34 protein-coding genes and 5 pseudogenes (1 of these 39 running past the window's edge) are annotated in these 57,671 nt (G+C 65.9%); 36 read left to right on the forward strand and 3 right to left on the reverse strand.

What is annotated here, in order from left to right:
* On the reverse strand, nt 1-2,386 hold a 2,386-nt coding region (locus H5T65_02090), incomplete at its 3' end, for a DUF559 domain-containing protein (protein MBC7258019.1).
* Nucleotides 2,387-3,026: 640 nt separating this feature from the next.
* Here H5T65_02090 and yqeC point away from each other — a divergent pair.
* Nucleotides 3,027-5,264 carry a putative selenium-dependent hydroxylase accessory protein YqeC gene (yqeC, locus tag H5T65_02095; GenBank protein ID MBC7258020.1) on the forward strand — a complete coding sequence of 746 codons (2,238 nt, stop codon included), beginning with the start codon at nt 3,027-3,029 and terminating at the stop codon, nt 5,262-5,264.
* Between the two features lie 518 nt (nt 5,265-5,782).
* Nucleotides 5,783-6,661 (forward strand): endonuclease/exonuclease/phosphatase family protein, encoded by an 879-nt coding sequence (locus H5T65_02100; GenBank protein ID MBC7258021.1) that lies wholly within the window; start codon nt 5,783-5,785, stop codon nt 6,659-6,661.
* Between the two features lie 6 nt (nt 6,662-6,667).
* On the opposite strand, the gene H5T65_02105 is transcribed toward H5T65_02100, so the two are convergent.
* A complete protein-coding gene (locus tag H5T65_02105; protein MBC7258022.1) occupies nt 6,668-7,582 on the reverse strand; it encodes an EamA family transporter in 915 nt (304 codons plus the stop codon).
* Nucleotides 7,583-7,928: 346 nt separating this feature from the next.
* Here H5T65_02105 and H5T65_02110 point away from each other — a divergent pair, with 346 nt between their 5' ends.
* The 5 genes from H5T65_02110 (at nt 7,929) to H5T65_02130 (ending at nt 12,697) form a co-directional block, all read left to right on the forward strand.
* On the forward strand, nt 7,929-8,741 hold the full coding sequence (locus tag H5T65_02110) for a carbon-nitrogen hydrolase family protein (GenBank protein ID MBC7258023.1): 813 nt from the start codon (nt 7,929-7,931) through the stop codon (nt 8,739-8,741).
* A 1-nt stretch (nt 8,742) separates the two neighbouring features.
* On the forward strand, nt 8,743-9,792 hold the full coding sequence (ltaE, locus tag H5T65_02115) for a low-specificity L-threonine aldolase (protein ID MBC7258024.1): 1,050 nt from the start codon (nt 8,743-8,745) through the stop codon (nt 9,790-9,792).
* Nucleotides 9,793-10,069: 277 nt separating this feature from the next.
* Entirely contained in the window at nt 10,070-10,774 is a 705-nt protein-coding gene (locus H5T65_02120; protein MBC7258025.1) for a zinc metallopeptidase, read from the forward strand.
* A gap of 9 nt (nt 10,775-10,783) precedes the next feature.
* The gene (rlmN, locus tag H5T65_02125; GenBank protein ID MBC7258026.1) at nt 10,784-11,827 is read left to right on the forward strand and encodes a 23S rRNA (adenine(2503)-C(2))-methyltransferase RlmN; all 1,044 of its coding nucleotides are present in this window, start codon (nt 10,784-10,786) and stop codon (nt 11,825-11,827) included.
* A gap of 201 nt (nt 11,828-12,028) precedes the next feature.
* The gene (locus tag H5T65_02130; protein MBC7258027.1) at nt 12,029-12,697 is read left to right on the forward strand and encodes a ribulose-phosphate 3-epimerase; all 669 of its coding nucleotides are present in this window, start codon (nt 12,029-12,031) and stop codon (nt 12,695-12,697) included.
* 54 nt (nt 12,698-12,751) lie between these two features.
* On the opposite strand, the gene H5T65_02135 is transcribed toward H5T65_02130, so the two are convergent.
* Nucleotides 12,752-12,931 carry a 50S ribosomal protein L28 gene (locus H5T65_02135; GenBank protein ID MBC7258028.1) on the reverse strand — a complete coding sequence of 60 codons (180 nt, stop codon included), beginning with the start codon at nt 12,929-12,931 and terminating at the stop codon, nt 12,752-12,754.
* A 152-nt stretch (nt 12,932-13,083) separates the two neighbouring features.
* Between H5T65_02135 and H5T65_02140 the strand changes: the two genes are divergently transcribed.
* From H5T65_02140 to H5T65_02280, 29 genes and pseudogenes are all read left to right on the forward strand, one after another.
* Nucleotides 13,084-13,440 (forward strand): Asp23/Gls24 family envelope stress response protein, encoded by a 357-nt coding sequence (locus H5T65_02140; protein ID MBC7258029.1) that lies wholly within the window; start codon nt 13,084-13,086, stop codon nt 13,438-13,440.
* 101 nt (nt 13,441-13,541) lie between these two features.
* Entirely contained in the window at nt 13,542-15,146 is a 1,605-nt protein-coding gene (locus H5T65_02145) for a DAK2 domain-containing protein (protein MBC7258030.1), read from the forward strand.
* Between the two features lie 45 nt (nt 15,147-15,191).
* Nucleotides 15,192-16,034, forward strand: a complete 843-nt coding sequence (locus tag H5T65_02150) for a DegV family protein (protein ID MBC7258031.1) — start codon at nt 15,192-15,194, stop codon at nt 16,032-16,034.
* Nucleotides 16,035-16,054: 20 nt separating this feature from the next.
* The gene (locus H5T65_02155) at nt 16,055-16,888 is read left to right on the forward strand and encodes a DegV family protein (GenBank protein MBC7258032.1); all 834 of its coding nucleotides are present in this window, start codon (nt 16,055-16,057) and stop codon (nt 16,886-16,888) included.
* 44 nt (nt 16,889-16,932) lie between these two features.
* A complete protein-coding gene (gene recG, locus H5T65_02160; GenBank protein MBC7258033.1) occupies nt 16,933-19,356 on the forward strand; it encodes an ATP-dependent DNA helicase RecG in 2,424 nt (807 codons plus the stop codon).
* A 22-nt stretch (nt 19,357-19,378) separates the two neighbouring features.
* The gene (gene coaD, locus H5T65_02165; protein MBC7258034.1) at nt 19,379-19,906 is read left to right on the forward strand and encodes a pantetheine-phosphate adenylyltransferase; all 528 of its coding nucleotides are present in this window, start codon (nt 19,379-19,381) and stop codon (nt 19,904-19,906) included.
* A 51-nt stretch (nt 19,907-19,957) separates the two neighbouring features.
* The gene (locus tag H5T65_02170) at nt 19,958-20,452 is read left to right on the forward strand and encodes an ATPase (GenBank protein ID MBC7258035.1); all 495 of its coding nucleotides are present in this window, start codon (nt 19,958-19,960) and stop codon (nt 20,450-20,452) included.
* 520 nt (nt 20,453-20,972) lie between these two features.
* Nucleotides 20,973-21,764, forward strand: coding sequence for a DeoR/GlpR transcriptional regulator (locus H5T65_02175; GenBank protein MBC7258036.1), 792 nt, complete (start codon nt 20,973-20,975; stop codon nt 21,762-21,764).
* A 19-nt stretch (nt 21,765-21,783) separates the two neighbouring features.
* Nucleotides 21,784-23,190 (forward strand): RNA polymerase factor sigma-54, encoded by a 1,407-nt coding sequence (rpoN, locus tag H5T65_02180; protein MBC7258037.1) that lies wholly within the window; start codon nt 21,784-21,786, stop codon nt 23,188-23,190.
* A 25-nt stretch (nt 23,191-23,215) separates the two neighbouring features.
* Complete coding sequence (locus H5T65_02185) at nt 23,216-26,161, forward strand: PAS domain S-box protein (GenBank protein MBC7258038.1); 2,946 nt, start codon at nt 23,216-23,218, stop codon at nt 26,159-26,161.
* Between the two features lie 21 nt (nt 26,162-26,182).
* Complete coding sequence (locus tag H5T65_02190; GenBank protein MBC7258039.1) at nt 26,183-27,574, forward strand: sigma-54-dependent Fis family transcriptional regulator; 1,392 nt, start codon at nt 26,183-26,185, stop codon at nt 27,572-27,574.
* Nucleotides 27,575-27,798: 224 nt separating this feature from the next.
* On the forward strand, nt 27,799-28,110 hold the full coding sequence (locus H5T65_02195) for a hypothetical protein (GenBank protein ID MBC7258040.1): 312 nt from the start codon (nt 27,799-27,801) through the stop codon (nt 28,108-28,110).
* A 10-nt stretch (nt 28,111-28,120) separates the two neighbouring features.
* The gene (locus tag H5T65_02200) at nt 28,121-34,750 is read left to right on the forward strand and encodes a tetratricopeptide repeat protein (GenBank protein MBC7258041.1); all 6,630 of its coding nucleotides are present in this window, start codon (nt 28,121-28,123) and stop codon (nt 34,748-34,750) included.
* 70 nt (nt 34,751-34,820) lie between these two features.
* Complete coding sequence (locus H5T65_02205; protein ID MBC7258042.1) at nt 34,821-37,331, forward strand: tetratricopeptide repeat protein; 2,511 nt, start codon at nt 34,821-34,823, stop codon at nt 37,329-37,331.
* 12 nt (nt 37,332-37,343) lie between these two features.
* A complete protein-coding gene (locus H5T65_02210; protein MBC7258043.1) occupies nt 37,344-38,729 on the forward strand; it encodes a hypothetical protein in 1,386 nt (461 codons plus the stop codon).
* Nucleotides 38,730-38,732: 3 nt separating this feature from the next.
* The gene (locus tag H5T65_02215; protein MBC7258044.1) at nt 38,733-41,255 is read left to right on the forward strand and encodes an N-acetylmuramoyl-L-alanine amidase; all 2,523 of its coding nucleotides are present in this window, start codon (nt 38,733-38,735) and stop codon (nt 41,253-41,255) included.
* 5 nt (nt 41,256-41,260) lie between these two features.
* Nucleotides 41,261-42,490: a cell division protein FtsZ gene (gene ftsZ / locus H5T65_02220; GenBank protein ID MBC7258045.1), complete on the forward strand. Its 1,230-nt coding sequence runs from the start codon at nt 41,261-41,263 to the stop codon at nt 42,488-42,490.
* Between the two features lie 29 nt (nt 42,491-42,519).
* A complete protein-coding gene (locus H5T65_02225) occupies nt 42,520-44,043 on the forward strand; it encodes a LysM peptidoglycan-binding domain-containing protein (GenBank protein ID MBC7258046.1) in 1,524 nt (507 codons plus the stop codon).
* Nucleotides 44,044-44,206: 163 nt separating this feature from the next.
* Nucleotides 44,207-45,772 carry a SpoIID/LytB domain-containing protein gene (locus H5T65_02230; protein MBC7258047.1) on the forward strand — a complete coding sequence of 522 codons (1,566 nt, stop codon included), beginning with the start codon at nt 44,207-44,209 and terminating at the stop codon, nt 45,770-45,772.
* 4 nt (nt 45,773-45,776) lie between these two features.
* The gene (locus H5T65_02235) at nt 45,777-46,196 is read left to right on the forward strand and encodes a hypothetical protein (protein ID MBC7258048.1); all 420 of its coding nucleotides are present in this window, start codon (nt 45,777-45,779) and stop codon (nt 46,194-46,196) included.
* Nucleotides 46,197-46,279: 83 nt separating this feature from the next.
* Nucleotides 46,280-47,062 carry a LysM peptidoglycan-binding domain-containing protein gene (locus H5T65_02240; GenBank protein ID MBC7258049.1) on the forward strand — a complete coding sequence of 261 codons (783 nt, stop codon included), beginning with the start codon at nt 46,280-46,282 and terminating at the stop codon, nt 47,060-47,062.
* Nucleotides 47,063-47,272: 210 nt separating this feature from the next.
* The gene (locus H5T65_02245; protein MBC7258050.1) at nt 47,273-48,733 is read left to right on the forward strand and encodes a phosphoglucomutase/phosphomannomutase family protein; all 1,461 of its coding nucleotides are present in this window, start codon (nt 47,273-47,275) and stop codon (nt 48,731-48,733) included.
* A gap of 967 nt (nt 48,734-49,700) precedes the next feature.
* Nucleotides 49,701-49,928: pseudogene (locus tag H5T65_02250) on the forward strand (hypothetical protein).
* 105 nt (nt 49,929-50,033) lie between these two features.
* Nucleotides 50,034-50,342, forward strand: a pseudogene (locus H5T65_02255) (hypothetical protein).
* A 57-nt stretch (nt 50,343-50,399) separates the two neighbouring features.
* Nucleotides 50,400-50,708: pseudogene (locus tag H5T65_02260) on the forward strand (hypothetical protein).
* A gap of 45 nt (nt 50,709-50,753) precedes the next feature.
* Nucleotides 50,754-50,987, forward strand: a pseudogene (locus tag H5T65_02265) (hypothetical protein).
* Between the two features lie 1,662 nt (nt 50,988-52,649).
* Nucleotides 52,650-52,749: pseudogene (locus H5T65_02270) on the forward strand (laminin G).
* 11 nt (nt 52,750-52,760) lie between these two features.
* Entirely contained in the window at nt 52,761-54,872 is a 2,112-nt protein-coding gene (locus H5T65_02275) for a DNRLRE domain-containing protein (protein ID MBC7258051.1), read from the forward strand.
* A gap of 61 nt (nt 54,873-54,933) precedes the next feature.
* Nucleotides 54,934-57,671: the 5' portion of a DNRLRE domain-containing protein gene (locus tag H5T65_02280; protein MBC7258052.1), read on the forward strand. Its footprint extends 1,615 nt past the window's final position; 2,738 of the gene's 4,353 nt are visible here — the first part of the coding sequence; its start codon is at nt 54,934-54,936; its stop codon lies beyond the right edge, outside the window.

Consider the following 57,671-nt stretch of genomic DNA (forward strand, 5'->3'; position numbering starts at 1 on the left):
GCCCCGAATTCGGGGCGGGGGAGGGTGATGCGGCAGGCCGTGGATTGTCCCCCATTCCTGTCTGTGCAGGGAGCTCATTCCCCTTCCCCGCTCGCGGGGTAGGGGTCAGGGGATGGGGTTCCAACCCCGCGAGCGGGGAAGGAACCGGGGGAAGGGTTCTAATCGCACTGTGAATCTCCCCTATGACTCGTTCAAGGTCGTTCAGTACCTGCTCGTTCGTGAAACGCAGGACGCGGTAGCCCAGGCTTTCCAGCACAGCCTGCCGCGCAGCGTCGTGTTCCTCTTGCGTCTCGTGAATTGCGCCATCCACCTCCACGACCAGGCGTGGCTCGCGGGCGTAGAAGTCCACGATGAAGCGGTCAATGCAGTGCTGGCGGCGGAATTTGACGCCCAGTTGCCCCTCGCGCAGGCGCTGCCAGAGGGCTTCTTCGGCAGGTGTAGGGTTCTTGCGCATCTCTTGCGCCTGGGGGCCGAGGTGCTCATACAGGTTCGCAGGCGTTTGCCAGCGGTATTCGTGAGCCAGCCCGTGAGATTGCTCGCCATACTTGACGAACAACGCAATCGCCACGCCCTGGCGGATGTCAAAGACGTTTTCGTCCGGGCCGCCGTCGGGGGCGGTCTCCCGCTTCAGGCTGTTGCCGTGCAGGTCCAGGATGTAAATCTCGTCAAAGGTCTTGAGCAGGCTCTGGCGCATGCCGCGAAAGGTGGGGTTATCCAGGTAGCCATGGTTGGTGATCATGGCGACGATGCCGCGCCCGGCCCGGTGAATCTTCCACTGGGCGAAGCGCAGGAACTTGACGTAGTCATCCTGCAGCCATTTAGGGTTTTTCTCGCCGAGCGGCCGGCCGTCCACGGTGTAGTAACTCTGCGCGCCGTCCAGGTCGGTTTTGAGCAGTTCCTCTGTCCAGCGGTTCTGGTTGGCCGAGATGCCGGAATAGGGCGGGTTGCCCAGGATGACCAGAATTGGCTCGTCCTTCTTGACCTGGGCGGCGTGATGGCTCTCTTCGGAGAGCGAAGCCAGGCCGGGGATGGTGATTTGCTGGAGATCTTCCATCTCCAGGGTGTTGGTCAGGTAGAACTGGAAACGCTCGCCGTTCTGCAACGGGACGCCCAGCGCCTCCAGCAGGAAGCCGATTTTCATGTGGCCGATGGCGTACGGGGCCATGAGCAACTCAAAGGCGTAGAAGTGGGGCAGGATGTGCCCGCGCAAGAAGTTCTCTTTGGCTCCTTCGCCGTATTTGCGGGTGAACTCCCCAAAAGCGAGGTGGATGGCCTCGGCGGGGAAGGTCAGGGTGCCCGCGGCGGGGTCCAGCAGGGTTACCTTGGAATCGGCCAGGCCATCGGCGAGGCCGAAGCGCGTCTTGAGCAGGTTATGCACGGCGCGGACGATGTAACGGACGACCGGCTGGGGGGTGTAGTAAACGCCGCGCCGCTCACGGGTTTCGGGGTCGTATTCGGCCAGGAAGGTCTCGTAGAAGTGCAGGATGGGGTCGTCGCCCTTGCCCTGCTGGTAGTATTGGGTCAGGATGGCTTGCACATCGGCGGCGTGCAGCACGGCGGCAATCTCGTCCACGATGACTTCCATCTGGGGCGAGGGCTTGCCCAGCGAGATGAACTGGAAGACGTCGCGCAGGATGCCGATGGTGGAGGGGATGAGGGCGTAGGCCATCTGACGGTTGAACGGCCCCTGCGTGCGGGTGCGGGCGGCGAACAGGCCGTAGGTGATGGTCTGGGCGTAGAGGTCGGCGAACTGCTCCTCGGTCAGGCCGGCGATGAGGTACTTCTGGAAAGCCTCGTAGAAGCCGTAGAGGCCCTTTTGCTTCTGGGCCAGTTCGGGGCGGATGACCTCGTCGCGGAGGAAGCGGGTGCGCCGCGCCAGTTCCACCGAGAGGGCTTCGGGCGTCAACGTGGGCGGCAGGGCGAAAGAAAAGAAGGTCTGGAACAGGTGCGTCAGGGCCTCCACCTGTTCTGCAGGCGGGCGAGCCTTGAGCGTCTGGGCGATGAACGGGCGGGCGAGCAAAGCGCGCTCCAACAGCACGCCCTGTCGGTACAGGCGGAATTCGTAGAAATCGGTCAGGATGACGTTGGGGAAGGTTTGCCGGTAGCGCTGGAGTTGCTCCGAGGTCTCAACGATGTCCAGTTTGGCCCCGGGCGCTTTGGCTTCAATGTAGCCGATGACCTGGTGCGCGCCGTCCCAGACGCGGAAATCGGGGTTGCCGGCCTCGGTGGGCTTGGGGAGGACCGTAACCTGGACGGCGCGGTGCAGGGTTTGGGCAAGGTCTTCCAGCAGCGACTTGAGCGCGGGATAGTAACTCTCCTCGCGGGCGTCGCCGCGCTGGGTGAGAGTCGCGATGGATTGCAGGTAGGATTGCAGACGTTTGTTCACGGTTCGCGATGCCTCCTGCGGCTCGTGGTACGGCCCGGCGGCGCGGCGGTGGCCGGCCGGGTGCCGCGGTCGCCGGCCGCATTATACCACATCGTGGGGATTCCCACCAGCGGTAGCGCGATCCCACGGAGCTGGTTGTAACCGCGACTGCACGCGAATGTAGCGAGCGTAGGGACAGGTTTCCATACTGCCCTGTAACCGCGAATAACACGAATGTACGCGAAGGGCATTATGCCCAACGCTGAAGCATCGGGCTGAAGGGGCAAAGCCCTGCGGGCTGCCCCAGCCCTGAAGGGGCTTGGTTCGTTCAGCGCGGGGGTTCACCCCCGCGCGCTGGCTGACCTCACCCCCTCATTCCCCCTCTCCCGGCAGGAGAGGGGGACGCCGAAGGCCGGGGGTGAGGTGCGGTGTCCCCCACCCTGGCCCGCCCCGCGCCGCGGGAGAAGCCCACGATGACGGCCGTGCGCCGTCCCCTCGCGGAACAAACCTGCGCGTTCTTCCCCCATTTGCAGGCGAGAAGCACAGCACGCCCAGGCGCGCGGCGGCCCGCCCTTCTTGGTGTCTTCGCCACTTTGTGGTAAATTGCAACTATCTCTGCGCTCGCCGCGTCTCTGCGGCGGGCCACTGGGAGACACACGACTTGACATTCGCAGATGCCATTGGACTGCAACGCGGCGACGTGCTGGCGCTGGTGGGAGCCGGCGGCAAGACTACCCTCACGGCCCTGCTGGGCGTGGAGTTGCTGGCCCGAGGCGAACCCGTCGCCTGCTGCGCCACGACCATGACCCTGCTGCCCGCGCCCGGCGCCCGCGTGCGCGTGATGTTCACAAACCGCGAGGACGCCGCGGCAGCCATCCGCGACGCGCTGGAATCCGGCCAACTCCCCTGGGTCGCGGGCGAACCTTCGTCCCAACGCGACCCCGCATGCCACGCCCGCGACGGCATGGTTCAGCCCATCGCGCTGACCGACGCCAAGGTCGCCGGCGCCGCCCCCGCGGACATAGACCGCATCCATGCGGCGCTGCCCGACGTAACGCTCATCGTGGAGGCCGACGGCGCGCGCCATCGCTGGCTCAAGGCGCCCGCGGACTATGAGCCGCAACTGCCCGCGTCCACCGCGATTCTGTCGTCGGTCGCGCACCTGGGCATCCTCGGCAAGCCCCTGACCGAGGAATTCGTCCACCGTCCGGAGCGCGTGGCGCGTATCCTGGACGCGCCGATGGGCACAATCCTCACGCCGCAGATGGTGGCAGCGATTCTGACGCACCCAGAAGGCGGACTGAAGGGCTGGCAGCCCGGAATGCGCGCCGTTCCGATCCTCACCCTGCCCGACGCCGATTTCCCGACGCCAGACGATCTCGTGCAGGCGCTGCTGGAAAACAGCCGGGTTTCCCATGTCGTCCTCGCATGGCTGGGCGAAACACCGTGGGTGCAGGCAATCCACCGCCCCACCCCGCAGGACAGTAGAAGGCCGGTTGTCGGCGTCCTCCTTGCCGCTGGCGGCTCCAGCCGCCTGGGTAAGCCCAAGCAACTCCTCCCCTTCGGCGGCACGACGCTGGTGGAGCACGCGCTGGACATCCTGCTCCGCTCGCCCGTGGACGAGGTCGTCGTGGTGCTGGGCGCGCACGCCGAGGAGATCGCGCCACGGTTGCAGAAGCCGCGCGTGCGCGTGGTGCTCAACCCGCGCTGGGAGCAGGGGCAGAGCACTTCGCTCCACGCCGCGCTGGACGCCCTGCCGCCCGACTGCGCCGCCATGGTCTTCGTGCCGTGCGACATGCCCTGGATCTCGCCCGAACTCATCGCGGAGATCATCGCGACGTGGGAGCGGACGGGCAAGCCGCTTGTGGCCACGCTCGGCGGAGAGGTGCGCGGCATTCCGGCGCTCATCGCGCGCGAGATCTTCCCCGAACTGAAGACCATTCCGGGCGACCAGGGGTGCCGCGTCCTGATTCGGGGAGATTCCGCCCGCGTGGCGCACGTTCAAGCCGACCCGCGCCTGCTGGCCGACATTGACACGCCCGAGCAGTATCAAGCGGCGCTGGAAGAATACCATCGCAGACGACAAGGAGAGCAAATGCAACACCTGAAGTCCATCCGCAACCTCATCGTGGACATGGACGGCGTGCTGTACCGCGGCGACGCGCCGATTCCGGGCATCGTGCCATTTTTCCGATTCCTGCGCGAGAACCGCATCCGCTTTCTCCTCGCCACCAACAACTCCACGCTGACCCCGCAGGAGTACTCGGAGAAAATGGCGCGCATGGGCGTGGACATCCCGCCCGAATCCATTCTGACGTCGGGGCTGGCCGCCGCGGACTATCTCGCGGCCCGCTACCCCAAGGGGACGCGCGTCCACGTGATCGGCGAGGCCGGCCTGCGCCAGGCGCTGGCGTCCGTGGGGTTCGTGCTGGCCGACGAGGATGTGGCGGCCGTGGTGGTCGGCATGGATCGCCAGGTAACCTTTGAGAAACTTGCGCGGGCCACGCTTCTCATTCGGGCAGGTGCGCTGTTCGTCGGCACAAATCCCGACAAGACGTTGCCCGTGCCCGAGGGCGAAATCCCCGGAAACGGCGCTCTGCTGGCCCTGCTGGAGGCCGCAAGCGGTGTGCAGCCCCTCGTCATCGGCAAGCCCGAAAAGCACCTGTACGAAATCGCCATGCGGCGGCTCGGCGCTCCGAAGGAGACAACGGCCGCCCTGGGAGATAGGCTGGAGACGGACATCCTGGGCGCCGAACGCGCCGGGCTGTTCTCCATCATGGTACTATCGGGCGTATCCACCCGCGAGCAGGCCCTGACCTCGCCGCATCCGCCCAACCTGATCTTCCAGGATGTCGGCGAACTGACGGAAGCGTGGCGCGTGTTGCTGGACGGGGCATAGGGGGCAGCAACGCGGCATCGCCGCCACAGGGGCGCGCAAGCCCCGCATCACCGCCGCCCGCCCGCGCCAGCGCGAAAGGCGCGTGCGCGTGTGCCCGCGCGGGGCTAAACCCCCGCGCTGACGGAACAAAGCCCCTTCGGGGCTGGGCCAGCGCGCGTCGGGCAGACTGTCCCCTCTCCCGCCGGGAGAGGGCTAGGGTGAGGGCCGTTCGGATCGCGAAGAACACGAAACGACGCCTCAGCAGCGGGCGGCGCGGCGCTCCAGCGGCAGGCGTAACACCCTTCGCATAGATTCGTGTTATTCGTGGATAGGCAAGGCAGGTATGGAAACCTGCCCTACGTTCGCTCGGTTCGTGGCACAATGCCCAAACACGTAGGGCGGCTTTCCATAGCCGCCGAAAAGGCTAAGCAATCTCGCGTTCCCTATTGGCGTAGATTCGTGTTATTCGTGGATGACCCCAGTTACATGTAGAAAGCGCGGTCTTGCCGTAGGCCGCCCAGCCCACGCGGAGGAAAAACATGCATCGGCGAGGCACGGCCTGGCACAGGTGGGCGCTGCTCGCGATCGCCGTCGCAGCAGCGGGCGCAACGTTCCTGCTCAACGTCAGTCGGCCCGGGCCGCTGGCCCGTGTCGGCGAAGGTGAGTCCGCCCCCATGCCCGCCACCCTCACCGTCGCCACCCTCAACCTGTGGCACGACTACCCGCGCTACTCCCGACAGGCCGAACGCCTCCAGGCGGCGACCCTGGCGCTGCGCGACCTGTCGCCCCATGTGGTGTGCCTGCAAGAAGCCTCGCGCACGCCTGTCGTGGCCCACGCAGCCCGCCAATTGGCCAATGGCCTTGGCATCTCCGGCGTGTACGCCCGCGCCAACGGCAACCGCGCGCTCATCCGTTTTGAGGAGGGCGAGGCCATCCTGGTGCGCGGCGCGCTGGCCAACGCCGCGTGGCGCGAACTGTCGCCCACCGCCGGCTTCTTTGAGCATCGGCTGGCCGTCTGGGGCACGGTGGACACCGAAGCGGGACCGGTTGTCGTCTTCAGCACGCATATCACCAACAAGCGAGGCGCGGTCAACGTCGCGCAAATCCGCGCACTCGTGGACATCGTGGAGCGCGAACGGCGAGGACTGCCTGCGGTCGTGGCGGGCGACTTCAACGCCGACGAGCCCGCGCCCCAGATACAGGCGCTGCCCGCCCCCTGGCGCGACGCCTTCCGCGCGGCCCGGCCTGACGCGCTGGGGGTCACCAGCATAGATTCAAACCGGCGGATTGACTACATCTTCTTGGTGGATGGCGATGGCGTGCGCTGGCACGTTCTGGACGCCGACACCTTCGGCGGCGAGGACATCTCGGACCACCGAGGCGTGTGGGCGCGGGCCACTCTCGTGCCGAATCGGTAAGTGGCGCTACACCGCCTCGGGCGGCGCGGGCCGGGCGTTGCGCCGCCACTGCGCCAGTGCCACGCCCACGATCGCCACGCCCATACCCACGTACTGCACCGCCTGCAGGCGCTCGCCCAGCGTCAGCAGCGCGATCAGCGCCGTGGCGAACGGCGATAGGTTCAGCAGCAGATTCATCTCCAGCGCCGTCAGCGTCTGAAGCGCGTGATTGTACAACAGATAGGCCGCCGCCGTGTTGACCAGCGCCAGCCAGAGGACAATCCAGACCCCAGGGGCGGCCATTCGCGGCGCGCCTTCCACGGCCAGCGCCAACGGCAACAGCGCGATGCCACCGAACCCCAGCGGGAAAGCCGTGAGCGCCAACGTGCCCGCGGTTCCGTCGCGCGCCACCTCTCGGCCCAGAATCCCGAACACGGCGAACGCCGCCAGGCCCAGCCCCGTAACCGCCAACCCCAGCGGCTCGCCCGCCCGCAGTCCGGGCGCGAAGAACACCCCGCACCCCGCCAGGCACACGGCCAGCCCGATCACCTGCACGCGGGTCGGGTACTCCCGAAGCCACAGGATGCCGAACCCCAGCACCAGCAGCGGCACCAGGCTCATCAAGAACGAACTCGTGGTAGAAGGCAGGTACTGCAACCCCCAGAAGAGGCATCCGTTTCCGACGGTATAGGCGCACAGGCCGATGAGCGCCAGCCGCACCCACACGCCGCGCGAACGCGGGCGCGTGTTGCGGCGCAGCGCGAACGGGAGTAGAATCACAAACGCGGCCGTGTACCGGAGGCCCGCCAGCGTCAGCGGCCCGGCGTAGCGAAGCCCCGCCTTCACAAGCACGAACGACGAGCCCCAAACCACCACCACGACCAGCGCCTCGGCCAGGGCAGTGGGGAGAGGCGGCCCAACGCGCGATCGGGACGGAATCATGGGCATACTCTCCATGCAGAGTGCTGCCATTATTGCGCGCCGCGGGCCGAGTGTCAAGATTCGGCGCTCCATGGCCCCGTTCGCGGGGAGAGGGTTGGGGTGAGGGGTCTCACCCTCGCCCCGCCTCGCGGGCAGAGAACCCGTAGGGCGGCTTTCCATAGCCGCCTTGCGGCCCCCTCGCCCCGCCTCGCGGGCAGAGCACTGGGGTGAGGGGTCTCACCCTCGCCCCGCCTCGCGGGGAGAGGGTTGGGGTGAGGGGTTTATCTCCCACTGCCAAAGGATTGTTGACAGCCCCGCCTGCAAGGAGTATAATCGCAATAGAACATGTTTTCTACGGAGGGCAACCATGAGCGAGATCACCGTCGCCTGCGTCCAGATGTCGCCCCGACTGGGCGAGGTTGGCGAGAACCTGGTTCGGATGACCGAATTCATTGAGAAGATTCGCGGCGAGCACGACGTGGATCTCATCGTATTCCCGGAACTGTGCACCACGGGCTACGAATGCGGCGTCCGATTCACCGAACTGGCCGAGCGCATCCCCGGCCCCACCACCAACCTCATGAGCCAGCGCGCCTCCGAGTTTGAGGTGCATCTCGCCTTCGGCATGGTGGTCAAAGAGAAGGTGGAAAGCATCATCTACAACGCGGCCATCCTCATCGGGCCCGACGGCGAGATCCTGGGCGACTACCGCGCCCTGCACCCGAAGGGCGAGGAGCGGCTGGCCTTCCGCCCTGGCTATCGCCTTCCCGTCTTTGACACGGGCATCGGGCGCATCGGCCTCATGCTGGGCTGGGACCTGGCGTTTCCCGAGGTGGCGCGGTCGCTGGCGCTGGACGGTGCAGAACTTCTCCTCGCGCTGGCCAACTGGGAGAAGCCCAACCAGGAGGAGTGGAAGGCGTATGCCCTGGCGCGGGCGATGGAAAACGCATCGTTCCTGGCAGCGGCCAACCGCATCGGCGAAGAGTACACCTACGCCTTCTTCGGCGAGAGCGTCATCCTCGGCCCCCGCGGGCAAGTGCTCGCCATCATGGACGAGGAAACCGAGGGATACTGCGTCGCCCGCATCAACCTGGACGACGTGCGGCGCACCCGCGAGGAATTGCAAATCATGCAATGCCGCCAACCCCAGGCCTACCGCAGCATCGTGAGGAGGTACTGATATGCAGCGCATCATTGACCTTCGTAGCGACACCGTAACCCACCCCACCCCCGCCATGCGCGAGGCCATGTACCGCGCCGAGGTGGGCGACGACGTCATGGGCGAGGACCCCACCGTCAACCGCCTCCAGGAGATGGCCGCCGAACGCATGGGCAAGGAGGCGGCCCTGTTCGTCGCCAGCGGCACCATGGGCAACCTCATCTGCATCCTGGCCCAGTGCGGCCGCGGCGACGAAGTGATCATGGGCGACAAGGCCCACACGTTCCTCTTTGAGGCGGGTGGCCCGTCGGTGCTCGGTGGAGTGCACGTGCGCACCGTGCGGAATGGCGACGACGGCACGGTGGACCCCGCCGAGGTGGAAGCCGCCGTGCGCGCCGACAACGTGCACTTTCCGCGCAGCCGCCTAGTCGTGCTTGAAAACACGCACAACCGATGCGGGGGAGCGGTGCTCACTCGCGCGCAGATGGACCCCATCGTCGCGGTTGCGCGCAAGCACAACCTCAACGCGCACCTGGACGGCGCTCGCATCTTCAACGCCGCCGTGGCCCTGGGCGTGGACGCCCGCACCCTCGCCGAACCCTTTGACACGGTCAGTTTCTGCCTGTCCAAGGGGCTATCCGCGCCGGTCGGGTCGCTGGTCTGCGGTACCCGCGAGTTTGTACGCGAAGCCACGCGCCTGCGCAAGGTGCTTGGCGGCGGGATGCGCCAGGCGGGCATCATCGCCGCGGCGGGCATCGTGGCGCTGGAGCAGATGGTGGACCGCCTCGCCGACGACCACGCCAACGCGAGGCGGTTGGCCGAGGGCCTCGCCGAGATGGGCGTCTTTGACATCCGCCCGGACCGCGTCCAGAGCAACATCCTCATCTTTGGCCTGGCCACCCGGCGGTTCACGCCGCAGCAACTGGTGGCCCGATGCGCGCAGGACGGCCTGAAATTCCAGGCCATTGAGGGCGGCCAGTTCCGCATGGTTACGCACTACGGGATAGAGCGCGAGGACATAGACCGGGCCTTGCGCATCCTCACAGACGCCATACGCGACCTGAATCGCTAGCACGGCCTTGTCCCCACGGGCCTTAAAGACCCCCGGGGGCTGTGTGCATTCGCGTGGATTCGCGCGATTCGCGGTTGCAACTGGAGCGCCAACAAGAGACGGGGGATGTCGCTCTACGGCGATAGTTTGCACGTCCGCGCATTTGCGCTATACTTTTACCAAGTACAGGATTGGCCCATAGCGCCGGGGCGTCTTGCGGGACTCGGCGGCAGGACTTTCCGCCGGCGTTCCTGCGTTTCACCGGCATAGACTGTGTTCCTGTGGAGGTAGGCACAAGATGTTCTTTCCAGGTCTCTACTTTGACCCGATGTACCTGATATTCGCGCTGCCCGCGCTGCTGCTGGGCCTATACGCCCAGATGAAGATACGCACGTCCTACTCCAAGTACCTGCGCGTGGCGAACAGCCGCGGGATCACCGGCCTCAATGCCGCCCGCTACCTGCTGGACAACGCGGGCCTGTACGATGTGGAGATTGAGGGCACGCCGGGCGAACTCTCGGACCACTACGACCCATCCAGCCGGAAACTGCGCCTATCGCGCGGCGTCGCCAACTCCGCCTCGGTGGCTGCCCTCGGCATCGTCGCCCACGAGGTCGGCCACGCGGTCCAGCACGCTGAGGGCTACGGCCCGTTGCGCCTGCGCTCGGCTATCGTGCCTGTCGTGAGCATCGGGACGTGGCTGGGCCCCATCCTGTTCATCATCGGCTTCCTCCTGCAGGCCTACGACCTGGCGGTGCTCGGCGTCATCGCCTTCGCGGGCGCGGCGGTATTCTCGCTCGTTACGCTCCCGGTGGAACTCAACGCCAGTTCGCGCGCCATGCAGATGCTCACCCAGACGGGGCTGGTAACCCGCCAAGAGTACAACGGCGCCAAGTCGGTGCTGTCGGCCGCCGCGCTGACCTACGTGGCCGCCGCCGCGCAGAGCATCTCTACCCTGCTGTACTACGTCTTCCTCCTCGGCGGGCTTCGTAGAAGCGACTGATTCAGAGACGTGGACCTGATTCTTGACCTGTCGCTTCCCGAACTAGAGGCCCGCCTGGAGGAGTGGCAACAGCCCGCGTACCGCGCCCGGCAGGTTTGGGAGTGGATCTACAGGCAAGGCGCAACCCAGTTCGCCCAGATGACCAACCTGCCGGTCGCCCTCCGCCAGCGCCTGGAATCCCACTTCACCCTCACGCCGTTTGAGCCGGTCGCCGAGCACCTCTCGTCAGACGGCCAGACGCGCAAACTGGCCCTCCGCCTCCGAGATGGCGAAATCATTGAGGCCGTGTGGATGCGCTACGAAAACCGCGAGAGCGTGTGCGTCTCCACCCAGGCCGGGTGCGCCATGGGCTGCGCGTTCTGCGCCACGGGCCAGGGCGGGCTTCGCCGCAACCTCTCCGCGGGCGAAATCGTGGGCCAGGTGCTGGCTTTTGCGCGCCTTCTCGCCCCCCAGTCCGCGCGCGTTACCAACGTCGTCTTCATGGGCATGGGCGAGCCGTTCGCCAACTACGACGCCGTCTGGAAGGCTGCCTCCACCCTCATGCACCCGGCCGGCCTGGGCCTGGGCGCGCGGCACATTGTCATCTCCACTGTCGGGCTGATCCCCGGCATCCGCCGGTTCGCCCAGGAGCGGTCCCAGGTGCGGCTGGCAGTCTCGCTCCACGCGCCCGACGACGCCCTGAGAGACCGCCTGGTGCCCATCAACCGAGCCTATCCCATCGGCCCGCTCATGGAGGCTGTTCGCAATTATGTCAACCTAACCGGCCGCCGCGTTACGTTTGAATACGCCCTCATCGCCGGCGTCAACGACCAGCCCGAACAGGCCCAGGCCCTTGCCGCGCTCCTTCGCGGCCTGCCGGCGCACGTGAACCTAATCCCGTTGAACCCCGTACCCGACTCCCCCTGGCGACCAAGCCCCCGCGCCAGGGTTCGGCAATTCCAGGCCACGCTCGCCGAGCGCGGCGTGGCATGCACGGTGCGCCTGGGACGCGGCGCCGACATTCAGGCGGCATGCGGCCAGTTGCGGGCGCGCACGCTGCAGACACCCTCGTAGCCCCGAAGGCTTCGCACCCACCGCAGGGTTCGGCACGTGCATCTGGCGCGCTACACACGCCCGCGCAGCCCCGAAGGGGCTTTGTTCCTTCAGCCCGACGCTTGAGCGTCGGATGGGGCCTCGCCCAGGGGCCGCCCCTGTAAACGTGTGTGGCGAGGGCGAATTCTTGCGTTTTCGCCCAAGAAAGGGTAAGATAACATTATGATCCGAATCTCCGCATCTATCCTATCGGCCGACTTTGCGCGGCTCGGCGAGCAGATCGCAGAAGCGGAACGGGGCGGCGCCGACTATATCCACGTGGACGTGATGGACGGCCTGTTTGTGCCGAACATCACGGCGGGGCCTGTGCTGGTGAGCGCGGCGCGCCGTAGCACTTCCCTGCCGCTGGACGTGCACCTGATGATAGAAAAGCCCGAGCGATACGTGGAGGCGTTCCGAGAGGCTGGGGCCGACATCCTGACCGTGCATTACGAGGCGTGCCCCCACCTGCACCGGACGGTGCAGCGCATTCGCGAACTGGGCGCGGCGCCCGGCGTCTCGCTCAACCCGTCCACGCCCCTGTCGGCGCTGGAGGAGATTCTGGACTACGTGGACTTGGTGCTCATCATGACGGTCAATCCCGGCTTCGGCGGGCAGAAGTACATTGAGAGCATGACGGCGAAGATCGCGCGCCTTCGCCGCTGGCTGGACGAGCGCGAGCACCGGCCTGTCCTGGAAGTGGATGGCGGGCTGAACCCACACACCGCGCCCAAGGCGGCCAGGGCTGGCGCGGACATCATCGTCGCCGGCGCGGCCATATTCGCCGCCGATGTGCCAGTTAGCGAGGCCATTCGCCGCATTCGCGAAGCGATTGCCCTAAAACAGGGTTAGAGGAATAGAAAAGGCCAGCCGACGGCTGGCCTGGCGTGGAGCCGACAGGCGGATTTAGGCTTTCTGAAGCGTCTTCAGGCACCGAGAGCAGATGCGAACCCGTCTCTTGCGGCCATCCACAACGATGGTGGCCATCTGCACGTTCACATCAAAACGGCGGTTGGTGCGCCGATTGGAATGGCTCACATTGTGCCCGAACTGCGGCCCGCGCATGCAGATTTCACACTTTGCCATGGAACGCAACCCCTTTCAGAATGCGAGATCAAGGATAAGTACCGCGCAAATTGCGCACCAAAATATAATACCATAAACCGACAATCTTGGCAAAAACCGCGCCCGCATTTTACAGCCGACCCAATGCACAGGGCGCGGGGGAGAATGACCACATGACAGAACAAACCAGACTGGGCAGAATTGAAGTGTCGCCGGCGGCCATCGCCAGCATCGCCAGCCACGCCGTGCTCAAGTCCTACGGCGTCGTCGGCATGGCCTCGGCCAACGTGCGAGACGGCATCGTGGAGGTGCTGACGGGCGACCGCAGCCGGCGCGGCGTCCAGGTTCGGCTGGAGGGCAACGAAATTCACATTGACCTGTACGTGGTCATTGAGTACGGGACGCGAATCTCCGTTGTCGCCCACAACATCATGAGCGCCGTGAAGTTCAGCGTGGAGAAAGCCCTCGGCGTGCCGGTCAAGGAAGTCAACGTCCACGTACAAGGATTGCGCGTCAGCAGCGCCGATTGACGCGCCGCTCGCGCCACTACCCTGCACGGAAAGAGAGGAACCGCATCTTGGCGTCAGAAGCCGCAAAGAGACCCAATCCATCTTACAGACGCAGAGAAGCCGTGCGCATCGGCGACGGGGAATGCCTGTTCAAAGCGCTGCGCGTGAGCGCCGCATGGTTTGAACAACACGTCCAGGCGGTGAATGCCCTGAACGTCTTCCCGGTGCCCGATGGCGACACGGGCACGAACATGATGCTGACCTTGCAGTCGGCCATCAAAGAAGTAGGAGACAATCCCAGCGACTCGGCCAGCGAAGTCATCCAGAAAGTCGCCCATGGCGCGCTCATGGGCGCGCGCGGCAACTCGGGCGTCATCCTGTCCCAGTTGCTTCGGGGCATGGCGCGCTACCTGCACAAGAAGGACTCGTTCACGGCAGGCGACCTGGCGGCCGCCATGCGCGAGGGTGCCGTTACCGCCTACAAAGGCGTGCTCAAGCCGGTGGAGGGCACCATTCTCACCGTCGCGCGCGAAGTGGCCGATGCCTGCGCCCGCACCGTTGAGGATACCGACGACATCGTGGCGCTCCTGGAAACCGCCGTGGAAGAGGCCCGACACTCCGTCAGCCGCACCCCCTCGCTCCTGGCTGTGCTCAAGGAGGCGGGTGTCGTGGACGCCGGCGGGCAGGGACTTGCCATCATCCTGGAAGGCGTACTCCGATTTGCGCGAGGTGAATCCGTGGAAATGCTGCCCACTTCCGTAACCCATGCCGAACTCAGCGTGCCGCGCGCCGAGGCCGAATACGGCTACGACACCCAATTCATCATCCACGGCCAGAACCTGGACGTGGAGGCCGTGCGCCAGAAAATCTCCGAGATGGGCGACTCGGTCATGGTCGTCGGCGACAGCACCACCATCAAAGTCCACGTCCACACCCCCACGCCCGGCACGCCCATCAACTACGGCGCCAGCCTGGGCTCCATTAGCCATGTGATCGTGGAAGACATGCAGCAGCAGTATCAGGAATTCGTCCAGGCCCAGACCAAACCGCCGGTCTCGGCGGAGGAGATTTGCAACATCGCGACCGTGGCAGTAGCGCCTGGAGCGGGCCTGCGCCGCGTGTTTGAAAGCCTGGGGGCCAGCGCCGTCGTTTCCGGCGGCCAGACCATGAACCCCAGCACCGAGGAACTGCTCAACGCCATTGAAAGCGTGAAGGCCGACAACGTGATCGTGCTGCCCAACAACCGCAACGTCATCCTCTCGGCGCAGCAAGCCAAGACGCTATCCCGCAAGAACGTCTTCGTGATTCCCACCAAGACGATCCCGCAGGGCATCGCCTCACTTCTCGCCTTCAACTACCAGGCCGACGCCACCACCAACGCCCAGATCATGGAACAGGCATTTGCCCGCGTGCAGACGGTGGAAGTTACGCACGCCGTTCGTGCCGCGCGGGTGAACGGAGTCACCATCAAGGAAGGCGACGTCATCGGGCTGATCAACGGCGACCTGAAGATCAGCGGCGACAATTACCACCAGGTCATCCTGGATGCGTTGGGCATGTTGCCGTTGGACGAAAACGAGATTATTACGATATACTACGGCGAGGACGTGGGAGAGGCAGACGCCCAGACCTTGGCCGATAGGATTCGGGCGCAGTTCAGCCACCTGGAAGTGGAAGCCGTGAACGGCGGGCAGCCGCACTATCCCTACATCCTTTCGGTGGAGTAAACGCTGGACATGCTGGCCGAAAACAGCATGCTGCGAGGAGGAGGAATGGCACGCCCGATCATTGTTACCGACAGCACCGCGGGACTCTCGCCTGCCGAGTGTGAACAATACGGCATCCAAGTGGTGCCCCTGTACGTTCGGTTCGGAGACCAAGTCTTTCGGGAAGGCGTGGACATTACCAGCGAGCAGATGTTCAGCCGAATGCGGCGTTCCGCGCTAGGGCCGATTACCTCGCCCCCAACGCCGGACGATTTCCGTCGGGTCTACCTGGCCGCCGCCCGCAAGACCGACCAGATTCTGTCCATCCACCTATCCGGCAAACTGAGTCAGACGGTGGCCTTCGCCCAGGCAGCCGCCGAAACGCTCCTAGGCCGCATCCGAATCCACGTGATAGACTCGCAGACGACCTCGGCGGGGCTGGCAGTCCTGGCGCGGGAGACCGCCAAGGCCGCAGCCGCCGGCATGAACCTGGACGAGTTGATCCCCTACGTGCGCGGCCTCATCCCCCGCATCTACCTGGTCTTCTTCGTGGACACGCTGGACTACCTGGAGCGCGGCGGCCGCATCGGCAAGGCCGAAGCCCTCCTGGGCAGCATGCTCAACATCAAGCCGCTCCTCATCGTGGAAGACGGCGAAATCCAGCCGTTGGAGAAAGTCCGAACCCGCGCCAAGGCTATTGAGAAACTGGCCGAATTCGTGGCCGAGTTCAGCAGGATCAAGGAACTCTGGATCCTGCAGGAACAGGAAAACGAAGAGACCGCCCAACTCCGCGAACTGCTCCGAGAGTACTTCCCGACCGTCGCGACGCCGGTCGTGCCCTATGGCCCCGTTCTCGCCAGCCACGTAGGCCCCGGAGCTATGGGCGTCGTGGTCTTTGAGGACGTGTAGGCCCTGGACAGGAGCGCAAAGTGGTTCGGATTGTAACGGACAGCACCTCGGACATCCCCAGGCCGATGGCCGAGGAGTACGGGATTCGCGTGGTTCCGGCCATCGTCAACTTTGGCCTGGAATCGTTCCGCGAAGGCGTGGACTTATCCCCCAGCGAATTCTTCGCCCGCCTGGTCGCCTCTCCGACCCTGCCCACGACCTCGCAGCCATCCGTCGGCGAGTTCATGGAGGCCTACGCCGAAGCCGGGCGAAGCGGCGAGCCGGTCCTGGGCATCCACCTCGGCTCCACCTTCAGCGGACTCTACGATGCCGCCCAATTAGCGGCCCACTCCATGCCCGAACATGCGGTTACGGTCTACGATAGCGGTCTCCTCTCCATGGGCTTGGGACTCATGGTCATTGAGGCAGCAAAGGTCGCCCGCCGCGGCGCCACCGTGGAGCAGTTGCTCCACCTCCTGGACAACCTCAAGCCACGGACGCGCGTCATCGCCGTGCTGGACACCCTGGAATACCTGCGCAAGGGCGGACGGCTCAGCCGCGTCAGCGCGACCCTGGGCCGAGTGCTCAGCATCCGCCCCGTCATCCAGGTGTTTGACAACAGGCTGGACCAACTCGCCCGCACCCGCCACCGCATGAACTCTCTCAATCGGCTTCTGGAATTCGCGCAAACGCACGCCCCCTTTGACCACCTCGTAGTCCTACACGCCGCAGCCGCCAACGCGGCCGACTGGGTCGCCGAACGCTTGGCCCGCTTGAATTCCGGCGCAAAACCTGCTATTATAGAAGCGGGTTCCGTCATCGGCACGCACGCCGGACCGGGTGCGGTGGGCTTCGCCTGCGTAACGAGGCGCTAGCGTCCCACAACCTCTCATATCCAGACGGTGAACCGGAGAAACGGATGCATTCTGTCGTGGAGAAACTGCTGAAGATTCTTGATTTGGAGGAGCAGACGGGGTACAGGAATCAGGCCGTTATCGGAGGGCTGGACAAACTGGCCGAGCACTGGCCCAAGGAAGCGGCCGCCGCCTATCCGGGCGCAGACAGGCAGGCCCTCATCCACCAAGTCGGGGATTTACTCACCGCCTACCCAACCCGCGCCACGCCCGAGGGCCGCGAAGAGATCATTCGCGCCCTCCGCAAGACCGTTGCGCGACTGGAGGAAGGTGCGCCGGAGCCTATCGCCGTGCCACAGCGCTCCCCTGCCCGCCCGGCCCGGCCCACGCCCCCTGCCCCACCCCAGGACAGACCCCGACCCGGGCTCGGCCTGGACGCGCCGGTAACGAAACTCGTCGGCGTCAACGCGGGATACGCCGAGAAACTGGAAAGACTGGGCGTGCGCACCATCCGCGACCTGCTTATGCTCTACCCCCGCCGATACGAGGACTACAGCGCCATACGCCCCATCGGCACCCTTCGCCCCGGCGAGCAAGTTACCGTCCTGGGCCAGATTTGGGACGTCCAGAGCCGCAAGTCCCAACGCGGCATGCACATCCTTACCGTTACCCTTGCCGACGGGTCTGGGACAATCCAGGCAACCTGGTTCAACCAGCCCTATCTGGAAAAGCAATTCCAGCAGGGGCGCCGCATCATCCTGAGCGGGAAGACCGACGTCTATCTGGGCCACCTGGTGATGCAATCGCCCGAATGGGAACTGTCCACCGACGAGGCGATCCACACGGCGCGCCTGGTCCCCATCTACCCGCTCACCGAAGGCATCAGCCCGCGCTGGCTTCGGCGCGTGCAGAAGCGCACCGTGGACTACTGGGCGCCGCGCCTCCCCGACCCGCTGCCCGAATCGGTGCGGCGCGACGCAGGGCTTATGGACTTGCCCACCGCCATCGCGCAGATTCACTTCCCCGACGACAAGGCCAAACTGGAGAAGGCCCGCAAGCGCCTGTGCTTTGACGAGTTCCTCACCATCCAGTTGGGCGTGCTTCGGCAGCGCCGAAACTGGCGACAGCAGCCCGGCCGCCCCCTGCGCGTCAACGCGCAGACCGTGGAGACTTTCATCCACTCACTCCCGTTTGACCTCACGAATGCGCAGCGACGCGCTATGGACGAGATTCTGCACGATATCGCGCAACCGCAACCCATGAGCCGCCTCCTCCAGGGCGATGTGGGTTCGGGCAAGACCGTCGTCGCCCTGACGGGGATGCTGGTCGCGGCCCTGGACAACCGGGCGCAGGCGGCGCTGATGGCCCCTACCGAAATCCTCGCGGAGCAACACTACCGGACCATCTCGCAAATCCTGGAAGCCTCGGGCATCGGCAAGGACACCCTCACGGTTCGGCTCCTCATCGGCAGCCTGAGCAACGGCGACAAGGAGCGCATTCGGCAGGAAATCCAGGACGGCAAGGCCAACCTGATCATCGGCACCCACGCGCTCATCCAGGGTTCCGTCGCCTTCCAGAACCTGGCCTTCGTCGTCATTGACGAGCAGCATCGCTTCGGAGTGATGCAGCGGGCCACCCTGCGCGAGAAAGGCTTCAATCCGCACATGCTAGTCATGAGCGCCACGCCCATCCCGCGCAGCCTGGCCCTCACGCTGTACGGCGACCTGGACATCTCGGTGATTGACGAGATGCCGCCAGGCCGTCAGCAGGTCAAGACCTACTGGCTCGCACAGCGCGAACGCGAGCGGGCCTACACATTCCTGCGCAAGCAGATTGAGCAGGGACGGCAGGCGTTCATCATCTGCCCGCTGATTGAGGAATCGGAGGCCCTGGACGTCAAAGCCGCCGTTGATGAGCACCACAGGCTCCAGACCGAGGTCTTCCCCGACCTGCGTCTCGGGCTTCTCCACGGCCGGATGCGAGGCGACGAGAAGGACGAGGTCATGCGCCGCTTCCGTGCCGGGGAACTCCACATCCTGGTGTCCACATCCGTTGTTGAAGTGGGGATTGACATTCCCAACGCCACGGTTATCATGGTGGAAGGCGCGGACCGGTTTGGCCTGGCGCAACTGCACCAGTTCCGCGGGCGCGTGGGCCGGGGCGAGCACCAGTCGTACTGCATTCTCATCTCGGACTCGGCCACGCCCGAAAGCCAGGAACGTCTGCGCGCCATTGAGCAAATCCACGATGGCTTCAAGTTGGCGGAAAAAGACCTGGAACTGCGGGGCCCGGGCGAATTCTTCGGCACACGCCAGAGCGGCCTGCCCGACCTCCGCCTCGCCAGGCTGAGCGACACGCGCATCCTGGAAGAGGCGCGGCGGCAAGCCTTGCGCATCTTTGAGCGGGACCCCGAGTTGACCGACCCGGAGCATGCGTTGCTCGCCCAGCAGGTGCGCGAATTCTGGCAGCACAAAGGCGACCTGAGTTAGACGCCGTCTCAAGGAGGAGAGTATGACCACAGCGGTGTATCCGGGAACCTTTGACCCTGTGCACTATGGTCATGTGGACATCGCGAAGCGCGCTGCCAAGATCTTTGACCGTCTCATCGTCGCCGTCTATGACCGCCCGCTCAAGAACCTTCTATTCAGCCCCGAAGAGCGCCTGAGCATGATCCGCCAGGCACTCTGCGACATGCCCAACGTTGAATTGGACACATACGGGGGACTTACGGTAGAATACCTTCGCCGAAGGGGGGCGCAGGTCATCGTCCGGGGGCTACGGGTAACCTATGACTTTGAGTTGGAGTACCAGATGGCCCTCACGAACAAGAAACTGGCCCCCGAGATAGAGACCGTGTGCCTGGTAACGAGCCTGGAGCACGCTTTTTTGAGTTCCAGCATCGTCAAGGAGGTCGCCATAGCCGGCGGGTGCATAGAACAGATGGTCCCCCCCCATGTGGCCACCGCGCTAATAGAGCGCCTCAAGACGCTCGGGGCCGACGGCAGCGGGAAGATCCCGCTCGTCTCCCTGCGCGACTGACCACGAATCAGGCAGCGGGCCAGCCACGTCCGCACAGAACGGAGGAGCACCATGGACATCTTGCATCTGATTGACCAACTGGAAGCCGCCATCAACAACGGGTGGCACATCCCCCTCACCTCCGACGTCATCGTGAACGAGGAAGAACTCCTGCGTATCGTGGACGAAATGCGCTCGCGTATCCCGCAGGAAGTGCAACAAGCCAAGCGGCTCCTCCAGGAGAAGGATCGCGTGCTCGCACAGGCGCGCGAGGAACGAGACCGCATCGTGGCGCTGGCCGGCGAAGAGGCGGCCCGCCTCACCGAAGAGAGCGAGATTACCAAGGCAGCCACGGTCCGCGCCCAGACGATTCTGGAGCGCGCCAAGCGAGACGCCGACAACATCCGCAAAGGTGCCGACGACTACGTCGTGGAAGTCCTCGGCAACCTGCAACGCGAACTGGAGCAACTCCTGCGCACGGTAAACAATGGCATCGTCGCCATCCAGCAAGGCGTTACCCGCAGCAACGACGAAACAGAGAACCCCTCGGACGCGCAGCGGGGCTAACCACTGGCCCCGCCTTCTGATTGCGCGCCGCCAGTGCAAGCGCAACCGGCACGTGCCTGATTCCACGCACTAACCCCATGGAACGTAGCCCCGCCACGCACCAATTCGCGCATCTCGTGCCCTCTTCTGCCCGCCATGCATTGCGTGATATTGCGCATTACCGCCGCCATGTTGCGTGTTATCGCGCATACTGACGACTGAATATGCGCATTGTGCCCAAATTCACCGAAAATTCCTGCCAAAACCCCTTGACTTTTGGACAAAATCGTGCTATAATAAGAGTGAAAGATCCCGCGGTTCGGGGAATCGCGCAAATATCTGCGCGACATTGAGCATGAACGGTGCCGCTCAATGTGCGCGACGCGCAGAGCGCACCCAGAACCACGGGACGCTGCCGGGCACGGGACTGCTGGCTTCCCACCGCGATGGCGACTTGCCCATCGTACCATCAGCCCGCTCGGCAACACGAGCGAGGCAGTACCCAGTCGCGGCGATTGCATCATTCACAAGGAGGATCGCCATGACAAAAGAAGACAGGCAAGCCGCCATCCGCAAGGTGCTGGAGGAAGAACCGTTCGTTACCGTCGCGGAACTCGCAGCTCGGTTCAACACCTCCGAAAGCACCATCCGCCGCGACCTGGCCGAGATGGCGCAGCAAGGCGTCATCAAGCGCACGCACGGAGGAGCCCTGTCCCAGATCACCGCACCCGAGGAGTCCGTCCCAGAGGAAGAACGCAAACCGGAAATCGGCGCCGACCTGGCCAGAATCCAGGGGGAGGAACTGTCCCGAATGGCCATCGCCGCCAGCAGGCTGGTCAACGAAGGGGAAACCATCATCATTGATTCCGGCCCGGGCACGCTGCAACTCGCACGCCGAATCAAGGCCAGCCGCCGAAACCTGACGGTGCTCACCAACAACCTGGAAGTCGCGCTGGAACTCAGCGAGTCCTTCGGCGTCAGCGCCATCCTCACCGGCGGCCTGGTGCGGGGACTGCGAAGCGGGCTCGTGGGCTACGTAGCAGAACAAACTTTGAGGGGAATGCAGGTGGACAAACTGTTCTTGACCGCCCCCGGCATTGACCAGGAGCGCGGCCTCACCACATCCCAACTGGAGGAGATCACCGTGAAGCAGGCCATGATCCAGGCCGCCCGCGAGGTCATCCTCCTCGCCCAGCACAGCCTATTCGGCAGGGTGGCGCTCGTGTCCTTCGCCCCCCTCACCGTCGTGCACAAGGTCGTAACCGGCCGCGAGTTGCCCCCCGACATGATCTCGACCATCGCGCGCCTGGGGATAGAAACCATCCTGGCCTGACCTTTCAGGAGGGTGCACCATGTCGCTTTACCTTGAGCAAAGGCTTGAGAACCAACTGAAGATCACGCCCCAACTCATCATCGCCAACGAGGTGCTGGCGATGTCTTCGGCTGAATTAGAGCAAGCCGTGGCTCAAGAAGTGGAGCAGAACCCCGTGCTGGAAGTCATTGAGCACGAGCGGTGCCCCCTCTGCGGCAACCCCATCCGCGGCCAGCACTGCCCCTATTGCGCGGGCAGGAAGCCCCCGCGGGCCGACACCTGGGAGCCAGAGGGGTGGAACTACCAGGACTACCGAACGGCCGCCTGGGACGAAGAAGACGACGATCCCATATCGCGCGTGCCGAGCAGCTCCACGCTCGCCGAATACCTGACATGGCAGATACGCCCGGCCCTGGCCGCCGAGGATCATCCCATCGCGCAATTCCTCATTGACAGCCTGGACAGCCACGGGTACCTGACCATATCGGTCGGCGAGGTCGCGGCGCACCTCGGCGTAACCCCCGATCGCGTGCAGAAAGTCATCGCCGAACTCCAGCGGCTGGACCCCCCTGGCATCGGCGCTGCCGGCCCCCAGGAGGCGCTCCTTATCCAACTGCGCCGTATGCGCGAGGAGGGGAAGCCCCGCCCACTGGCCGAAGCCATCATCTCGCAATGGGAACTCTTCCTCAAACAACAAGTTCACGCCCTCGCGCGGGCGCTCAACGTTTCCGAGCAGGCCATCCGGGACGAGTACGCCTTCATCAAGGCCAACCTGAACGCCAAGCCGGCCCACGCCCACTGGGCACTGGGCGAGGCCAGGCCCGCGTCCGACACCGTCTACATCCGCCCCGACATCGCCATCCGGCGGCGGCCCGCCCCCGACACGGGCTTTGAGGTGGAGGTGCTCCCCGGGCGATCCTTCACACTCCGCATCGCCCCCGAATACAAACGCCTGGCCGAAGAACTGGAAACCAAGAACGACCCGTCTTGCGAACAGGCGAAAGAACAACTGAAAGAGTACATGTCCAGAGGCAAACTGTTCATCCGCTGCGTCAACCAGCGTTGGCAAACGCTGCAAATGATAGGGGATTGGCTGGTCAATTATCAAGCCGAATTTCTGGAGAACGGCGAGCGATCCATCAAACCCATCACGCGGGCAGAACTGGCAGAACAGATCGGAGTCCATGAATCCACCGTGAGCCGGGCCGTGGCCAACAAGTACGCCCTGCTCCCCAACGGGCGCGTCATTCCGCTCGCGGACTTCTTTGACGAATCGCTGGCGGTCAAGGACGTGCTCTTGGAAATCATTCAGCACGAGGAGCGCCCGCTCAGTGACCAGGAACTGGCGAAGCGCCTGGCCCAGCGGGGCTACCCCATCGCACGGCGCACGGTGGCCAAGTACCGGCAGGAACTCGGCATCCTCCCTGCCCGGCTCCGATGTTCATGAGCGCGTCCAGGAGGGGTTGCTAGACATGCGCAGATTCTGGCGGTTCGCCCTGACACTCACGCTGACGCTGCTGATCGGCGGGCTTCTCTACCAGTACTGGTGGGGACCGACGCGCGCGCAGAATCAGCCCACCGCGCAGGAATCCCAGCGCGCCTGGCTCCAGAAGCACGGGCAAATTGTCATCGCCTCCCAGCCCAACAACGCGCCGTTCTTCTTCCCGTCCGAAGCAGGCATCTACGGCGGGTTTGACCAGGACCTCATCGCCGGCCTCGCGCTGGCGCTGAACGCCGACATCCGCCTCGTCCCCATGACGGTGCAGGACGCCCGCGCCGCCCTCTCCATCGGCGAGATAGACGGTATCATGGGGCAAGAGCCGGGACCGGAACTCGCGCCCTTCTACGCCTTCACGCAGCCCTACCTGAGCAACGCCCAGGCCATCTTCGTTACGGCGGACCGGCTGGACATCCTCAACCTGTCCGACCTGGCGGGCCGCTCCGTCGCCGTCGTGAGCAACAGCCCAGGCGCGTACCTGGTCCAGTCCAACGCCGCCATCCACGCCGTTCCTGTCCCCAGCATCCAGGAAGGCCTCAACCGCCTCCTCTCTGGCGAGGTGGAAGCCTTCGTCGGCGACGAACTCTCCAGCCGCAGCCTCATCCAGCGCAACAACCTGGGTGGGCTTGTCAAGGCGGTGGGCGAACCGCTCCGCCGCCGCGGATACACCATCGCCGTGCGCAAGAACAACACCGAACTCCTGGCCCTGCTCAATTCGGGGCTTGCCGCCCTGGAGAGCACCAACGTCAAGGACAAGATCGTTCGGAGATGGTTCGGCGCGGTGTCCACCGACGCCCACACGTTGCCCGACAACTGGGCCCTGTGGGCAGGCGGCGGCATCCTGGCCTTCGCCATCCTGATCGCGGTCACCTACTCCTGGGCGCGCTCCATGAGCCGCAAGATGGCCGAACGCACGCACAAGTTGCGCGAATCCGAGCAACGCCAGCGCGTGTTGATTGAAAACGCCAACGACGCCATCTTCTCCATACACCCCGCCGACACCGGCATCCTGGAGGTCAACCGCAAGGCCGAACAGTTCACCGGCTATCGGCGCGAGGCCCTCCTGCACATGCGCCTCAGCGACCTCTTCCCCGCCGATTCACGTGAGCGGAGCGTCGGCAGGCTGCAAGAGGTCCTGCTCAACGGGTCCGGCACCTTTGACGACATGGTGTTCGTCCGCCAGGACGGGACCCGCATAGAGGTGGATGTCAGCGCCAGCGTCATTGAGTTTGACCGCCGCAAGGTGATCCAGATTCTGGCCCGCGACATCACCGAACGCAAGCAGATGGAGCGCGAACTCCTACGACGCAACCGCAATCTCTCGGCCCTGAACACCATCTCGGCCACCGTGGGCCGGTCGCTGGAACTGGACGAAATCCTGGACGCGGCGCTGGACAAGGTACTGGACGTGGTAGGCGCCGACATGGGCGCCATCTACCTGTTTGACGAACAGACCGGCAACCTGGTGCTGCGGGTGTACCGCGGCGAGCCGCCGGTCCTGGCCGTCCAATCCCAAGCCTTCGCCGAACAGAACGGCGGCACCATCATCGCCGCCTCCAACGGCAACGTGGCCCAACTGGCCGGCGCCTGGTGGCCGCAGACCTCCCAGCCGCACCTGGGCTCCTTCGTCAGCAGCCAGTTGCGCGCCAAGGACAGGCTCCTCGGCGTGATGAACGTCGCCAGCCAAAAGCAGCGCTGGTTCACCCAGGAGGACGTGGATTTGCTGACGGCCGTGGCCAACCAGATCAGCGTGGCCATAGAGAACGCCATGCTGTTCACAGAACTGCGCACCGCCATCGGCGACCTGTTCGTCATCAAGCAGTTCAACGAGAACGTCCTGCAGAGCATGACCAACGGCCTCATCACGGTGGACCTGTCGGGCAGAATCACCTCCACGAACATCGCCGCCGCGCGCATCATCGGCTACCCGCGCGAGTACCTCCTGGGCAAGCCCGTGCACCAGGTGCTGGTCTCGTCCAACGGGTTGGAGAAGATCCTCTCGGAGACGCTCCACAAAGGCGTCCCCTGCTCCAACTACGAGACCGTCATCACCCACCGAGACGGGCACGAAATCCCTATCGGGCTGAACACTTCGCCGCTCCGCGACAATCAGGGCGTTGTAACGGGGCTTCTGCTCGTCTTCAGCGACCTGAGCGAAATCAAGAAGATAGAAGAGGAGAAGCGCAAGTTGGATCGCCTGGCCGACCTGGGCGAAATGGCCGCCGTCCTCGCGCACGAACTGCGCAACCCGCTCGGCTCCATCAGCGCGGGCATCCAGCATCTGGCCCGCAAGATCACCGACCCTTCGCAACAGCGCGCCGTCCAACTCATCCTGGAAGAGACCGAACGGGTGAATCGCCTGATTGAGAACGTCCTGATGATCTCGCGCCCACCCACGCTGGACCTGGTTCCCGCCCAGGTGTCGGACATCGTGGAGAACGTCCTCACGCGCTGGCACGCGAAAGCCGCCGAGAAGCGCATCCGCATCACCAAGAATTACGCGCCCGGCATCGGCTCGTGCCTGGTGGACCCCCTGCGGCTGGACCAGGCGCTCTCCAACCTCATCAGCAACGCCCTGGACGCCATGCCCAACGGCGGCGACCTGCGCATCAGCGTGCGCAAGGTGCGCCTGATTCCAGAACCAGCCGCCGCCCTGGAAGCGGCCGAGAAAGCCCCGCAGCCGGCGATGATCGGCCCCGAGGAGTGGATTCGGATTGAAGTCGCCGACACGGGCATCGGCATCCCGTCGGACAAATTGCCCAAGATCTTTGAACCGTTCGTAACCACGAAGGCAAAAGGCACAGGCCTGGGCCTGGCCATCACCCGGCGCATCATCACCGACCATCACGGCAACATCTCGGTGCGCAGCAAGGAAGGCGTCGGAACCGTGTTTACCGTTGACCTGCCAGTAGCCGCATAGACCAACAAGTGAGGGAGCAGAATGGCCGCGACGGTGCTGATCATTGATGACGAACAGACGTTGAACCATTTTGTCCAGGAAGACCTGCGAGAGGCCGGGTACGAAAGCCTTGGCGCGCTCACAGGTCAGGAAGGACTGGACCTCATCCGCAGCCATGAGGTGGACCTGGTTCTCCTTGACCAGCAACTCCCCGACATGCACGGGCTGGATGTGCTCAAAGTCATCCGCGAGGAGGAGCCCGACATCCCGGTCATCATCGTAACCGGCCACGGCGAGATAGACTGCGCCGTCCAGGCCATGAAGTTGGGCGCCTACGACTACATGAAGAAGCCCTACAACCTGGACACCCTGCTTCTCGTCGCGGCGAAGGCGCTGGAAGCGTCGGCCATGCGCAGGGAGATACGCCGCCTGCGCAGGGAAACGCGCAACCGCTATGCGCTCACATGGATCGTGGGCGAAACCCCGCAGATGAAGGCCATCGCGCAGTTGCTCATGCGCGTTGCCCCCACCAACGCCAGCGTTCTCCTGCAGGGCGAGAGCGGCACCGGCAAGGAAGTCGTCGCCAACGCCATCCATCAGCAGAGCAACCGCGCCGAGCGGGCTTTCGTCGCCCTCAACTGCGCGGCCATCCCCGACGCCCTGCTGGAAAGCGAACTGTTCGGATACGAGCCAGGGGCCTTCACCGGCGCGCACAAACAGAAAAAAGGGCTGATTGAGGCCGCGGATGGCGGGACCCTATTCCTGGACGAAATCAGCGGCATGAAGCCCGAAATGCAGACGAAACTGCTCAGGGTGCTGGAAACCCGCACCCTGAGGCGGGTCGGCGGCACCCGCGACATCAAGGTGGACATCCGCATCATCGCCGCGTCCAACCAGGACCTGGTCAAGGCCATCCGCGAGGGGACGTTCCGCGAGGACCTGTACTACCGCCTGGGCGTCGTTACGGTCAACCTGCCCCCCTTGCGCGAGCGCATCGTGGACCTGCCGCTTTTCATCGCCGCGTTCATTGACGACTACAACCAGTCCACCGGACGCAACATCACCGGCGTTTCCGCCGATGCCCTCAGGCTGCTCAAAGCCTACTCCTGGCCTGGCAACATCCGCGAACTGCGCAACGTCGTGGAGCGCGCCGTCATCCTGTGCGATGGCGACGAAATCCGGCCCCAGCACCTGCCCGCCGAGATCGTCGCCTGCCAGCCAAGCCCGATGCCCGCGACGGCCGAAGCGAAAGGCGACAGCGTCCCGCCCAACGGCCACGGCCTCAATCTCAAGGAAGCGGTCGCCCGCCTTGAGGAAGACCTGATCCGCAGGGCATTGGCCCTCGCCGACGGCAACCAGACCAGGGCGGCCAACACGCTGGGTATATCCCGCGACGAGTTGCGATACCGGCTACGCAAATACCAATTGGAGTGAGCAAGGTCCAGCCCCTTCCCCTCAACGCCGGCTATCGGCAACTCGCCCTCTCTACGGTCTGACGGGCCATCCCCCACCCCGGATGGCCCGTCAGATTTCCCCCGAACGCTCCCGTGGCACAGAACTTGCAACCTTCCAGGTGCAATGCGCGCAACCGCGAACATGCGCGAATCCGTTCGCGCACCTGACAGAATACATGGATTCTTCCAGAAAGGGGCATGCATATGATCACCAACTTGCAACTGGGGATGGCGATCACCCTCTTTGTCCTCGGCGTCGCCGCGTGCGTCGCCGGCCTCTGGACAATTCTAGCCCGCGACTATCAGCAGACGATGCGCACCCTGTCGGCCCAATCGGCCAAAATCGGCACCCGCGCCGCCCTGGAAGACGGCATCGCGCCCATCATTGACGCGGCGGCCCGCCTGGTGGAAGCCGTGAGCCAACTGATTCGGACCGCTGTTGGAATCGGCGTATTCCTGTGTTGCAGCGGCATCCTCATCTGCCTCGTCGCGTTCTGGATGATCTCCAAAATCTAGGGGGTGAACCGTGGCTGCCAAGAACTCTTCCAAAGCCGCTTTCGCTCAAGGCCCCGCCAACGACTACCTGAAGGGCCTGCTGCACGATGAGGCCCTTGCCCGCGCATGGCAGTTGTACCTACAGCCTGTCTCGGCCATTCGCGCCGCTACCCAAGGGCAGGCCGACGACGTGGCGAGCCTCGTCGCGCTCTGGCCCTTGACGCTGGTGCTTGGCGAGCCGCTGAGCGGCAAGAGCACCCTGCTGGCGTACCTGGCCTGCGAAGCCGCCAACCGCAACCTCCTCGCCGCGCCAGATGAGGGGGCATTGTACCCTGTCCCCATCGTCCTGGACGCCGAGGCATGCCCTGCCGACGCCTCGCTGAACGACATCCTCGCCCAGGCGCTGGAGAAGCGCAATGTCAACCCCGCCGACGACGAAACTCGCCGCTGGCTGGACGGCGCGTCCCTCCTGTTCCTGGTGGACCAGGTGGACCGCGCCGGTGCCGCGCCCGGCCCCAAGTGGCTCCGCGAGATTTGCAACGCCGCGCAGCCCAACGGAAGGGTGAAGGCAATCTTCGCCTCGCGCCCGGACACCTGGCCGGGGCCTGCGTGGGGCTTGCCCGACGTCCCGACCGTCCGCCTGGGCCGCCTGTCCGACGAGGACATCACCGCCATCCTCTCGTCCAGGCTCACCGGCGAGCAAAGTCGGCGGATCAACCGCATCCTCCGCCGCGACCGCGTGCTGTGGGACATCGTGCACCTGCCCTTGTTCCTGTCGGTCGTGCTGGAACTGCTGGAGACCCTTACGCAGGTGCCCTGGTGGAACCTGGCGCAGATCATCCTGGCCGCATTGTCGCGCATCCTGGCCGCAAAGGGCAACGCATCCCCTAACCCCGAGCAGGCCCTGCGTGCGTTGGGTCTGGTGGCCCTGGCCGAAAGCATGGAGCGCCAGGGAGCCGACGCCATCAGCGCCCACCAGGCCAACGAAATCCTCCTGCAAAACGCCACGGGCCAGAAGAGCGCCGCGCTGGCCGTCGCCAAACAACTCGGCATCCTCGTGGAGACGCCCGACGCCAACGTGCGCTTTCTCCGGCCCGAGGTGCGCCGCTACCTGTGCGCGTTGGCCCTCCGCGACCGCCTCGGCGAGGCTAAGGAGATGGCCCTGGCGCGCGAGAACCCCGCCCTCTGGGAGATGTACGTCTCCCTGCATCCCGAGCCAGAGCAGTCCATCGTGCGGCTCTTGCAGCACGGCGGGCCTTCCCTGGCGAGTCTGGCCGCGAGAGCCTTGCGCCAGAACTTGCTCCCCGACCGCTTGGCAAAGGCCGTGCGCCCCCTCAAGGACGCGGGCATTCCGCGCGAGACCCTGCGCGCCCTCGGCACAGCCATCGTGGACGCAGGCGAGGCCGAATCGGGCGTCCACCTCCTGCGCTCGCTTCTGCCGCAGGAGCCCACAACCACAGACGAGGCGCAGACCCCGCCTCCCACGGCTGACCTGGACCATCCGGAGCGACTCCTGGACACCGCCCGACTCCACTACCACTTGGACAGGGGCATCATCCTCCGCCTGATGAACGATTCCGAGCGCGCCCAGGCCGAGTTGCAGCGCGCCCAGGACGAGGCGTCGGCGGTCTATGCCGTCATCTGCGCGGAACAGGGGCTTATCCACCTGGCCGAGGGCCGCGACGAAGAAGCCCTGTCCCAATTCCGCCTCGCCCTTGCGCGCCAGCCCAACGTCCCCGAGCACCACTACTGGGCGGGCGTGGCCCTCAACCGCCTGGGCAGGCCCGGCGAAGCCATTGAGCGCTTGCAGAAGGCCAGTGCCCTCCTGCCCAACAGCCCCGAAATCCTCGCCGAGTTGGGCCGCGCCTACCAGCAGCGCGGCTGGCTAGGAGAAGCCCTGGCCGCCTACCAGCAAGCCGTCCAGATGGCGCCCCAGGATGGCCGATATCTCCGTCTTGCCGCCCTCGTCATGGCCGAGCAGGGCCTGCGCGACGAGGCCATGGAGCGCATGCAACAGGCCATCGCGCTCCAGCCCGACCGCGCCGAGTGGTACGACGACCTGGGCACGCTCCTGGCCGACGCAGGCGACTGGCAAGGGGCGCGCGCCCGATTCCGCGAAGCCGTGGAACTGTCGGGGGGAGACGCCGAATACGTGCGGCATCTGGCCCAAGCCGAGGCCCACCTGGGCCGCCTCGCCGTCGCCGTTGAGTTGTACCGCCGCGCCCTGGAAGCCAGGCCCGGCCAGGCGCAATGGATATCCGAACTCGGCGACCTCCTGGAGCGGCAAGGCGAATACGCCCAGGCCATCAACGCCTACCGCCAGGCGTCGGTCATTGACCCAGGCGAGCCACGCTATCGCCTGGCCACTGCCAGGCTCTTCCAGAAACTGGGCCAGCCCGACGACGCCATGAACGAGGTGCAGACCGTCCTGCGCGAGAATCCAAACGTCGCCGACGCGCATCGGGCCGCAGGCAACATCCACGAGGCGAAAGGCGACCTGAACGCCGCGCTGGAATCTTACCGCGCCGCCGCTCGGCTCACACCCACCGACGCCGAAATCCTTGTGGACGTGGCCCGCGTGGAGACCGCCCTGGGCCTGCTGGACGAGGCGCAGGCCACCCTGGACAAAGCCATTGACCTCGACCCAAGCGCCGGCGCCGCCTACGTCCAACTGGGCATCCTGCTGGAAAAGGGCGGCCACCTCGCCCAGGCGCGCAGCGTGTACGAGAAGGCCGCGCAACTCCTGCCGGGGACCACCGAGCCTATCTTGCGGCTCGGCGCCGTTCTGCACAAACTCGGCGAGAGCGCCCGCGCCGCCGCGCTCCTCTCGGATGCCGTGGCGACAGCCCCCAGCGACCCGCGCGCCCAATTCCAGATCGCCGAGGTCTGCGCCGACATGGGCGACCTGGAACGCGCCCTCGGCCACTACCGGCAGGCCAGCGCCCTGGCGCCGTCCGAATGGCTCTACCGCCAACGCATCGCCGCCACCGCTGCCAAACTGGGGCGGCTGAACGAGGCCCGCGAGGAAACGCTCGCGGCGCTAAAACTCGCCCCCAACCAGCCTGAACTTCACGCCCAACTGGCCGAAATCTATGCCCTGGGCAACGACCTCCCCAAGGCGGTGGACGCCCTCCAGAAGGCCGTGGCCCTCGCGCCCTCGGCTCTGCCCCACCGCATTCGGCTCTCCGAAATGCAGCGGCAGGCGGGCGACCTGGCAGGCGCCAAGGCTACGCTGACGCAGGCGCTCCAGATCGCGCCCGACCAGGCGTCCGTACACTACGAGATGGGCATCCTGCACCAGATGGATCGCAACTGGGCCGATGCGCTCCGCGAGTTTAGCCAGGCCGCGGCGCTGGATCCCATGCAGGCCCGCTACCACGCGGCCATGGGCGATGTCCTGATACAGGCCGGCGACCTGAACGCCGCCCAGGCAGCGTTCCGGAGAACGCTGGAACTCGCGCCCAACCACGCCGAGGCGCTCCTGGCCCTGGCCCACATCCTGGCGCAGCAAGGGCAGGAGAAACTCGCCTTGAGCCACTGCAAGCGCGCCGTGGAACTGCGGCCCAACTGGGCGCAGGCGCAGACGCTCTACGGCCGACTGTGCCGCGCCCTGGGCATGCGCGACCAGGCGCGCCACGCGCTCGCCGCGGCCCTCTCCGCAGACCCGGGCCTGGCCGACGCCCACCACGAGATGGGCCTCCTGTACCAGGACGGCGGTCAGATAGACGCCGCCATCGCTTCCCTGCGTAGGGCCGTGGAATTGGCGCCCGACCGTCCCGCCTATCGGCGCTCCCTGGCCCTGGCCCAGAGCCAGAACGCCGACCCCGATTCGGCCATCGCCATCCTGGAGTCGGCCATCAGCCTCATGCCCGACGACGACGCGCTCCATGCGCAACTCGGCGCAGCCTTCGCGCGCAAGGGCTGGATTGGCGAAGCGATCAAGCAGTATCGGCGGGCCTTGGACATCGCCCCCGACAACGCCCACTACCATAGCCGCCTGGGATCCCTGTTGGCGCAGAACGGCCAGACGGGCGAGGCCTACGAAATGTTGCGTCGGGCGGCGGCGCTGGAACCCGGCGACCCGTCCATCCTGTGCGACCTGGGCGACCTCTACGCCGCCCAGGGCCTGGCCCAGGAAGCCGAACGCGCCTACACCCGCGCCGCCGAAGTCTGCGGCAGCGACGCGCTCACCCTCCAGCGCGTGGGCCTATCGCTCCACAAACTGGGCAGGGCCAACGAGGCGCTGCACCTGCTGAAGCAAGCATCGCAGGCGGGCGACCCTGCCAGCAGCATCGCCCATCGCACCGCCGGCTCCATCCTGGCCGAGCAAGGGCGCCTACAAGAGGCCCTGGAAGAACTTCAGGAAGCCTTGCGCCTGGATCCGGGCGATTCCGTCAACTGGGGGATGCTGGCCCGGGTGCAATGGCAATTGGGCCAGGCGCTGGACGCGGAGAAGAGCCTCAAGACGGCCATTGACCGCGACGGCACGGTCGCCGAGCACTACGCATTGCTGGCGCAAATCTACGAGAGCCAGGGGCGCATGGGCGAGGCCCTGGAAGCCTACCAGAACGCGGCGGCCATCGCGCCCGAAGACCCCGACGCCCAGCGCGGGCTTGCCGCGGCGCTGCGCAAACAAGGCCGCGCCGCCGAAGCCATCCAGGCGCTGGAGCGTGTCCTGCAGGCGAACCCCGATGACGCCGAGGCCCACGCGCAAATGGCTGAACTGCACGAATCGGTGGGCGCCGTGGACAGGGCCGTCCCCGAATGGGAGCGGGCAACCGCACTCAATCCTGCAAGCCAGACCTACGCCCTGGCGCTGGGCCGCGCCCTGCTCCGCGCCCACAGGACGGCCCAAGCCCTCCCCGTGCTGGAGAAAGCCGTGCGCCTAGACCCCGCCCAGCCGGAAGCGCACTATCTGTTGGGACTGGCGCACGAGGCAAAAGGCGAGGATGCCGCTGCCACCGCCGCCCTCAAGCGGGCGTACCGGCTGGCCCCCTCGGAGCCGCGCTACGCCCTCGCGTTGGCGGGCCGCGTCCGCCGCGACCTGTCCAAGGCGCGCCAGGCGCAAACCCTGGGCCTCAAGCCCTCGGACGTGGACACGGAGGCCCTGTCCGAAAGCCTGAACGCCCTGACCCAACTCGCGGAGGCCCAGCCCAACAATCCCGACGCCAAGGCCGAACTGGGGCTGTTGCTGGCAGAAACCGGCAAGACCGACGAGGCGCTGGCCCTGCTCCAGCGGGCGGCTTCGCTCTCGCCGACGCACGCCCTGCTCCGCCTGGCCCTCGGCGTCGTCAAGCGTCGCCTGGGCCAGCCCGCGGATGCCTACGAGGAACTGCGCGCGGCCGAGAGCATGGGCCTGGACAGCGACGAACTGCACTACCACCTGGGCATGGCGCTCCTGGAGCAGAGCAAACCCGAGCCAGCCGCGTTGCACCTTTCCAGGGCCGTCCAACAACGGCCGCAGGAGGCCGCCTACCACCACGCGCTCAGTCGGGCCTTGCAGGCCGCCGGCCGCCCCGCCGAAGCCAGGGATGCCCTCCAGACCGCCTTGAGCCTGAACGCAGACGTGGCCCCGTGGCAGGCCGAATTGGGCGAGATGCTCATGAACGAGGCGCAGTACCAGTCCGCGCTGGAATGCCTGCTCAAGGCCATCAAACTCCAGCCCGGCACGACCGACTACTATCGCCTGGCCGCCAAAGCCTACGCGGGTATGGGCCGCCACTCGGCCGCAGCCGCACTGCTGGAGAAAGCCGTGAGCCTGGAGCCGAAGGCCAGCGACGACCTGGCCGCCCTGGGCGAGATGTACCTGAAGGCCAAACAGCCCAAGCAGGCCCGAATCGCCCTGCAGAAGGCCATTGAGGCCGCGCCAGACCGGCCCGAATACTACCTCACCCTCGCCGCCGTCCTACAGGACGAAGCCAGGCCCGATGACGCCATCAACGTGCTGAAGGAAGCCGTTACCCGCCGAGGCGACTACGCGCCTGTTCACGATGCCCTGGGCAATCTGTACGCGGCAGCCGGACGCTGGAACGAAGCCCTCGGCCACTTCCGGCGGGCGCTGTCGCTGGAACCCAAGAACGCGCGCTACTGCCTCCATGTGGGGCTGGCCTTCCAGCATCTGGGCCAGTACCACGAGGCCACCCAGTGCCTGGAAGCGGCCATCAACCTCGCCCCAGGCGACGCCGAGCCATACGTGGCCCTGGGCGACATCTTCCGCGAACAGGATCGCTTTGACGAGGCCCTGCAAGCCTATCAGCAGGCCATCGTCCTGGAGCCGAAACACGCCGAGGCGCACCGTCGCTTGGGCCTACTGTCCGCGCAACTGGGGTACAAGGAAAAAGCCACGGCCCACTTCCAGAAACTGGTGGAACTCCTGCCCTCCGACGCCGAGGCCCAATACCTGCTCGGCACGGCGCACGAACAGCAAGGCCACATTGAGGAGGCCCAGCGCGCCTACCAGCGGGCCATCCAGATCAACGGACAGAAGGCCGAGTACTTTGTCAGGGCTGGACTCCTGTACAAGCGCACCAAGGAGTACGGCAAAGCCGCCGAGATGTTCCGGCACGCCGTCCGCCTGGAGCCAGGCAACGGCGAAGCCTACAAGCAACTCGCCACCGTCAGCGCCCTGGGGTTCATCAGCAAGGAGCCTGGCGCCGCCTGAGGCGCATAGCCGCAGAGCGAACCCCAGCACAACATAGCACACGCACTTTCAGACGCGCGGGAGTGGAAACGTGAAAGGGAAAGAGATTTGCATAGCGGCCGAATCGAGCCTGAAGCAAGGCCAATTCCGCGAGGCGCTGGACAGGGCCGAAGGACTCCTTCGGCAGTATCCGGGGCACCTGCGCGGGATGTTCCTTGCGGCCGTCGCCCGAATCCGCCTGGGCGAGTCGCAGCACGCCCGCCTGCTCCTGGACGCCGCCCTCGGCCTGGATCCCGAGAACGCCGAATGCCGCCTGGCGCTTGCCGAGGCACTCCACACGCTGGGTGAGGCCGAGCAGTCCACCCGCCAGTTTGTCCGCGCCTTCGCCCTGTGCCCCTCCGACGCCGACCAGAAACTCGTGCTGGGCAGCCGCCTGCCTGCCGTCCTCAACCTGAAGTCGGCGGGCGAGGCCACCCCTCTCGGCAAGGCCGTTCGCTTCAAACTCTCGGTCAATTGGGGAGGCGCTCTGCCCGAGTTTCAGGCCATCACGCGCTCGGACCCATTCCTGCCCGAAGCGTGGCTCGGGCTTGCGGAAACCCTGTGGCAATTGGAGAGGCTGGACGAGGCCATGTCCACGCTGGACCAAATCGCCGCCGCATGGCCCAATTTCGTCAAGGCGGCGCTGATTCGCGGCGACATCCTGATACGCCGAGGCCAGGCCGAAGCGGGCACGGCATCCCTGCACGCCGCCCAAGCCCTGGACCCTAGCGGCATCGTCGCCGAACGCGCCTTTGGCGCGCAGGGGCAGTACCGGCTGCTTTGGGCCGACCCATCCGACCTGCCCGATGCGGCCTCTGACGCCCCCGCGCAGCGTGGCGCGAAACTTCGGGGCGAGCAGGTAGTCGCGGCAGGTACCGAAGCCGCCCCGCTGCCCCAAAGCCCCACGCTCCGAGACATCCAGGCCGAGATGGCGCGGCTCACCGATCACCTCATGGCCACCGACGACTCCCAGCCACCAGAGCGACTGTCGGCGATTTCGGCCCTCGCCATCCTCACGTGCCGAACGACGCTGGAAGCGAAGTTCGGTTCCGATTTCACCCAGCGCCTGGGCGAGGCCGTGCACCGGCTTGTAAAAGCCATCGGGCCGGCGGACAATCGGGCCATCCACTTCGTGGCCCTGGACGACCCCGAACAAATGACGGGCTTGGGCGCAGTTGCAGCCCAAAATCCCGCCGACCCCGCCCACATCAAGGCGGCGGTGGATTCCCTGGCGGATGGTCTCCTGACCCAGGGCCAGGACATGCGCCACGTGCTCATCCTGGGCGGCGACGACATCGTGCCATTCTACCGCACGGCGAACCCAACCGACGACCAGGACGAGGACATCTACACCGACGCGCCCTACGCGGCCCGCAACGGCTCGTCGCTGCTCCCCACGCGGGCGGTGGGCCGCCTGCCCGACTGCGACGACCCCGACGCCTTCCTGCGCCTGATAGAGCACGCCGCAAAAGCCCATGCGGATTCGGAGCGCAACGCCACTGCAAAGGGGCTGAAAGCCCTCCGCCGAATCTGGCAGCGCGGAGACGACGCCCCCTCGCCGGAGGACAGTTTCGGATACACCGCCAGCGTATGGAAGGAAGCATCGCGGGCCGTCTTTGAGGTCATCGGCCAGACGCGGCACCTGCGCATGTCGCCGCCCATTTCGCGGCAGGAGTTCTCGGCCCTGGCCCAGAGCAAGCCCCGCCTCGCCTACTTCAACTTGCACGGCGTGGAGGGGGAACCGGCGTGGTACGGCCAGCGCGACCCCGATTTCGCCGCCGACTACCCGCTGTTCCCCGTCGCCCTGCTGCCGGATGACATCGCCAGCGCTTGGGCCGCAGGCGCCACCGTCCTCACCGAGGCCTGCTACGGCGCCGACGTGCTCGCCCGCACGCACCACGACTCCATCGCGCTGCGGTTCCTGCACGAGGGCGCGCGCGCCGTCGTAGGCTCCACGCGCCTGGCCTATGGATCGCTCACGCCGCCCCTGGCCGGCGCCGACCTGCTGGGGCGGCTGTTCTGGCTCGCCGTTACAAGCGGCATGCCCATCGGTCAGGCCCTCCAGTGGGCCAAACTCTCCTTCGCCAACGACCTGATGAACCGCCAGGGCTACCTGGACAGCGAAGACCAGAAGACGCTCCTGACCTTCAACCTGTTCGGCGACCCCACGCTAACCGTGGAGGGGCAGAAGCCCATCTGGGACAAACTGCCGCAGGCCGCGACCGTCCGCAAATCCCTGGCCGTCTGCTGCCAGCACAGCGCGCATCGTGTCGCCGCCGACGTCCCCGACGACCTGGTGCAGCAGGTGCAATCGCAGATCAGCCACCGCCTGCCCTGGCTTGCGCCCAAGCAGGTGCGCGTTACCCAGCAGGTGCTGTGCAACGGCCAGTGCACCGGCAGTTGCCATTCCGGCGCGGCATCCCACAGCGCGACGGCCATCGCCAACCGGTACGTATTCACCGTCAGCGGCGCGCCCGAAGGCGATGGCCTGCGCGGGCCACTCGTCGCGAAGATCACCGTGGATCACAAGGGCACCATTCTGAAGATGGCCGTGTCCAAATAGCAGGAGGAACCCGTGGACATCAAAGCATACTGGCGACCCAAAGGCGATACCGGCATCGGCTTTCACTACTACCCGAACGTCTTTCACTACAGCAAGGCCGACCTGGACCTGTGGCTGCCCGAACTGAAGGCGATGGGCGCGTCGTGGCTGGTGCTCCTGTCGGAACTGGAGAACCCCATCCCGTCGTTCTTCATCAAGGGCTTGATCCAGGCCGACATTGAGCCGCTCATTCGGGTTTACACGCCCACGGTCCGCCCCATAGACCAGAAGGCGCTCCGTTCGCTGCTGGACACCTATCGGGCGCTTGGCGTCCACTACGTCCACGTGTACAACGAGCCTAACCTCACGAACGAATGGGACTGGGCCGAATGGGCCAGGCCGGCGCTGGTGGATCGGTTCATGGAGATGCTCATCCCCTGCCTGGAAACGATGAAGGCCGTCGGCATGTACCCCGTGTTCACGCCCCTGAGCCCAGGCGGCAACTACTGGGACACAGTCTTCCTGAAGACGGCCCTGGACTACATCGTGCTCAAGGGCAAAGAGGACCTCTTTGACACCATGGCCGTCGGAATGCACAACTACGTATCCAACAAGCCGCTGGACTGGGGCAAGGGCGGCCCCGCCCGCTGGCCCAACGCCCGTCCCTACTATTGCCCCGAGGGCAGCCAGGACCACGTGGGGTTCTACCTGTTTGAGTGGTACGACGCCATCATCCGCGCCCGTGTCGGGCGGTCGCTGCCCCTCGTCTGCTACGAGAACGGGCCTATCGTCGGCGCGCACGACCATCCCAAGTACCCGCCGGTGGACGAGGCGGCCCATGCCCGCATCGCCGTGGAGATGACGCGGATGCTGATGGACAACGTCGTGCCCGACTACGTGTTCAACAACGCCTTCTGGCTGCTCGCCAATAGCCACGGCAGCCCCTTTGAGGCGCACGCCTGGTACAAGGAGAGCGGTGCGCGCCTGCCCGCAGTCCAGGCGATGAAAGACCTGCCGAAACACGCCCGCCAGACCGCCCAGCCGCACCCTGCCCCCGACCCGGGCGCGCCCCCCCAGGAGCATCCCTTGTACCATTACGTGCTCTGCCCCGTCTGGGAATGGGGCGTCTCGGAATGGTATTGGCGAATGCTGGCTAACTATGTGAAGGCTTTCAAGCCTGTCTGCGGTTTCAGCGTGGACGAGGCGGCCCTCGCCCGCTACGTAACCATCATCGGCAAGCCCCCCGGCGTCTCGTCCGGCGCCGAGGAAAAACTCCGAGCCGCCGGCTGCCGTGTGGAGCGGATCGCGGGGGCCGATGCCGCCGAAACCCAGAAGATTCTGGACCAAATGGCAAGTCAGGGCCGACGCTTCCTCAACTTTGAGGCAAGCCCGGCGTCTTCGTCGCACGAGGGGGAATAGGCCATGAGACGCTATGCGCGGATCGTAGTCTGCGCCCTCAGCCTCCTGGCTCTGGCGCTGTCCGTGGCCGGTTGCGCAGGAGGCGCGCAGCAAAACGTACAGCCCCAGGTGCAGGGCACGGCCACCTGGACCCAGTCCACGGTGTCGGATTTCAAGCAAGGCGTCCTGCAACGTCTCCAGGTTGAGCGCCAGGGGGACGGCGAATTGACCCTCGCCCGCGATACCCAGGGCCAGTACGAGACGGCGGGCGTGTACACATCCCCGCCCTTCGCACCAGGCGCGCCCTTCTCTCTGGCCGTCTGGCAGTGGGAGGCCGACATCCCCGCCGGCACAACCCTGACGCTCGCCGTCCGCACCAGCGCCGACGGCAAAGCGTGGACGGACTGGCAGGAACTGCCCCCCGACGAAGACGTGCGATCCGCCACCGGCGACTGGCCGGGCCACATGTGGTTCGCCCAGGGCGCGCGGTACGCCCAATACCGGCTCCGGTTTACATCCAGCGATGGCAGAGCCACGCCGGTCCTCGCCTCGGTAACCTGGCATTTCGCCAACACCGCGCCTGGCCCCACCGTCCAGGAAGCGATGCAGATGGTCATCCCGCAGGGCGAGGGGCCGGGCGTGCAGCGTCCCGCGATCATCCCGCGCCGCGGCTGGGGAGCCGACGAGAGCCTCATGACCTGGGAGCCGAAGTACGAGAAGCCCGTGAAGATCATCATCCACCACACGGCGACCCCCAACGATCCGAAACAGGACCCCGCCGCCACCGTCCGCGCCGTGTACTACTACCACGCCGTAACCCGCGGCTGGGGCGACATCGGGTACAACTACCTTATTGACCGCCTGGGCAACATCTACGAAGGGCGCAAGGGGGGCGAAGGCGTCGTCGGGGGCCACGACTACGGCTTCAACGAAGGCTCTGTGGGCATCTCCCTCATCGGCGACTTCCAGTCCGAGCCGCCCACCGAAGCGATGATGAACGCGCTGGCCCGCCTGGTGGCCTGGGTCTGCGACCGCTACGGCATTGACCCCACCGGCCGCAGCATCTTCCGCGACCTGGACCTGCCCAACATTGCTGGCCACCGCGAGACCAAATCCACCACCTGCCCGGGCGATCAGGTGCAGAACCGCCTGCCGGCCCTGCGCGAACGCGTCGCCGAGATCATTCACCAGCAGGCCCCCTCCGTGCGGTTCGTGTCGCCGCTGCCCGACCGCGCCCTGTCCGGTCTGCAGACCGTAACTGTCCAAGGGGGAGTCGCCACCTCCGACATCACCCTGTACCTGGACGGCAAGCCGGTGCTGCGGAAAATCGGCACCGCGCTGGAGTACAAATGGGATACAACCGCCACGGCGGACGGCGATCACCTGCTAAAGGCTGTGGCGCACAACGCGCGCGGCGAAGAGGCGTCTCAATCCATGATGGTGCTCGTGGACAACACTCCCCCGCAGGTTACGCTGCTCATCAACAACGGCGCCCCCTACGCGACGCAGCAGACCATCACCTTGACGCTGGAGGTGCTGGACGTGGGAAGCGGCGTGGAAGCCATGCAGGTGGCCCTGGGGGAGAACTTGGCAGCCGCGCCCGCCGAACCCTACCGGCGCGAAGTGGTGCTCACGCTCCCCGACGAGCCTGGACTTCGCACCTACTCGGCGGTCGTAACGGACAAGGCCGGCCTCACATCCAAGCCATCTGTCGCGCAGATATACTACGACCCCAACCCGCCCGGCGGGTGGACGGAAGCGGCGCTGTCCAGCACAGGCGAAATCGCTGTGCGCGTGCGCGATGCCGAAAGCGGACTTGAGCCGGCCAGCGCCTTTGCCGCCTGGTCCACCGACGGCGGCGCCACGTGGAGCGTGTGGCAAGACGTCAGCGTAACGCCCGAAGGACAGGAGGCCACGCTATACGCCCGCGTGCCCGAAGCCGCCACCTCGGTGCGATTCCGCATTGCCGACATGGCCGGCAATCTCGCCGAAAGTCCGGTGTACCTTCTGCCTTGCGGCGAATGCCCGCCCAAGCCGACGCCCGAACCCGCGCCCGCCCCGGACATCGCCGCGCCCGACCTCGTCGTCAGCGCGCTGGAAATCTTCCCGCCACAACCCGAAGCGGGCGAACCCACCCTCTTCCGAGTGCGGGTGCGCAATCAAGGCGATGGCCCCGCGCCCGGATGTTGGGTGCAACTGTACATAGACCCCAGCGTAATACCTTATGTCAACTCCGTCGCCAGCACGTTGGGCGTAGGCCTGCTGTGGTACGTCCCCGACCTGGCCCCCGGCGAAGAGATCACCCTCCTCTCGTCGGAACCGTACCCGCAATTCGGCAACTATGCGGGGAGTCTGGCAAGCGGTATGCACAGCATCTATGTGCTGGCGGACGCTTACCACACCGAAGGCGACACGGGGCTGGTAGCCGAGTCGGACGAGCAGAACAACCTGTTCGGCCCGGTGCAGGTACAGATGAAAGGCTCCAGTCCGTTCCGCTGGTCAACCCTAGAAGAGTGGCTGAGCCGCTGGCTCCACTGGAAACCTTAGCACGCATGGAGGCTGGAATGGCAGACAAACCGACCTATCCCATTCGCATCAAAGTCATCGGCGTCGGCGGAGCGGGCGTCAACGCGGTCAGCCGCATGATCCAGATCGGCATTCCGGGCGTGGAGTTCATCGCCGCCAACACCGACGCCCAATCGCTGGCCTCATCGGAACCCTGCACCCGCATCCAACTGGGGAAGAACCTGACGCGCGGACTCGGCGCAGGCGGCAATCCGGACATCGGCTTCCAGGCGGCGCTGGAGTCCCAAAACGAACTGCGTCAGCATCTGGCCGGCGCCCACATGATTTTCATCGCCGCCGGCATGGGTGGGGGCACCGGCACGGGGGCCGTGCCTATTGTCGCCCGCATCGCGCGCGAAGCCCAGGCGCTCACCGTCGCCATCGTTACCCGCCCCTTCTCGTTTGAGGGCGTGCGCAGGCAGAGGGCCGCCGAGAGAGGTCTTGCCAGCCTGCGCGACCACGTGGACACGCTCATCGTCGTGCCCAATGACCGCCTTCTGCAACTCGTGGCCCACCACATGACCCTGGACGTGGCCTTCCGCGTGGCCGACGACGTGCTGCGCCAGGCCGTGCAGGGCATCGCCGAACTCGTTACCCAGCCCGGCCTCATCAATCTAGATTTCGCCGACGTGCACGCCATCATGACCATCGGCGGCCAGGCGCTCATGTCCATCGGCCAGGGCCGCGGCCCCAAACGCGTCGCCGACGCGGTCAACGCGGCGCTGAAGTGCCCGCTCGTCAGCCTGGACTCCATCCAGGGCTGCACGGGCGTCCTGGTCAACATCACCGGCGGCGATGACCTGTCTCTCGCCGAGGTGGGCGAGGCCGCCGAAATCATCGCGGCCAACGCCAACCCCGACGCCAACATCAAAATCGGCGCCACCATAGACCCCACGATGAAGGGGCGCGTGCAGGTTACGCTCGTGGCCACCGGCATCGGCGTCGCAGCACCCCAAGTGATCCAGGTGGCAGGGGCCGAGATTCCCGTCCAGGCCGCGCCGGGCCGCTTGCCCCAGCCCAGAATCACCACGCCGACCCCAAGCCCTGCGCAGGCCGACCAGAGTCCAAACCACCAGCCGCAGCCGGAGCCGACCGAAGCCCCGGCCCAGGAATGGCCGTCGTATTCGCCACGGTGGGACGCCGCCAACCTGGACGTGCCGGCGTTCTTGAGGCGGCGGCTCCAGTCGGCGCGCCTGGGCGACGCAGCCCACACGTGAGTTGACAGGGCGTTGCATTCGCAGGTATCATGAGTCAGATTATGTTGACCCACCAGGGACGAGACAAAACCGAGATGCGAGCAGTCGTGAGGGGGCTATTCCTCGTAGCCGTGATCCTCGCAGGCTTCGGCCTGGCTTTGGGCACGGCCAGTGGCCAGGGCCGCGTACCCTGGAGCGTGTACACCGTCGGCTGGGGCGACACGCTGGATGCCATCGCCGAAACGTACGGCACCACCGCCGCGTCCCTCGCCCAGGCCAACGGCATCGCCCCGGACGCGCCTTTGCCCGTAGGCCGGCGGCTGCTCGTCCCAGGCCCCTCCCTGCGCGCCGCCACGCCAAGCCATTGGGCCACCCGCGTCGTTGGCCCAGGCGAGACGCTTGCCGCCGTCGCGTGCAGGTATCACGTGTCGCCCTGGCAAATCCTGGTGGCCAACCATCTGAACCCGAATCGTTCCCTCGCCCAGGGCGCCAAATTGCTCATCCCTACGAAGCCCTCCCGACCGGCGGCCACCCTGCCCGCGCCTACCCGCAGGCCCGGCCAACAGACCTTCCGCTATGCCGCCAACGTGCAGTTGCTCGGCCAGGAGCACAGGGCCGTCCTGCAGGGCATCCGCGGCATAGGCTTTGACTGGCTCCGCCAGGAAGTCCGCTGGGGAGCCATTGAGTGGCAGCAGGGCCAGTACGACTGGAGCGAACTGGACCGCCTGGTCGCCGACGCCTCCGAAGCGGGGGTCAAGGTGCTGCTCCAGGTCGGCGGATTCCCGCGCGAGGCCCCGCCAAGTCCGCGCGAGGGCCTGACGCTGACCGCCGACGAGATGCAGCGTTACGCCGACCTCCTGGGGCGCACGGCGGCCCGCTATCGTGGCCAGGTGCAGGCCTACGAGATTTGGGATGCGCCGAACGCGACGCCGGCATGGGGCGGAAGCGGCATCATGCCCGCCGCCGACTACGTGCGCCTGCTCATCCTGGCCCACGCGGCGGTGAAAGCCGCCGACCCCCAGGCCATCGTGGTAACGGCGGCGCTCATGCCCACCGGCTCCCACAACCCTCACGAGGCCATTGAACCCGAGGTGTACCTGGGCCAGATGTACCAGGCCGGTGCCAAAGGGCATTTTGACGCGCTGGGAGCGCAGTCGTGGGGATACAACAATCCGCCCGCCGACGACCCCACCCGCAGCACCGCCGACACCACGACGTACAAGGGCGACTGGCATCTCTACTTCCGAAGTTTTGAACTCTTGTATCCCGTCATGCAAAAGTATGGAGACGGCGCAAAGCAGATTTGGCTGGTGAAATTCGGGTGGCCCAGCAGCAACACCGTCATCCCGGGCCGCGAGTACGCCGCCGACAACACGGAGCGGGAGCAGGCGCTCTACCTCGCGGAGGCCTATGCCATCGGGCGCGCGAGACCCTACATGGGCCTGATGGCCTTCTGGAACTTCAACTTCGCGCCGCAGGTAGCCGCCGATGACATCCGCGCCGCCTACAGCATCGTGAACCGCGACTACACCGCGCGGCTCGCCATGGAGACCCTGGCCATCATGCCCAAATGACATCATGTGGAGAAGGACCCATGCCTGGAACCTACAAATGCCCCAAGGGGGGCAAACACGAATGGGTTGTTCTAGTAAGCAAGGAAGGCGTGCGCTACAAGAAGTGCAAGAAATGCGGACAGAAGCGCCCCTTCTGACGATACGTTTCGGGTGGTGAGAGACGATGGACCTGGCATCCTACCCGCGTCCGGCAACCGACACGGGAATCGGGTTTCACTGGTTCCCCGATACGCAGCACGACGATCGCGCCTGGCTCAAGCGGTTCGGTCCCACCCTGAAGACGCTTGGGGCGAGTTGGCTCACGCTGCCCAGCGGCGTCAGCAACCCCGTGCCCGAGCACTTCATCGCGGGCCTCCAAGACCGGGCCATTGAGCCGGTGGTGCACCTCTGGACACCCTTCGTCGCGCCCGTAGCAGAAGCCGACTTGGCCCGAGCGGCGCGCCATTTGGCCAACGCGGGCGTGCGCTACGTGTTCATCTACGACCGCCCCAACCAGATGGGCCAGTGGACGAAATGGCCCGCCGACAGCGCCCCTGAAGCCTTCATGGACCTGGCGCTTCCTGCGCTGGAGACGCTGGCGCGGGAGGAGCCGCTCATCCCGCTCCTCTCGCCACTCCAACCCGGCGGCGACTACCACGACCTGCGGTTTCTGGACCGCTGCCTGGAGATTCTGGCGGCGAAAGCCAGCGCGAATCTCAAAGACAAACTCGGCATCGCCATCCACAACTTCACCAGCAACAAGCCGCTCACATGGGGACACGGCGCAAGCCAGGCGTGGCCCGCCACCCGCCCCGGCATCTGCCCCGAAGGCAGCGAAGACCACACAGGCTACTGCCTGCACGAATGGTACCACGAGATCGCCCTGCGGCGGCTGGGGCGCGCGGCGCTGATGGTGGCCGCGGCCAACGGCCCCATCCTCGGCGACCGCGCGCATGTGGCCCATCCGCCCGTGGATGCCGCTCGCCACGCCGCCTATGCCGCCGAGATGGCCCGAAGCATCATGGCGGGAGAGTCGCCCTACTACCTGGCCAACACGGCTTTTTGGCTCCTCGTGGCCGAGGACGGCGACCCGTTCGCGGCGCACCGCTGGTACAAGCCCGACGGCACACCCGTGCTGCGCGAAACCATCCAGGCGCTGGCCGACCTGCCCAAGCGCGCGCGGACGGTGCCCTCCGTCCCGGCCACGGTGTCGGTCCTCCTGGAAGACGGCAGCACCGTAACGATGGAACTTGAAGATTATGTCAAGGGTTGCGTGCCGAGGGAACTCCCTGCTAGCAGCCCCATGGAGGCGCTCAAGGCCCAGGCCATTGCGGCCCGCACATTTGCCGCCCGCGCCGTTCAGCAACCGCGCCACGGCGCGACGGCAGTCTGCACCACCTCGCACTGCCAGAACTGGTCGCCCAAGCATAGCGCGCGCTCGGACAAGGCAGTGGACGAGACGCGCGGCATCGTCCTTACCTTCGGCGATGAACTCATCGGCGCGTACTACTTCGCCCATTGCGACGGCCACACGCGCAACAGCGAAGAGGTCTGGCGCGCCGCCCTGCCCTATTGCAGGAGCGTCCCCTGCATCTGCGGCAACGTGAAGATGTACGGCCACGGTGTGGGCATGTGCCAGGAAGGAGCCATCCGCATGGCCCAGCAAGGCGCTCTGGCCCACGAGATACTCACCCATTATTATAGAAGCGTGCGCGTTCAGCGGGCAGACGGCACCCCATTTACGGAGTAAGACCATGAGACCCGAATTCACCAACCCATTCAGAAACCGAAAATTCGCCGTCGCCATAGTCGCCCTGGTTGGCCTGTTGGCCATCGGGTTGCTGGCCGTTGCCGGCGTGGCGCTGCTCAACAAGATGCAGGCCGTCCCCGCGCCCACAGCCGTAGCCACGCCCACGTTCACGGCCGCGCCAACCTCCACGCGATTCCCAACCGCCACGCGAGAGCCGACGCCCAGGCCCACGGCTACCCTGGTACCCGTGGCAACGGCTACAGCGACCGGCGCTCCCACTGCCCCGGTCAAGCCCACCGAAGGGCCAACCGGCGGCGAAGAGGTGCCCGACACGGGGGGATCGCTGCTGCCCCTTTTCGCGGCCAGCGCGGCATTCTCCGTGCTCCTTGTCGCCGCGCGGAAGGGCAGGCATCGCGAAGATTGAACGGCGCGAGGCCATTCTTGAACAAAACCGCCCACATGGGCTATAATATACCAACCACCTCACCAACTCATAGGAGGCACAACATGAATGCGCGAATCCGGGCCATCCTCATGGCGGCTGTGTGCGTGCTGGCCGTCGGACTATTGCTCGCGGGCTGCACAAGGCCCAAGCCAACCCCATCGCCCACCCCCCAACCCACGCCGCCCCAGGGGCTGACGCCCGCCGCGACCGCTGCACCCGGCATGCCCACGCTCACGCCGACGCCCATGGCCTCGCCCGCCGCTTCCGAGGCAACGGCAACACCCACGCCGGAGCCATTCCTGCCGCCGGAGCCCACCGCCACGCCCGCGCCCCAACTCCCGGAACCGACGCCGGAACCCGGAACGTCCACCTACACCGTCCAGCCCGGCGACACGCTCTACGGCATCGCGGCGCGCTTCGGCACCACGGTGAACGAACTGGCCGCCCTCAACAACCTGGCGCCCGACGCGCTCCTCATGGCCGGCCAGGTCCTCGTCATCCCGGGCGGCGCCACCAACCCGCCCAACGTGCACATCGTCCAGGCCGGCGAGAACCTGTACCGCATCGCGCTGCGCTACGGCATCACGTGGCAGGAACTGGCCCAACTCAACGGCATCACCGACCCGACGACGTTGCGCGCGGGCCAGCGGCTCGTCCTGCCCGCCGGCGCGACGGGAACCCAGCCCACGACGCCATCCGGCACCCGCACCCATGTCGTCCAGCCCGGCGACACGCTCTATGGCATCGCAGCGCGCTACGGCGTGAGCGCTCAGGCCCTGGCCCAGGCCAACGGCCTCACGCTCAGCAGTTACATCTACCCAGGCCAGACGCTCATCATCCCGTAGCAAACCCCGACTCACCCTTTGCGAGCGGCCCTCCCATTGCCAGAGGGCCGCTTTCGCCATTTGGAGCACGAGGACCCGCTGCGAACCCGGCCAGCCCGTGTTGGCCGCTCGCGAAACCTGTGTTATACTACCGCCGCTTTTCCCTGGCCGCCCGTGCCACGGCGCACAGGGCGCATCCCAACACCAACCTTGGCCAACTGCGAGGAGAGCATGCCCATCAAGTTCGGAACCGACGGTTGGCGAGCCGTCATCAGCGACGAATTCACCTTCGCCAACGTGCGCCACGTATCCCAAGCCATCGCCGACCACATCCTCAAGGATCGGATGAACGGCGAGCCGCATCCTCATCCCCTTGTCATCGTCGGGTTTGACACCCGCTTTCTCTCCGACCGGTATGCGGCAGAAGTGGCTCGCGTCCTGGCCGGCAACGGCATCCGCGTGTACCTGAGCAAATCGGACTGCCCCACACCCGCCGTGTCCCACGCCATCCGTCGGATGGGGGCCACGGGCGGCGTCATGGTAACCGCCAGCCACAACCCCCCGCGCTACAACGGCATCAAGTACAAGGCTTCCTTCGGCGGATCTGCCATGCCTGCCGAGACCGCCCAGATTGAAGCGCACCTCCAGGCCAACCTGGCATCGGGACGCCAGCCCGTGCTGGCCGACTGGGCCATAGAGCAGGGGGTGCTCCCGCCCCAGCCCAGCGGCGCGGAAATCACCCGCTTTGACCCCATGCCCGACTACCTGGCGCACGTGCGCTCGCTCATCAACCTGGACGTCATCGCCCGCTCGGGCCTGCGCGTGCTCATAGACCCCATGTATGGCGCAGGTCGCGGGTACATGCGCGCCCTCCTCGCCGAGGCCGGGCTTGTGGCCGACGAAATCCACGGCGAGATGAACCCAGGCTTCGGCGGCATCCACCCCGAACCCATCAGCCGCAACCTGGGCGATCTCATACGCACCGTGCGCAACGGCTACGACATCGGCCTGGCCACCGACGGCGACGCCGACCGCATCGGCGCTGTGGATCACCTCGGCAACTTCGTGGACCCGCACGCCATCATCGCGTTGGCCCTGCGCCACCTGGTGGAGAACCGAGGCATGCACGGCTGCGTCGTCAAGACTGTCTCCACCAGCGAGATGGTGGCCCGCCTGGCTCGCCGCTACGGCCTCCCCCTGTACGAAACGCCCGTGGGCTTCAACTACATCTGCGACCACATGCTGGACAAGGACGTCCTCATCGGCGGCGAAGAGAGCGGCGGAATCAGCATCAAGGGCCACCTGCCCGTCGGCGACGGCATCCTGATGGGCCTGCTCCTGCTGGAAATCGTGGCGTCCAACGGCAAGTCGCTGCGCGAACTGGTGGACGACCTGCAGCGCACCGTCGGCCCGTTCCGGTATGCTCGCCACGACCTGCGCACCAGGCCCTTCGTCAAGTCCGAATTGGTGCGCGCCCTCAAGGCCAGTGTCCCCGCCCAACTCGCCGGACTGCCCGTGCGCGCCGTGGACGACAGCGACGGCATCAAGTACCGCCTGCAAGACGATTCGTGGCTGCTCATCCGCCCGTCGGGCACGGAGCCGGTGCTGCGCATCTACGCCGAAGCCCCCACCGCCGAGATAGTGCAGGCCCTGCTGGCCGAGGGTGGGCGCATGGCCCAGGCGCACCTGTAGGGGCAGACCTACGTGTTTGCCCCGACGGGCAGACCTGCGTGTCTGCCCCAGACAGGCCAGACCCACGTGTCTGCCCAGGCGTGTCTGCCCCAGACCGCCCGCGCACCCCGCGTTTCCGCAACCCGCATCCGCCCGTGCGATGCTGCGTTTTAATTCGTGGTGCGCACCGCACCCTTTCCGGGAATGCCCGTTTGCCAAAGGGCGCTTTCACATATACAATCATCATGACCCTGAAGCCAGGAGATCCGGGATGACCAATCAGCCACCTTCCACCGTCGGCAAAGACCGCCGCCTGCTCCTCAAAGCCCTATGCGTTGCCCTTGCAGTCGTTGCCATCGCGCTGCTGGCGCGCGCGCAGAATACTTGGGCCAGCCCGCCCTCCGCGCCCGTCAGCCAGACCATCCCCGCGCAAGTGCGGTTCAACGGCCCCCCTTACGAATGGGCCGTGCAGGTGGGGTCGGTGCTCACCCTGGAGTTCTGGGTGGACCCGGCGGGGCCGGGCGCCTATACGCAACAGATCGCCTTTACGTTGACCTTTGACCCCAGGTACCTCATGGTCGTGGATGCGGCGGGCAACCCGACGAGTCAAATCACGCCCAACACGGCAATCTTGAATAAAGTCAACCTGAACTCCGCCAACAATGGCACGGGACTGATCCAGTACAACGCCGAAGACACGACGCCCTGCAACAACGAAAACAAGTCGTCCATCAAGATCGCCACCGTCCGCTTCAAGGGCAAGGCGGCTACATCCGGCACTGCGCTTACATTCGCCAGCGTCGGCGTAAGCGGGCCGGGCTTCACATGCCCCTCCCCGTACTTCTCCTACTCTGCCATCGTGCGCAACGGCAACGTCATCGTTACCGCCGCCCCTGCCACATCCACGCCCACGCCCACGCCCACCATCACCAACACGCCCACGGCCACCCCCACGCCTACGAACACGCCAACGCCGATTCCTACCCCCATGCCCGGGCGCGGCCAGATTCTCGGCTTCGCGTTCTGGGACGTCAACCACAACGATCGGCGCGAGCCTTACGAGCCGCCGTTGGGTGGGGTGCGCATTTCCCTCCGCAGCGCGCAGGGAACAGAACTGAGCGCGGCGATTTCCCGCGCAGACGGGTACTACGAGTTCCTGGCGCTGTATCCGGGCGTGTACCAGGTGGTGCAGACCACGGCCCCCACGGGCTGGCAGGACATATCCGCGCCCTGGTTCGGCGCGGTAACCGCCGATGAGACCTATCTCGTCAACTTCGCCAACGCCCTGCTGCGACAGAGCAACCGCTATCTTCCCTTCATCATGCGCAACGCGAGCGGCGCGAACATCGCCCCCAACCTCGCCCCGCGGGACGCCCGTCTTGCCGACATCAGCCTGCCCGACGCCCGCCGCACGCCGGTCATCTCCAGCGCCAGGGCCCTTGCCTCCCAGGGCAGCGCGCCGGTCCGCGCGGACCTCTCCGTGGCGGCAACGGTCGTCGCCACCGTCCCCGTGCTGGACAAAGCCTACGACGTGGAAGTGGCGGGCAACTACGCCTACGTGGCCGACGGGCTGGCGCACCTCACCGTGCTAAACGTGTCCAACCCCATCAGCCCTACCTTCGCGGGGCGCGCGGGCGAAGGCTCCGGCGAAGCCCACGACGTGGCCCTGCTGGGCAACAAACTCTTCATGGCCGAGAAGTACGGCTGGCTCCACATCTACGACATCACGAACCCCGCCAGCCCGTACCAACTGGAAATCATGAAGACCAATGCCTTCGTGAAGGGCGCGGATGCGGTGGGCTCCTATGCCTACATCGCCGACGAATGGGAAGGGATGCATGTGGTGCGGGCCACCGCCCCCTACACCATCGTGGGCACGGCATCAGGGGGGTGCGACTTCGCCGAGCGGGTCTGGTCCGACGGAACCTACGCCTACGTCGCGGGCGGCACATGTGGGCTTCGTATCGTCAACGTCTCCAACCCCACCAACCCACAGGTGCTATCCACCCTGGCCTTTGACCCGGTGGGCTACCAATGGGATGTGTGGGTCAACGGCAACTACGCCTATCTCGCGGGAGACGCCGCCGGCTTGCGCGTCGTCAACATCGCCAACCGCAGCGCCCCGGTGCACGTAACCACGGTGGACACCGACGGCGCGGCCCAGGCCGTGTACGCCGAGGGGAACTACGTGTTTGTCGGCGACGGCCCGGCGGGGGTGAAGGTCTATGACGTAACCAACCCCGCCGCGCCCGTGCTTGTGGCCTCCGTGAGCACGCCCGGCAACGTCTGGGGCATCTTCCACAAGGACGGCTACGTGTACGCCGCCGCCGAATCCGCGGGAGTGGTGGTGATCCAACTCGCCCCGCCCACGCCAACCCCGACGCCCACCCCCACCCGCACGCCCACCAACACAGGATCGCCCACGCCCACCAACACCCGCGGCTCGCCCACGCCCACCAAAACCCACACCGCTACCCGCACACCCACGCCCACCTTCACGCCCACGCCCAACCCGCGCTTCCGCTTCGGCTTCGGCATTGACACCAGCATCGGTCAGATCGGCGACTACGACGTAACCCAACTGGGCGCAGGGTGGTATTCGGATTGGAGTTACCGCGTATCGCCACCGCGGCCCGGCGGGCTGGAATACTTCCAACTCATCAACGTCCGCTCGGACGTGGTGCAGGTGTACACCCCGACCAAGGTCGTTACCTATACCGGCTGGGCGAACCTAGAATCGGCCATCGCCGCCAACCCTGGATCCGTCTGGCTCATCGGCAACGAACCCGACTGCAAGTGGCCCGACTGCAACAACCGCTACCCCGATGAATACGCCGTCCTCTATCACGAGTTCTACACCTTCATCAAGAGCCGCGACCCCACGGCCCTGGTGGCCAATGGCGCTATCGTGGAAGGCACGCCCCTGCGCCTGCAGTACCTGGACATGATCTGGGACAAGTACCGAGAATACTACGGCACCGACATGCCCGTGGACGTGTGGAACATGCACAACCAGATCGCGCGCGAGAAAGAAGGCGACTGGGGCGCAGGCATCCCGCCCGGATTCCCGCCCGGCACCGTCGGCGCCCTCTACGAGGCCGAGCAGAACGACAGCCTGTCCCTGTTCATCCAGCACGTGCGCAACATGCGGACGTGGATGCGCGACCACGGCCAGCGCAACAAGCCGCTCATCATCTCCGAGTACGGCGTGCTGTTCACCGAAGACCGCGGCTTCACCGTGGACCGCGTCAATGACTTCATGAGTGCCACGTTCCGCTACCTGCTCTACGCCACCGACCCGGACATCGGCTATCCCGCCGACGGCAACCGCCTCGTGCAGCGGTGGCTCTGGTTCAGCCTCAACTCGCCGCCGTGGAAGTGGAACGGCTCCCTGTTTGATTACACCGTCGTGCAATATCCGGGCGTTATCACCCGCTACGGCATCAACTACCGCAATTTCACGTCGGACCCCTGGCGCGCCACGCCCACGCCGGCGGGCACCCCCGGCCCCAAGACCATCTACCGCGAGGCCGAGGGCGGCTCCCTGTCGGGTGACATGCGCATCGTATCCGGCCAGACCGCCGCGTCCAACTGCGCCTACGTGGACACGCCCCCCAACAGCGCGGGCGGCAACGTGAGGGTATCGGTCAACGTGCCGACGGCTTCGGGCTACTACGTCTGGCTGCGAGTATACGGCCCCAACACCAACAGCAACTCGTTCTGGGTCTCGGTGGACGAGGGGCTGGAATACAGCATGGAGTTCACTCCCGGCTCATGGCGGTGGGAACGGCTGGGTGGCTCCAACCCCGTGCGGTTCAACCTCACCACCGGCTGGCACCGCATCATGGTGCGGCAAAAGGAAATCGGCGCGCGGGTAGATGCCATCGTCGTGTCGGACAACCCCAACCTCTCGCCCGACATCCCCAACCCGTGCTACACCCCCACGCCGACGCCCACCCACACGTCGGTCTACACGCCCACGCCCACCCGCACGCCCACGTCCACCCGCACCCCCATGCCCACCGGCGACGCCCACATCCTGGGCCATGTGGCCCTGCAGGGCCGCCCCACCCCGCCCGACCCGCGCTGGGCCGTGCCGGTACACGTTACGGTGCACCTGCCGGGCGACCCCATCCCCGCCTACCAGGCCCACCTGGACACCGACGAGAGCGGCAACTTCCTGATGGAGAACCTGCAGCCGGGAACCTACGACGTGGCCGTGCGCAACTGGCACACCTTGTGGAATCGCATTGGCAATGTAGTCCTCGCTTCGGGCATCAACTCCGTGAACCTGGGGACGCTGAAGGAAGGCGACGCGAGTCAGGATAACGTGGTTGATGTCACTGACTTCTCGCTTCTGGCAATGTCGTTGCTCAAGAGGCGAGGAGACACGGGCTTCATCAACACGACGGACTTCAATGAAGATGGAACGACGGATGTCAGTGACTTCTCGTTGCTGGCAATGAACATCCTTCAATCCGGTGCGGCAGTGACGCCTGTGGCGGTCCGGATGACACCGAAGGCTTCCGCGCCAGAAGCCACATGCTCCGATCAGGTGAATCTCTATTTCTCGCCGAGTTCCAAGACTGTTCTACTTAATGAGTCTTTTACGATCAAGGTGCGCGTAAACCCGGTCGCGCATCAGGGTATATCCGGCGTCCAGGCCAGGATCACGTTCGACCCGATTATCCTTCAACTCGTCTCAGTGACAGATTCGGGGCCGTTGGACTTCCTAGGCGGCAGCGGATTGCAGATTGGCAGCAACTATGTTCAGTTTGTCATGGGCACGTTGGAGACGCCCGTGACCAACGACTTCTCGCTGATCGACCTGAACTTCAAGGCCCTGACGCCCGGCACCAGTACGCAGCAATTCACTGCCCTCTCTGGGGGAGAGCCCATCAAAGCCACAGGGCCTGACTGCACAACGGGATTCGCCCTGTACACGCCATCCGGCTCCGTTACCGTCCTCGCCGCCACGCCCACGCCGGTCGCCACGGCCAAGCCCACCTACACGCCCACGCCGCCCCTCCCGCCGGGCGAATCCGAAATCGTCCTGCAGTACGGCAAGGACGGCTACACGCAGATGTGGGACACCTACATCTCGGGTTGGAACGAAACCAACAACTATGGCCAGGAGTGGACCATGAAGGTCCGCACGGGCGACGTGCGTCAGCCGCTCCTGAAGTTTGACCTCTCGCCTGTTCCGGCGGGGGCCAATGTAACAGGCGCCCACCTGGACCTGTACGTAACCGACGGCACGGTCCACGCCCTGGACGTAGGCGCGTACAAACTCCTGCGGCCCTGGGCCGAGAACGAAGCCACGTGGATTCTGGCGCGGGCCAACGACCGGTGGAGCGTCCCAGGGTGTGGCGACGTGGGCACCGACCGCGCCGACACCGCCGTGTACACGCAGACCGTGCACGGGGCCGTCGGGTACTGGTATTCGTGGGACGTAACGTCGCTGGTGCGCGACTGGCTCGCCGAGCCGTCGCAGAATCACGGCCTCATCCTGCGCGGCGGAGGCTCCACCAGCACCGAGTACACCATCGCGGCCGCCCAGCACCCCACCCAGGCGTGGCATCCCAAACTGGTGATCCGCTACACGCTCACGACGCCGACGCCCACGCCCACGGCAACGCCCACCTCCACGCCGAAACACACCCCCACGCCGACCGCCACGCCCACGGCCACCCCGCCCTGGGGCGGAATTGAGGGCATCGTGTTCCACGACCTGAACGCCGACGGCTTGTATCAGTGGGGCGAGCCCCCGTTGGCCGGCGCGCTCATCACCCTGCGCACCGACGCTGGCGTGCAGATTGCCACCCGCCTGACCCAGTCCAGCGGGCGCTACTCGTTCCCGTACCTGGATCCGGGCACCTACTACGTAACCGAGACCGACCCGCCCGGGTACACGTCCACGGCCAACGTGTTCCGCATCACCGTGATACCCAACTGGATGTTCGTCATCAACTTCGCCGACTATCCGGCGGGCGGATCATCTCCAACCCCGACGCCAACGGCCACCGTCGCGATGACGCCCACGCCCACACCGACCGCCACGGCGACGGCGACCGCTACACCGACCACCACGGCGACGGCCACGCCACACAACACGCCGAGGGCGCGGTTGTGGCTGCCACACGTGGCCCGCGGACAATGATGAGCGACGCACCCCTGCCACAGGAAGAATCGGAGGCCATTTGCGAAGGAGAACACGGACTTTGAGCGCGCATCTACGCAGGCAACCCCATCGCTGGCTATCCGCTGCCATCGCCGCTGCGGCCATGGGCCTGCTCGCCCTTTTCGTCGGCGCATCCCTGGCGGCGTCCACGGCGGCAGAGAGCGGCGCGTGGCGCTTGTCTTACCAACTGGACTACAGCGGCGTGCCCGACTGGGTAACCCATCGCGACATCACCTTGCGCATCCGCGTGGGCGAGAGCGTAACCGCCCTGTCCGCCGAAACAGCCGCGGGAGCCGTCTCCCACGTGTACGACCCCATCTCCGGCGTGGCGATCATCACCACCGACGCCCCGACGCTCACGGTCCGCCTTGCCGCCGATGCCGTGCCCGCCGATTTCGGCGCGGTCTCCACGGCCCCGCTCATGCACGACAAACTCTGGGCCTACAGCATCACCGCCGACGACGGCTACGCATCCGCCTATGAGCATCTGCTCGCCATCCTGGGCCGCTACAACTATCGCGGCTCCGTGGCCGTCATCGGCACCAACCTGGGCAAGACGGTGAACGGAGTGCGCTACCTCAACCCAGAGGAATTGCAGGCGCTCTTCGCCGCGGGTTGGGGCGTAACCAACCACACCTACAGCCACAAATACTTCGCCGACTATCCCAACGAGGCGGCTCTTGTGGCCGACGTGCAATGGAACAACGCCGTCATCAGCGATACCCTGGACGGATTCCAGCCGCGGATTTTTACGTCGCCGTTCACCGAGCCCCAGTTCGCGCCGGTGATTCGGGCCAACCGCGGCACGCTGGGCCTGTACCTGGTGCAGCACCTGGGCTGGCGTATCAACTACGTGGACCCGCCGACCTTCCTCACGACGGACTACTTCTGGACCACCGGCCGCGACCGCATTGAGGAATGGCACTACGACGACGCCCACCAGCGCGCCCTGGCGAACGGCGGCACACCCCTGTGGCTGACCCATCACGTTCACGACGAGGCGGGCCTGGACCCCATCTGCAACGCGGTGGAAATCGGCACGGACTATCTCTACTACCATTATGGCGCGGGCGGCACCGACGAGGTCTGGGTCGCGCCTGCCCAGGAAGTGTACGAGTACCTGGTTACCAGAGCCGCTATTGGCGTGTCGCTGCTGGCAGCGGAACCGGACGACTTTACCGCCATCTTGCCCGCGCCCAACATCACGCCGACGCCCACGCCCCTGCCCACGCTGTACACGCGCACCTTCTACCCCGTCGCCGACACCACCCTCAGCGCCGAGCAGTGGTACGACAACTTTGGCGAAGACCACACCCTCCGCGTGCGCACCAAGCGGGACCTGCCCAGCGTCAAGGCCGCGCCCATCCGCTTTGACCTCTCGTCCATTCCAACCTACGCCACGGTTATCACGGCGGAACTTCGGCTCTACAGCCTGAGCCAGAGCAATACAGCCTGGCTGTGCCTGGACCTGTACCGCCTGAACCGCCCGTGGGACGAGCGACAGGCCACCTGGGACCGCGCCACCGCAGACGCGCTGTGGGCCGTCCCTGGTGCCAACGGCGTGCCCCACGACCGCGAGGGGACGCTGGCGACCGTCCGCTGCTGGGTGCAAAGCGTGGACCGTTGGTACACCATGAACGGCAAAACGCTGGCCCAATACTGGGTCAACAACCCGGACAAGAACGACGGCGTCTTGGTCAAACCAAGCGGCGGCTCATCGGTGGAATACCAATTCGTGTCGCGTGAGGGCGAACCCGACAAGCGGCCCCAACTGATCGTGTCCTACGTGCTGCCCGACAATGCCCCCACGCCGGCGCCGCCCACGGCCACGCCCGAATACGCCTGGCCGCTCAAAATGCGCGTCCTGTCCACGACGAGCACCGAAGGGTTCGCCTACAACGTGCGCGCCAGGGGCGGCTACGCCTTCATCGCCAACGGGTCGCTGGGCAACATGCGCGTGGTGGATGCGCGCATTCCCGCATCACCCGTCCTGCTGCCGAAGGACCCCAAAACCACCGCGGGCGGCATCGCCCACAGCGTCTTCCTGCTGGGGAACCTGGCGCTCACCGGTGAGCGCACGGGGGGCATGCGCATCTACGACATCACGGACCCCGACAGCGCCGCCTTCGTAACCCGATTCCTCACCAGCGGGTCGGCCAAGGGCGTGGCCGCCTACGGCAACACCGCCTACATCGCCGACGAGTACAGCGGCCTGCAAATCGTCAACATCACCAACCCGCGCAGCCCTACGCTCATCAAAACGTTCAACATGAGCAACTTCTTCACCGAGGCGGTGGACACGGATGGCTCCTATGCCTATGTGGCCGCGCGGCAGGGCCTCTTCGTCATCAACGTCAAGAACCCGTACTCGCCGCGCTACGAAGGCAGCATCCCACTTCCGGGCTACCCCTACGCCGTGCAGAAGATAGGCAACCTGGCCTATGTGGCGTGCGGCGGCAGCGGCGAAATCCCGTCCAAAGAAGGCGGCCTGCAAATCGTGGATGTCTCCACCCCCAACGCGCTCCGCGTGGTTGGCTCCTACCGTCCGAGCACGCCTGTACTGGGAGTCCGCGTCGCCGGCAACCGCGCCTACCTGGCCGCTTATGACGGGGGCATCGTCGTGTTGGACGTAACCGAGCCCGCCAGTCCGGTCCTCCTGGGCGAAGCCGACACGCCCGGCCAGGCCTGGGGCATTGATGTGGAGAACGACCTGGCCTACGTGGCCGACGGCGCAGCGGGCCTCACCATCGTGGATGTGGGACCTGTTCCCACGCCCAC

Source organism: Chloroflexota bacterium (genome assembly GCA_014360805.1).
In the GTDB taxonomy this organism is placed as follows: domain Bacteria; phylum Chloroflexota; class Anaerolineae; order DTLA01; family DTLA01; genus DTLA01.

Excerpts from the sequence above, each read along its gene's own strand:
- H5T65_02120 (MBC7258025.1), top strand. The coding sequence starts at position 10,070 with ATGTTCTTTCCAGGTCTCTACTTTGACCCGATGTACCTGATATTCGCG.
- H5T65_02105 (MBC7258022.1), bottom strand. The coding sequence starts at position 7,582 with ATGATTCCGTCCCGATCGCGCGTTGGGCCGCCTCTCCCCACTGCCCTG.
- H5T65_02130 (MBC7258027.1), top strand. The coding sequence starts at position 12,029 with ATGATCCGAATCTCCGCATCTATCCTATCGGCCGACTTTGCGCGGCTC.
- H5T65_02170 (MBC7258035.1), top strand. The coding sequence starts at position 19,958 with ATGGACATCTTGCATCTGATTGACCAACTGGAAGCCGCCATCAACAAC.
- H5T65_02230 (MBC7258047.1), top strand. The coding sequence starts at position 44,207 with ATGGACCTGGCATCCTACCCGCGTCCGGCAACCGACACGGGAATCGGG.
- ltaE (MBC7258024.1), top strand. The coding sequence starts at position 8,743 with ATGCAGCGCATCATTGACCTTCGTAGCGACACCGTAACCCACCCCACC.
- H5T65_02100 (MBC7258021.1), top strand. The coding sequence starts at position 5,783 with ATGCATCGGCGAGGCACGGCCTGGCACAGGTGGGCGCTGCTCGCGATC.
- H5T65_02190 (MBC7258039.1), top strand. The coding sequence starts at position 26,183 with ATGGCCGCGACGGTGCTGATCATTGATGACGAACAGACGTTGAACCAT.
- H5T65_02195 (MBC7258040.1), top strand. The coding sequence starts at position 27,799 with ATGATCACCAACTTGCAACTGGGGATGGCGATCACCCTCTTTGTCCTC.
- H5T65_02215 (MBC7258044.1), top strand. The coding sequence starts at position 38,733 with ATGAGACGCTATGCGCGGATCGTAGTCTGCGCCCTCAGCCTCCTGGCT.
- H5T65_02175 (MBC7258036.1), top strand. The coding sequence starts at position 20,973 with ATGACAAAAGAAGACAGGCAAGCCGCCATCCGCAAGGTGCTGGAGGAA.
- recG (MBC7258033.1), top strand. The coding sequence starts at position 16,933 with ATGCATTCTGTCGTGGAGAAACTGCTGAAGATTCTTGATTTGGAGGAG.
- H5T65_02185 (MBC7258038.1), top strand. The coding sequence starts at position 23,216 with ATGCGCAGATTCTGGCGGTTCGCCCTGACACTCACGCTGACGCTGCTG.
- H5T65_02235 (MBC7258048.1), top strand. The coding sequence starts at position 45,777 with ATGAGACCCGAATTCACCAACCCATTCAGAAACCGAAAATTCGCCGTC.
- H5T65_02110 (MBC7258023.1), top strand. The coding sequence starts at position 7,929 with ATGAGCGAGATCACCGTCGCCTGCGTCCAGATGTCGCCCCGACTGGGC.
- H5T65_02225 (MBC7258046.1), top strand. The coding sequence starts at position 42,520 with ATGAGTCAGATTATGTTGACCCACCAGGGACGAGACAAAACCGAGATG.
- H5T65_02240 (MBC7258049.1), top strand. The coding sequence starts at position 46,280 with ATGAATGCGCGAATCCGGGCCATCCTCATGGCGGCTGTGTGCGTGCTG.
- H5T65_02135 (MBC7258028.1), bottom strand. The coding sequence starts at position 12,931 with ATGGCAAAGTGTGAAATCTGCATGCGCGGGCCGCAGTTCGGGCACAAT.
- H5T65_02150 (MBC7258031.1), top strand. The coding sequence starts at position 15,192 with ATGGCACGCCCGATCATTGTTACCGACAGCACCGCGGGACTCTCGCCT.
- H5T65_02245 (MBC7258050.1), top strand. The coding sequence starts at position 47,273 with ATGCCCATCAAGTTCGGAACCGACGGTTGGCGAGCCGTCATCAGCGAC.
- coaD (MBC7258034.1), top strand. The coding sequence starts at position 19,379 with ATGACCACAGCGGTGTATCCGGGAACCTTTGACCCTGTGCACTATGGT.
- ftsZ (MBC7258045.1), top strand. The coding sequence starts at position 41,261 with ATGGAGGCTGGAATGGCAGACAAACCGACCTATCCCATTCGCATCAAA.
- rpoN (MBC7258037.1), top strand. The coding sequence starts at position 21,784 with ATGTCGCTTTACCTTGAGCAAAGGCTTGAGAACCAACTGAAGATCACG.
- H5T65_02140 (MBC7258029.1), top strand. The coding sequence starts at position 13,084 with ATGACAGAACAAACCAGACTGGGCAGAATTGAAGTGTCGCCGGCGGCC.